The organism is Mycobacterium sp. pV006 (genome assembly GCF_041287115.1).
In the GTDB taxonomy this organism is placed as follows: domain Bacteria; phylum Actinomycetota; class Actinomycetes; order Mycobacteriales; family Mycobacteriaceae; genus Mycobacterium.
The window spans coordinates 56,455-112,393 of sequence record NZ_JBGGKT010000014.1; the positions used below are offsets into that span (position 1 = coordinate 56,455).

Consider the following 55,939-nt stretch of genomic DNA (forward strand, 5'->3'; position numbering starts at 1 on the left):
GGTGCTGCTGTCCGGACGTGACACCGGCGTGCGGGTGGCCCGCTGCGACACCGTGGCGACGTTGACCGCACTCGCCCACCGATTCCTGGACGTGCGAGGCACGGCGTGGCGGGTGGCCGAACTCGACGATCCCTCCGTCCTGCTGGTCGACCATGAGCCGAGCGCGGCCCCGGGAGCGACCTGGCCGGCCGAAAGCCGGCCCCCGGTCGGCTGGATCGAGCAGGGTGACGGTCGCATCACGCTGGGCGCGGCGGTGCCGCTGGGCGTGCTCGATGCGCAGGTGGCGCGGTTCCTGGCCGCGGTCGACGCGCCGATCACCGTGACACCCTGGCGCTCGGTGCTGCTGTTCGACCTGGACGAAGGCGTGGCCGACACGGCGTTGCGCGTGCTGGCGCCGATGGGGCTGGTGTTCGACGCGAATTCGCCGTGGCTGGGCGTCTCAGCGTGCACCGGCATCCCCGGATGCGCCCGATCGGCGGCGGACGTGCGCGCCGATGCCGCCGCCGCGGTCGACGCTGCGGTGCCCGACGGGGTCACCCACCGGCACTACGTCGGGTGTGAACGGGCCTGCGGCAGTCCCGCGTCCGCGCAGGTCCTGGTCGCCACCGGAGACGGTTACCGGACGCTTCTACCCCACCCTTAGGGTGAGCAGGTGCTCGACTACATCCGCGACGCCGCCGAGATCTACCGGCAGTCGTTCGCGACCATCCGCGACGAAGCCGACCTGGCGAGGTTCCCCGACGACGTGTCCCGCGTCGTCGTACGGCTGATCCACACCTGCGGTCAGGTGGATCTCCCCGAGCACATCGCCTACACCGACGACGTCGTCACCCGCGCCCACGACGCGCTGCGCACCGGGGCGCTGGTCCTGTGCGATTCGTCGATGGTCGCCGCCGGCATCACCCGCTCCCGGTTGCCCGCCGACAACGAGGTCGTCTCGCTGGTGGCCGACCCGCGCGCCCCGGAACTCGCGGCGAAGTCGGGCAACACCCGGTCGGCGGCCGGCGTCGACCTGTGGGCCGACCGGATGGCCGGCGCGGTGTTCGCCGTCGGCAACGCCCCGACAGCGCTGTTCCGGCTCCTCGAACTCGTCGACGAAGGCCTCCCCCCACCGGCGGCAGTGCTGGGCGGACCGGTCGGCTTCGTCGGGTCCGCGCAATCCAAGGACGAGCTCATCGCGCGTCCGCGAGGCATGTCCTATCTGGTGGTGACCGGTCGCCGCGGTGGCAGCGCGATGGCCGCCGCGGCCGTGAATGCGATTGCGGCAGAGAAAGAATGAGCAAACAACGAGGAACCCTGTGGGGCGTCGGGCTCGGTCCCGGCGACCCGGAGTTGGTGACGGTCAAGGCCGCCCGCGTGATCGCGGCCGCCGACGTGGTGGCCTACCACAGCGCCCGCCACGGACGCAGCATCGCGCGCGGGATCGCCGAGCCGTACCTACGCGAAGGGCAGATCGAGGAGCACCTGGTGTATCCGGTGACCACCGAGGTCGCCGACCATCCTGGCGGCTACGCCGGCGCCATGGAGGACTTCTACCGGGAAGCCGCCGACCGGATCGCCGCGCATCTCGACGCCGGCCGCGACGTGGCGTTGCTCGCCGAGGGCGACCCGCTGTTCTACAGCTCCTACATGCACATGCACACGCGTCTGACCCAGAACTTCGACGCCCAGATCGTGCCGGGCGTGACGTCGGTCAGCGCGGCTTCGGCGGCGGTGGCGACCCCGCTGGTCCAGGGCGAACAGGTGCTGACCATCCTGCCGGGCACGCTGCCCACCGACGAACTCGAGCGCCGCCTGGCCGATACCGACGCGGCGGTGATCCTCAAGCTCGGCCGCTCGTATCCTCGTGTGCGCGAGGCGCTTTCGGCCACCGGCCGCCTCGGCGACGCGTTCTACGTCGAACGCGCCAGCACCGACCGCCAGAAGGTGCTGCCCGCCGCCGACGTCGATGCCGACTCGGTGCCCTACTTCTCGCTGACCATGCTGGCCGGGAAACCGGCGGCTGCCGCCCCGACCGGCTCGGTGGCCGTGGTGGGGCTGGGTCCCGGCGATGCCCAGTGGACGACTCCGCAGAGCCGCCGTGAGTTGGCCGGAGCGACGGACCTGATCGGGTACGGCCCCTATCTGGACCGGGTCGCCGTCCGCGAGGGACAGCAGCGCCATCCCAGCGACAACACCGACGAGCCCGCTCGCGCGCGGCTGGCCTGCGAGCTGGCCCAGCAGGGCCGTACCGTCGCGGTCGTCTCGTCCGGCGACCCCGGAGTCTTCGCGATGGCCACCGCCGTCCTCGAGGAGGCCAAGCAGTGGCCGGGCGTCGAGGTGCGCGTCATCCCCGCGATGACGGCCGCGCAGGCGGTCGCGAGTCGCGTCGGCGCTCCGCTGGGGCACGACTATGCGGTGATCTCGCTGTCGGATCGGCTGAAGCCGTGGGAGATCATCGAGCGTCGACTGCGCGCGGCCGCCGAGTCCGACCTGGTACTGGCGATCTACAACCCCGCCTCCAAGTCGCGCACCTGGCAGGTCGGCGCCATGCGCGACCTGCTGTTGGAGCACCGGGATCCCGGCACGCCGGTGGTCATCGGCCGTGACGTCGCCGGGCCGCAGGAGACGGTGACGGTGGTGCCGCTGGGCGATCTCGATCCCGCCCGGGTCGACATGAGGTGCCTGTTGATCGTCGGATCGTCGCAGACGCAGTGGCATCACGGCGACGACGGCGGTGACCGGGTGTTCACCCCGCGCTACTACCCCCAGGGTTGACACTCGTCTTGCATCGTTGACAGTCGTCAGAAGCGCAGGTTAAGGTCCGCGCGTGCCGCAAGGACTGCCTGTGCGCTCACCCACGGATCGCCGCCAACCGCAGAAGAGCGACATGCGACGCAGCGCGATCCTGGAATCCCTGGACCACCATCTGCGTGAGTCCGGCTTCGACGGCCTCAACATCGCCGACGTGACCCGGCGCGCGGGAGTCACGCGCTCGGCGTTCTACTTCTACTTCGAGAACAAGGCCGCAGCAGTGGCCGCACTGCTCGAACCCATGTACGACGACGGTTTCCTGGCCGGCGACATGCTCGCCGACACCACCCAACCCCCGCGCCGACGCGTCCGCGCGATGCTCGAAGCACTGCTGGCGACCGTGGACACCCACCGATATCTGCTGGAGGCCATGCTCGATGCCCGGGCGTCCAGCCCGTCGATCAGGCAGGTGTGGGACGAGGCGCGGGAGTCCTTCGTCAGCAGCGTGGCGACCATGATCGCCGCCGAACGCGACGCCGCCCGTGCGCCCGGGGGTCCCCCGCCTGACGTGCTGGCCGCGATCCTGCTCGAGTTCAACGACCGCCTGCTCGAACGGCATACGCTCGGCGGCCGCCTCACCCGCGAGCAGCTCCTCGACGGAGCCGAAACACTCTGGCTGCGCACCATCTACGGCACCACCCCCGACGACGAACAGCCCGACCCCGACGAAAGAGGCACACCGTGACGATCCCGTGCAGCCCGACCGAGCTCACCCCCGACTGGCTGACCTCGGTGCTCGGCACCGACGTCGACGGTGTCGACGTGGCCGCGATCGGTACCGGACAGACCGGGGCCACCTACCGGGTGACGGTGACCTACCGCGACCGCGACTGCGGACACCCCGGCACTTTCGCGGTCAAACTCCCGGCGCAGGACGACGAGGTGCGCGAACGTGTGGCGTTGGGCTACCTGTCGGAGGTCGAGTTCTACTCCGCGGTCAGCAGCCAGGTCACGATGCCCGTGCCCCACTGCTATCACAGCGAAATCTCGCCCGACGGCAAGGATTTCGTGCTGGTTCTCGCCGACATGGCGCCTGCGGTGCAGGGCGATCAGATCGCCGGCTGCTCGGCGGTCGAAGCCGGACTGGCCGTCGAGGCGCTGGCGGGACTGCACGGGCCCAGCTGGTGCGAGCCGCAGTGGGCGCAACTGCCGTCGATCGTGATGCCCAAACCGGGCGACGAGCAGGCCGCCAAAGGCCTCGGTGACGTGGCCGTGATGGCCGCCGACATCACCGTCGACAAGCTCGGCGAATCCATCACCACCGAGGACCGCGAGACCTTGAAATCCGCGATGAGCCTGGTGACCCCGTGGCTGATGGCCGAACCGCACCGCTACTCGCTGATGCACGGCGACTACCGCCTGGACAACATGCTCTTCGACCCCGATCGCACCCGCGTCACGGTCGTGGACTGGCAGACCATGGGGATCGGGCTGCCGACCCGTGACCTGGCCTACTTCACCGCGACCAGCCTGCTGCCCGACGATCGGGCCGCGCACGAACGCGACCTGGTCGACCGTTACCACGCCGAACTGCTGCGTCAGGGTGTCACGGGCTACGACGTCGAGACCTGCTGGCAGGACTACCGACTCGGCGTGTTCCAGGCGCCGCTGATCACCGCGCTCGGCTTCGCGTTCGCCGCCTCCACCGAGCGCGGCGACGAGATGGTGCTGACCATGCTGCGTCGTGGGTGCCGTGCCATCCGCGAGCTGGACGCCATCGCGCTCGTCGAGTCCTACTGAGGCCGGATCACCGCCCACTGCGTCACCGGCATCGCCGACCGCCACGCGTGGAAGCCGCCGAGCGGTTCGGCGTGCTGATGCTGGTAGCGGCGCAGTTCCCCGCCGACCCGCGAATGCCACTGCGCCACAACCGCTTCAGATTCGACGGTGACGGCATTGACGACCAGTCGTCCGCCGGGTTGCAGCCGCTGCCAGCACGCGTCGAGCATCCCGGGTTGGCTGACCCCGCCACCCACGAAGATCACATCGGCGGGCGCATAGGCGTCGAACGACTCCGGCGCTGCGGCGCCGACCTGCACCAGGACACCGTGCGCGGTGACGTTGCCGATCAGCCGGTCCCGGCGGGCCCCGTCGCGTTCGAATGCCACGGCCCGACACCCCGGGGCGCTGCGGCACCACTCGATCGCGATGCTGCCCGATCCGGATCCCACGTCCCACAACAGTTCTCCGGGACGGGGCGCCAGCGCGGCCAGCGTCACCGCCCGCATCATCTGCTTGGTGATCTGACCGTCGTGAGCGTAGGCAGCATCCGGTAGCACCGCGCCCTGGCGCTCGTCGGGCAGGTATTGCACGGCCACCACGTTGAGGTCGTCGACGTCGGACCGACCGATCCAGTCGCGCGCCGGCGCGCTGCGGCGACGCTCGCGCGGGCCACCGAGCTGTTCGAGGACGGTGACCTCCGAGTCCCCCCGGCCGGTGTCGACCAACAACTGCGACAACGCCGCCGGAGTCGAACCGTCACGCGACAACACCACCGCGCGGCCGCCGCGGCGCACCGCGGTGTGGACCTCCGCGGTGACCAGACTGATGATCTCGGTGTCCGGCACCGCCCAACCGAGCCGCGCGCATGCCAGCGTCACCGACGACACGTGCGGCAGGACCGTCACGCGGTCGGCACCGTGCAACCGGATCAGTGACGATCCGACGCCGTGGCAGAGCGGGTCGCCGCTGGCCACCACGTGCACGTCGTGCTCGACGCCGTCGAGCAGTCCGCGCAACGCGGGCATCATCGGGGAGGGCCACACCCGCCGCTGCGCGGTCACCGACCCGTCGAGCAGGTCCAGCTGTCGGGGTGAGCCGTAAACCACTGCGGCCCTGCATAGTTCGTCCCGGGAGGCCAGGGCCAGGCCGGACATGCCGTCGGCCCCGATGCCGACCACCACGATCCGGCTCATCGCGGCAACCTGCGCCAGAGCGGCCTCGGAAGCATCCGCATCGTCGCGAACACCGGCCGCAGGATCCACGGCACCCACACGTGGGTGCGGCCGCGACGCAGCGCCCGTGCGGCGGCGTCGGCCACCTTGGCCGGGGTCGACGGGAACGGTGCCGGGGACATGCCCTCGGTCATCCGGCCGGTCACGAAGCCGGGCCGCACCACCAGCAGCCGAACCCCGGTGCCGTGCAACGCATCGGCGAGGCCGTTGCAGAAGCCGTCCAGTCCCGCCTTGGCCGAGCCGTAGACGTAGTTGGCCCGCCGCACCCGCACGCCGGCCACCGACGAGAACACCACCAGCGTTCCCCGGCCCGCGGCCCGCATCCGGTCCGACAGCACGGTGAGCAGACCGACCTGCGCGACGAAATCGGTGTGCACGATCGCCGTGGCGTGCAGCGGGTCGCGCTCGGCGCGGGCCTGGTCGCCCAGGATGCCGAACGCCAGTACCGCGGTGCCGATGGGGCCGTGTCGCGCCTCGATGGCGTCGACCAGCCCGCGGTGCGAGGACAGGTCGTCGGCGTCGAACTCGACGGTGTGCACGGCTGTCGCGCCGGCCTGCCGGACCGCGGCCACCTGCGCGTCGAGATCGTCGGCGCGGCGGGCGGCCAGGATGACGGGCACACCCGGGGCCAACCGCCGGGCGAGTTCGATGCCGATCTCGCTGCGACCGCCGAAGATCACGACCGGGGCGCCCACCGTGTCATCCACGGCTGCGATTATCGCCTGCACTAGCGTGGGACCGATGGCCACACCCGGTCGCAAGCCGACCACCAAGCTGACCGCCGACGCGTTGACCTTCCTCACCGAGCGGCATCTCGCGATGCTGACCACGCTGCGCGGCGACGGATCCCCGCACGTCGTGGCCGTCGGATTCACGTTCGACCCGGCCACCCACATCGCGCGAGTCATCACCAGCGGCGGATCGCAGAAGGCGGTCAACGCCGAGCATCGCGGCGTGGCCGTGCTCAGCCAGGTCGACGGCGCGCGGTGGTTGTCGCTGGAGGGCAAGTCGGTGGTGCGCACCGACGCGGAGTCGGTGCGCGACGCCGAGCTGCGCTACGCCCAGCGCTACCGCACGCCCCGACCGAACCCCAAGCGCGTCGTCATCGAGGTCAAGATCGAGCGGGTGCTCGGCTCGTCTAGCCTGCTCGACCGCAGCGACAGCTGACCATCAGGACACGGGCACCACGGTCAGGTCGTGACTGCGCGCATTGACCGCTTCGGCGCCGTCGGCGGTGACGATCACGATGTCCTCGATGCGGGCGCCCCACCGGCCCGGGAAGTAGATGCCCGGCTCCACCGAGAACGCCATCCCCTCCTGCAGCGGTAGCGCGTTGCCGGCCACGATGTAGGGCTCCTCGTGCACCGACAGGCCGATGCCGTGACCGGTGCGGTGCACGAACGCCTCGGCCAGACCGGCTTCGGCCAGCACGTCTCGGGCGGCCGCGTCGACCTGTTCGGCCGTCACGCCGGGGCGCACGGCGGCCACCGCGGTGCGCTGTGCCTCTTGCAGCACCGCATAGTCACCGCGGACGTCGTCGCCGGGCTCGCCGATGCTGTACGTGCGGGTGCAGTCGGAGTTGTAGCCGACGCCGTACGGTCCGCCGATGTCGACCACCACGACGTCGCCCTCGCGTAGTTGTCGATCGGAGCACTCGTGGTGTGGGTCGGCCCCGTGTGGCCCGGACCCGACGATGATGAACGCGACCTCCGAATGTCCTTCGGCGAGAATGGCTTCGGCGATGTCGGAGGCCACGTCGGCCTCGGTGCGGCCGGGCACCAGGAACTCGGGTACCCGGGCGTGCACCCGGTCGATGGCGGCACCTGCCGCGCGCAGGGCGTCGATCTCGGCGTTGTCTTTGATCATCCGTAGCCGCCGCAGCACCGGGGTCGCCAGGACCGGCACCGTCGCGAGCTTGTCGGCCAGCGGCAGCAGGTGCAGGGCGGTCATCGACTCGGTGACCGCCACCGCCGGGTTCGTCGCGCCGGCGAACGCGTCGGCGACCAGCGCGTAGGGGTCGTCACCGTCCACCCAGTCGCGCACCGCGATCCCGAGCTCGGTGACCGCGGACTCCTTGAGCGCGGCGAGCTCGAGCCGGGGCACCACGATCGTCGGGTCACCGGAGGCGGGCAGCACGAGCGCGGTGAGGCGTTCGAAGGTCTGCGCGCGCGACCCGGTCAGGTACCGCAGGTCGTACCCCGGGGTGATGACCAGACCGGTCAGTCCTGCCTCGGCCGCCGCGCGCGCGGCCGCGGCCATCCGGTGGGCGTAGACGTCTGTGGGGAAGCGACCGTCGGACATGCGATCCAGGCTAGTGGGCGCCTGGCAGGATGGCGGCGTGACAGCTCCCCTGGTGCTCCTCGACGGCGCAAGCATGTGGTTTCGCTCCTACTTCGGGGTCCCGTCGTCGATCACCGCACCCGACGGTCGTCCGGTCAACGCGCTGCGCGGCTTCCTCGACGCGATGGCCACGGTGATCACCCGCGAACAGCCCCGACGGTTGGTCGTCTGCCGCGACGACGACTGGCGTCCGCAGTGGCGGGTGGACCTGGTGCCGTCCTACAAGTCCCACCGCGTCGTCGAGGAGAGCCCCGGCGACGCACCCGACGTCGAGGAGGTCCCCGACGACCTGACCCCGCAGGTCGACATGATCTTCGAGATTCTCGACGCGTTCGGTATCGCGACCGCCGGTGCCGCCCACCACGAGGCCGACGACGTGCTGGGCACGCTCGCCGAACGCGAGGAGAGCGACCCGGTCGTGGTGGTCAGCGGCGACCGCGACCTGCTGCAGCTCGTCCGCGACGAACCGGTGCCCGTGCGCGTGCTATATCTCGGTCGCGGACTGGCCAAGGCGGTCAAGTACGGGCCTACCGAGGTCGCCGAGTCCTACGGCGTGCCGATCCACCGGGCCGGCCCGGCCTACGCCGAACTCGCGCTGCTGCGCGGCGACCCCAGCGACGGGCTGCCCGGAGTGGCGGGCATCGGCGAGAAGACCGCGGCCTCGCTGCTGGCCGCCCACGGTTCCCTGGAGGAGATCCTGGCCGCGGCCGAGGACCCGAAGTCGAAGCTGTCGAAGTCGCACCGCACCAAACTGCGCGGCGCCGCCGACTACATCGCCGCGGCCATCCCGGTGGTGCGGGTGGCCACCGACTGCGCGGTCGACTTCTCCACCGAAGACGACACGCTGCCGTTGGCTGCGCGCCATCCCCGCAAAGTCGCCGAACTCGCCGAACGCTACGGCGTGTCGTCGTCGATCGGGCGGTTGCAGAGCGCCCTGGACAAACTCCCCGGGTGAGTTACCGGGGCCGGCCGACCTCGTAGGTGCCGTTGTCGTCCTGGAACGTCACGGTGACCTGACGCTTGGTGCCGTCGATGCTGACCTCGCAGTCGAAGGTGTCACCCTTGCGCACCGTGGGGCTGACCCCGCCGTTGCACGACACGTTGCTGACGTTCTTGGCGCCGTAACCGTTGGTCTCGTCGGTCAGGATCTGCTGCACACCCTGCTGGGCGGCACCGATGTCGAGCTTGGTGGTGACGAAGAAGCCGGGCTTCCAGAAGCCGAGCACCAGGACCGCGATGACGACGACGCCCACCAGCACGCCTGCGACCGTGCCGAGCACCGCCATGGAACGTTTCTGACCGTCCTCGCCGCCGGGCGCCGGATAGCCCGGGTACTGCCCGAACTGCCCCGGCTGCTGCCCGAACTGGCCGGGCTGTTGGCCGTAACCGGGGGCGGGCTGACCGTACGGCTGCCCGTAGGCGCCGGGCTGGCCGTACTGTCCCGGCGGCGGATAGCCGGCCGGGTTGTACTCCTGCGGCGGCTGCTGACCGTACTGCTCGGTGGGCGGATACTGCTGTGGGTAGGCCGGCGGCTGCTGATACTGCGGATACTGCTGCGGCGTGTAGGCCGGCGGCTGCCACTGGGTTTGTTCGGCACCGGTTGGCTGCGCCTGCTCCGACCCGGACGGCGGCTGCCACCCCTGGTTGGCGGCGGCATCTCCCGACGGCTGGTCTGCGCCCGACTCAGGTTGTTGACCCGGCCACGGCTGCGTCGGGTCAGGTCCCTGGGGTCCGCTCATTTCTCTCCTTGGTCGTGCCGTGGGTGCTGCGCCACACCCTACCCGGCATCAACAGCTACGACGCCGCGCCGGACGTCGTTTATCGCGCGTTTCGCGGTTGCCCGCAACGCCGGCGACGGCGCCGCCGCGCGCACCTGATCAGCGAGATCGAGCACCTGCCGGCACCACCGCACGAAGTCACCCGCCGACATGAACGTGCCGGTGCCACCGATGTCGGAGGCGGTCAGCGCGGTGGCGAGGTCACCGGTGCGGGCCCACCGGTAGATCGCGGCGACGAAACCGTCGTCGGGTTCGCGGCTGTGCGTGATGCGGTGGCGCTGCTCGTCGGTGCGCACCTCGGCCCACAACCGGCGGGTCTGGGCGAGCGCCCTGCGCAACCGGCCCGTCGGCACGTCCCCGGCGTCGGTCGGCTGGCCCTCGCGGCGGGACTCGTAGACCATCGCCGACAGCGCCGCGGCCAGTTCGGCCGGGTCCAGCTCGTCCCACACCCCGGTGCGCAGGCACTCCGACACCAGCAGATCGCTCTCGCTGTAGATGCGCGACAACAACCGGCCGGCCTCGGTCACCACGGGGGCGTCGCCGTCGGTGTCGATGAACCCGCGCTCGGTGAGCAACGCCACGATGCGGTCGAAGGTCAGCGCCAACGAGTTGGTGGCGGTCTCGATCTTCTTGCGCAGCGCGGCATTGTCGCGCTCGATGCGCAGATACCGCTCGACGGCGCGGGCCCGCTCCTCGCGGTCGGGCAGTCCGTGCGCCGGATGGGCACGCATCCGGGAGCGCAGCGCCGCCAACTCGGGATCGACATCGGGTTCCGGTGGCGGACCGCTGCGGCGGGCCCGTGCCGAGGGCACGTCGAGCCCGGCGGCCGCGGAGCGCAACGCCGACGCGAGGTCGCGGCGAATGCGGGGGTTGCGGTGCTCCACCCGTTTGGGCAGCGTCATCCGGCCCAGCGGGGCGCCGGCACCGGTGTAGTCGGCCGACGAGATCCGGCCGGCCCAGCGGTGTTCGGACAGCACCAGGGGGCGGGGATCGTCGTCGTCGCGGGCAGGTTCGAGGACGACCGCCAGACCGCCGCGCTTGCCCTGGTTGATGTTGATGATGTCGCCGCGGCGCAGCGCGGTCAGCGCGTCATTGAGGGCCTGGCGGCGCTGCATCCGGGACGCGCGTGACTGGGACTTCTCCCGTGCGGTGATCTGGGTGCGCAGCCGCACATAGTCCAGGATCGGCGCGTCGGGTCCACCGAACTCCGCGGCCAGGTCGGCCATCATCCGCTCGCCACGCTCCACGCCGCGCACCAACCCGACCACCGACCGGTCGGCCTGATACTGCGCGAACGACCGCTCCAGCAGGCGGTGCGCCTGCTTCGGCCCCATCTGGTGCACCAGGTTGATCGTCATGTTGTAGGTCGGCGCGAACGAGCTGCGCAGCGGGAACGTCCGCGTCGAGGCCAGCCCCGCGACCTCGGCCGGGTCGACGTCCGGGTTCCACAGCACGACGGCGTGGCCTTCCACGTCGATGCCGCGGCGACCCGCGCGACCGGTCAGCTGGGTGTACTCCCCCGGCGTCAACGGCATGTGCTGTTCGCCGTTGAACTTCACCAGCCGCTCGAGCACCACGGTGCGCGCCGGCATGTTGATGCCCAAGGCCAATGTCTCCGTGGCGAATACGGCCTTGACCAGACCTGCGGTGAACAGTTCCTCGACGGTGTGGCGGAAGGTGGGCAGCATGCCGGCGTGGTGGGCGGCCAGCCCGCGCAGCAGCCCTTCGCGCCACTGATGGAAGTCCAGCACCACCAGGTCGGTGTCGGCCAGATCCGCGGTGCGGCGGTCGACGATCTCGGCGATCCGGCGCCGTTCGGAGTCGGTGGTCAACCGCAGCGACGACCGCAGACACTGCTTGACCGCGGCGTCGCACCCCGCGCGGGAGAAGATGAACGTGATGGCCGGCAGCAGGTTGCGCTGCTCGAGGACGGTGATGACGTCGGGTCGGCTCGGTGTGCGGTAGAGGGTGGGCCGACCGGGCCTGCCGCGACCGCGGGGCTGCCAGTCGGCCATCCGGTCGGCCTCGCGTCGATGTGCGATGTGCCGCAACAACTCCGGATCGACGACCGGGTCGCGCGTCGACGCGGCCGCTGCAGCGTTGCGGTAGTCGAACAGGTCGAGCAACCGCCGCCCGACCAGTACGTGCTGCCACAGCGGGACCGGACGGTGCTCGTCGACGACGACGGTGGTGTCGCCGCGCACCGTCTGGATCCAGCCACCGAACTCCTCGGCGTTGCTGACCGTCGCCGACAGCGACACCAGCCGCACCTCTTCGGGCAGGTGCAGGATGACCTCTTCCCACACCGCGCCGCGCATGCGATCGGCCAGGAAGTGCACCTCGTCCATCACGACATACGAGAGACCGTGCAGCGCACGCGAATCGGCGTAGAGCATGTTGCGCAGCACTTCGGTGGTCATGACCACGACGTCGGCGTCGCCGTTGATGGCCTGGTCACCGGTCAGCAGCCCGATGCGTTCGGATCCGTACCGGCGGACCAGGTCGGCGTGTTTCTGGTTGCTCAGCGCCTTGATCGGAGTGGTGTAGAAGCACTTGCCGCCGGCTTCCAGCGCGAGGTGCACGGCGAACTCGCCCACCACCGTCTTGCCCGCGCCGGTCGGCGCGCACACCAGCACGCCGTGACCGTGGGCCAGGGCCTCGCATGCGCGTCGCTGGAAGTCGTCGAGCGTGAACGACAGGTGGGTGGTGAACTGCTCGATCTGCGGGTGCACCGGGGCGGACTCAGGTCGCGTCGTCATCGACGGCCAGGCGTGACGGCGTGGGCACCGTCGAGGGCGCCTCGATCGGTTCGGCCGCCCCGATGGGTGCGGCCTCGTCGTCGGCGAGCGAGTCCTGCGCTGCGCGACGGGCCCGGCTGCGGTCGGACAGGCGGGCGATCTGGATCGCGAACTCCATCAGCGCGGTGATCGCCAGCGCCAGCGCCAGCATCGAGAACGGATCCGAGCCCGGCGTGGCGAACGCGGCGAAGACGAACACGCCCATGATCAGTCCGCGGCGCCACGCCTTCAACCGCTCGTACGGCAGCACCCCGACCAAGTTGAGCATGATGATCAACAGCGGGAACTCGAAGCTGATCCCGAACACCAGCAGCAGGTTGATCAGGAAGCCGAAGTACTGCTCGCCGGACAGCGCGGTCACCTGGACGTCGCTGCCGATGGTCAGCAGGAAGCCCAACGCCTTGGCCAGCACCACGTACGCCAGCACCGCGCCGGCCACGAAGAGCATGGCACCGACGGTGACGAACGCGACCGCGAATCGTCGCTCCTTGGCGTACAGACCCGGGGTGATGAACGCCCACAATTGGTACAGCCACACCGGGCAGGCCAGCACGATGCCCGCGGTCAGCCCCACCTTCAGGCGCAGCATGAATTGGTCGAACGGAGCGGTGGCGAGCAGGCGGCATTCCCCGTCAGGGGTGATGGAGGCGCGCGCGGAGTCCGGCAGCGCGCAGTACGGGCCGCGCAGCCAGTCGCCGAGGCTGGGCAGCCCGAAGACGCCGTTGCCGTACCACAGGAACCCGATGACGGTGGTGGCCAGGACGGCCAGCACCGCGATCAGGAGTCGGGTCCGCAGTTCGGTGAGGTGCTCGACCAACGACATGGTGCCGTCGGGGTTGACCCGGGAACGTCGGCGACGCGGATCGAGCTTTCTGAAGAATCCTGGGATCTGCACGGCAGTCTGGCTAGCAGTTACTCAGGCGCGTGCGGCGCGCCGCGGTGGGACCGCGGCGAGCGAGACGGGCCGTTCAGGCCGAGCGCTGGTCCGGAGACGCCTCGGACGGCGACGGCGCAGCAGTGCCGTCGCTGACCCGCTCGGACGTGATCTGCGTGGGCGTATCCGGCTTGGATTCCGCCTGCATCTCCTTGATCTCGGACTTGAAGATGCGCATCGACTTGCCGAGTGAACGCGCCGCGTCAGGGAGCTTCTTGGCACCGAAGAGCAGCACGAACACGGCGATGACGATGGCCCAGTGCCACGGTGAGAGACCACCCAATTTCGTTACCTCCAGACGTCTGGGGGCGAGTCTACTCGTTTGTGGCCGTCGCGCTGACTTCGTAAGCGGCCAGGGCGGCGGCCGCCGCCGATCGCACCCGCTCGGCCAGCGCGTCCGGTGCCAGGACCCTGACGGCCGAACCGAACCCGAGCACGAACTTCGCCATCCAGTCGTCGGAGGCGTAGGTCATGGCCGCGTCGCAGGATCCATCGGGATGCTCGCGCACCACCCGCAGCGGGTAGTAGTCGAACATCCAGGCGGCCTCCCGGCTCACCCGCAGCGTGGCGCTGGGCAGCGACGGGTCGGCGGTGTCGGGATCGAACAGGGAGGTGTCGGGCTCGGCCTGCACGGCCGGCGGTGGCGGTGCCGCCGCCTCGTCGAGCACGCGGGCGTCGACGATGCGGTCGAACCGGAACAGGCGCACGCCCTCGGCCGAACGGCACCATGCCTCCAGGTAGCTGTGGTCGGCGACCAGCAGCACCCGGATGGGGTCGACGACACGGCTGGACAGCACGTCGTGGGAGGCCGAGTAGTACTCGATGGCCAGCGCCCTGGATTCGCGGACCGCGGTGCGCACCGCTGCTGCGGCGTCGCTCTCCATCGGGGCCGGCTCGTCGACGGCGCCGCCCTCGATCTGGTGGCCGGCGTGACCGGCCGCGGATTCGATCTTGGCGATGGCACTGCGCGCGGCCTCCGGGTCGACCATGCCGGGAACGTCGAGCAGCGCCCGCAGCGCGACCAGGACGCCGGTGGCCTCGGGCGAGGTCAGCCGCAGCGGATGGTCGATGCCGGCGGTGAAGGTGACCTCGATGGTGTCGTCGGAGAACTCGAAGTCGATCAGGTCGCCGGGACCGTAGCCGGGCAGACCGCACATCCACAGCTGGTTGAGGTCGTCGCGCAGCTGTTTGACGGTCACGCCGAGGTCCGCGGCGGCCTCGTCATAGGTGATGCGCGGGTTGGCCTGGAAATACGGAACCATGTTCAGCAGCCGCACCAGCCGGGTGCTCACGGAGGTACTCATGCGCTCACCCCCGCCTGCGCCCGCAGTCGGGCGATCACGTCGGCGCGCAACGCCGCCGGTTCCAGCGCGATCGCGTCGGCGCCGTAGCCGGCGACCTCGCGGGCGAGCCGGTCGAACATGCCGACCTCGATCGTGAGTTCGTCGCCGGGGCGCCCACCCAGGGTCCGGGGGGTCGACGCGGTCGCGCGGCGACGCAGCGCCAGCGCCCGGTCGGCCGCGACCCACACCTTCGCCTCCCCGGCGTCGGGCCACTCCCCGACCACCCGGGCCACCGTCTCACGCAGATCCAGCCCGTCGGGCTTGGTGACCGCTCCCGGCTCGCCGATCATCGTGACCTCGGCGCCGATCCGGGACAGCCGAAAGGTGCGGACGTCGTTGCGGTCGCGGTCGTGGCCGACCAGATACCAGCGGCCGCGGTCGGTGACGACGCCCCACGGTTCGACGGTGCGGGTGACGTAGGGCTCGCTGCGTGACGAGCGGTGCGGGAACTGCACCACGTGCCCGGAGGCAATGGCGGACAACAGGGTTCCGAGCACCTCCTCGGATCCGCGCAGACCCGGCAGCGCGCCCGTCGAGGTGATCATCACGCCCAGGTCGTCGGCGGCGTCGATGTCGATCCCCGCCGCGCGCAGCTTCAGCAGCGCGCCCTGGGTCGCGGTGATCAGTTCCGGGGACTCCCACAGCTTCGTCGCCACCGCGACCGCTGCTGCTTCGTCGGGCGTCAACCGCACCGGCGGCAGCGCGTACGCCTCGCGGTTGATCCGGTACCCCTCGGTCGGGTCGCTCATCGACACCCGCCCGGTCTCCAACGGGATCCCGAGATCACGCAACTCGTTCTTGTCGCGCTCGAACATCCGGGAGAACGCGTCGTCGCTGGCGGTCTCGCTGTACCCGTAGACCGTCTCGCGGATCCGGTCGGCGGTGATGAAGGTGCGTGTGGACAACAGCGCGATGACCAGATTCATCAATCGTTCGACTTTGGAGACCGCCACGGCTACGAGCTTAAGGCGCATCGCGGTCCGGACACCGCGCCCGTTGACGGCGCGTCCGGCTCACATACTGGCGATGAGCCGCTTGACCCGCTCGTCGACCGACCGGAACGGATCCTTGCACAGCACGGTGCGCTGAGCTTGGTCGTTGAGCTTGAGGTGCACCCAGTCGACGGTGAAGTCCCGGCCGGCTTCCTGCGCAGCGCTGATGAACTCGCCCCGCAGCTTGGCCCGGGTGGTCTGCGGCGGAGTGGTGACCGCGGCCTCGATCTCCTCGTCGGTGGTGATGCGCGTGGCAAGACCCTTGCGCTGCAACAGATCGAATACCCCGCGCCCACGCTTGATGTCGTGGTAGGCCAGGTCGAGCTGGCTGATCTTCGGGTCCGACAACTCCATGTCGTAGCGGTCCTGGTAGCGCTGGAACAGCTTGCGCTTGATCACCCAGTCGATCTCGGTGTCCACCTTGGCGAAGTCCTGGCTCTCCACCGCGTCGAGCTGCCGGCCCCACAGGTCGACCACCTGGGACACGTGCGGGTCGGGTTCGCGGGTCTGCAGATACTCCACCGCGCGCGAGTAGTACTCGCGTTGGATGTCCAGCGCGCTGGCCTGCCGGCCTCCGGCCAGGCGGACCGGACGGCGCCCGGTGAGGTCGTGGCTGACCTCACGGATCGCGCGGATCGGGTTGTCCAGCGAGAAGTCTCGGAACGCCACCCCGGCCTCGATCATCTCCAGCACCAGCGACGCCGACCCGACCTTGAGCATCGTGGTGGTCTCGCTCATGTTCGAGTCGCCGACGATCACGTGCAGCCGCCGGTACTTCTCGGCGTCGGCGTGCGGCTCGTCGCGGGTGTTGATGATGGGGCGGGACCGCGTGGTCGCCGAGGACACGCCTTCCCAGATGTGTTCGGCGCGCTGGCTCAGGCAGAACGTGGCCGCCTTCGGCGTCTGCAGCACCTTGCCCGCGCCGCAGATCAGCTGGCGGGTGACCAGGAACGGCAGCAGCACATCGGAGATGCGGGAGAACTCGCCGGCGCGCACGATCAGGTAGTTCTCGTGGCAGCCGTAGGAGTTGCCGGCCGAGTCGGTGTTGTTCTTGAACAGGTAGATGTCGCCGCCGATGCCCTCGTCGGCCAACCGCTGCTCGGCGTCGATGAGCAGGTCCTCGAGCACCCGCTCCCCGGCACGGTCGTGGGTGACCAGCTGGGCGAGGTTGTCGCACTCGGCGGTCGCGTACTCGGGGTGGCTGCCGACGTCGAGGTACAGGCGCGCACCGTTGCGGAGGAAGACGTTCGAGCTGCGGCCCCACGACACCACCCGCCGGAACAGATAGCGGGCGACCTCGTCGGGACTCAGCCGGCGATGGCCGTGGAACGTGCAGGTGACACCGAATTCCGTCTCGATGCCCATGATTCGTCGCTGCACCTCATCGAGACTACTGGGTGCTGGGCGGGTGCGGTGGCCGACACCGCCAGATCCACCCCTGTGGATAACCGGGCCGGACGTCGCCGCGGGGCTGCCAGCATGAGTCATGGCGGAAATCACCCACGTCGACGTCGACCATGTGCACCGCCTGGCGGAGCGGGTCGACGAGGCCGCCGAGCGGCTGCGCGGCGTCGCGATACCGCGGCTGGCGCATACGGCGCTGCCGGGTTCGGCGGTCCACGCCGTCTGCTCACCGCAGGCCGTGGCGGGTCGGGTCGACGAGGTGGCCACCGGCCTGCGGGAGTGGTCCGCCGCCGCGCGCGACACCGCGGTGGCGTTCGCCGGAACCGACCGCGCCAACGCCGCCCGACTCGGTGTGCCGTGACCGGTCCCGGGGTCGCGCAGGTCCGGTCCTGGGATCCGGCCGCGCTCTCGCAGGTGGCCGCCGAATGGGAGGACGCCGCACGACGCCTGGTCGCCGAGGTCGACGCGGCGCTCGCCGACATCGAAGGGGGCGGTCACCGATGGACCGGAGCGGCCGCCGAGGCAGCCGTCGCTCGTGCGCGCCGGCTCGCCGGCCGGGCCGAGGCCGCGGCGCGCATCCTGGTCACCGCTGCGGTGGCCGCCGCAGACGGTGCCGAACAGATCGCCGCGGCCCGCCGGCACGTGCTGGCGCTCGTCGACGTGGCGCACCGCGACGGGCTGAGCGTCGCCGACGACGGCACGGTGGCGCCGGGTCCCGGCGCCGGACCGTTGCTGCGGATGCTCGCCGGCGGCGATCCCGACGCGGCCGCCGACCTCCTCGCCGCGCGGGCGGCGCGACTGAGCATCGAGATCGCCGACGCGCTGCGCCGCGTCGGGATGGCCGACGCCGACGCCGCCGCCGACATCGCCGCCGCGTTCGCACGGGCGTCGACAGCGGTGTCCGCAGCCGCGGCCACCGTCCCGGCCGGGGCGTGGCCGGTGCAGGCCGCCGACATCGTCGACGCATGGCCGGCCATGAGCCAGGACCGGATCGCCGCACAGATCGCGGCCATGACCCCACAGCAGCGCGAGCAGTTGGTCGCCGATTTCCCGCACCAGGTGGGTAATACCGACGGGGTGCCGTGGCCGATGCGGATACAGGCCAACCGCACCAACATCGCCGCGGCGATCCTGGCCGAGGACGGCCGCGACCAAGGCTCGCGCCGCCGGGTCGCGTTGTACCGCGAGTTGCTCGGCGAGGTCGACGACCCGGCGGGCCGCGGCCCACGGGCCGCACGCCAGATCGTCGCGTTCGACCCGGGGCGGGCGTCGTTGGTCGAACTGCACGGCGCTGTCGACTCGGCCCGCGGCGTCGCCGTCCTCGTCCCCGGGGTGAACACCACGATGGAGGGATCGGCGGCCAACGCCGCCACCGCCCGCCGCTTCGTGGCGGGCAGTCGCGGCACCGTCGCGATGCTCACCTATCTCGGTGGCCCGTTCCCTCAGGTCGACGATCCCGTCGACGTCGTGCGCGAGGCCGCCGACCCGGGCTACGCGCTTCAGATGGCACCCCGTCTGGTCGCGTTCACCGAGGACGTCGAACGTGTTGTGCCCGACGGCGTCACCGTGACCGTCATCGGCCACTCGTACGGAGGCTCGATCGTGGGCACCGCCGAGACGATGGGGATGACATCGGACCGGACGCTGTTCCTGGCCGCCGCGGGAGCCGGCGTCGGCGTCGACGATCCGTCGGACTGGCGCAACCGCAACCCGCACGTGCAACGGTTCTCCATGACCGCGCCGGGCGACTTCATCGAGTTGGCGCAGGGTGTGCCCGGCGGGCCGCACGGCCGCGATCCCGACGAGATGCCTGGTGTCACACCGCTTCTGACCGGACGCTACGACGACGGCGGCTGGGTGGCCGGCTGGGACGCCCACAGCGGCATGCTCAACCGGCCCTCCGATGCGTGGCGCACCATCCTGGCGGTCATCTCCGGCGATCCCGCCGGCCGGGGTCCAGCCTAGGAATCCTGTTCCGGCAGCAGGGCTTCCAGCGCTGCGCCGGTGATCCGGCGGAACGCGCGGCGCGGCCGGTTGGCGTCCAGAATCGCGACCTCGAGGGTGGCCGGTCCCAGCGTGCGCGGCTCGGAGCCGTTACCGCCGGCCGACAGCGCGGACACCGCGATCGGCACCGCATCCTCCAGGGAGGCATTCTCGGCGTAGGACTCGTTGAGCGCCGTGATGATCGGCTCGGTGGTGCCGCCCATCACCACGAAATGCGGCTCGTCGGCGATGGATCCGTCGTAGGTGATCCGATACAGCTCAGGCGGTTTCGACTCGCCGTAGTGCGCTACCTCGGCGACGCAGAGTTCGACCTCGTAGGGCTTGGCCTGCTCGGTGAAGATGGTGCCGAGCGTCTGGGCATAGACGTTGGCGAGCTGGCGTCCCGTCACGTCCCGACGCGAGTACGCATAACCCTGGGTGTCGGCGAACCGGATGCCGCCGCTGCGCAGGTTGTTGAACTCGTTGAACCGGCCCACGGCCGCGAATCCCACGCGGTCGTAGAGTTCGCTGACCTTCTGCAGGGAGCGGGACGGGTTCTCGGCGACGAAGAGCACGCCGTCGCGGTAGGCCAGCACGACCACGCTGCGCCCCCGGGCAATGCCCTTGCGCGCCAGCTCCGAACGCTCACGCATCGCCTGTTCGGGCGAGATGAAGTACGGAAAGCTCATGAGGCGTCACCTCGGGGCTCGGCGTCCGGGCCGAATGTGTCGGCCCGCGAACGACTCTCGATGATCTGGCGGCACACCGTGGCGATCCGGTCCTCCGCGATCTCCTCGGCGCCGTCGGCGGTGATCACCACCGCGGTGGGGTAGATACCGCGCACCAGGTCCGGTCCACCGGTGGCCGAGTCGTCGTCGGCGGCGTCGTAGAGCGCTTCGATGGCCACCCGCAGCGCGGAGTCCGCGTCGGTCACCTGCGAATAGAGCTTCTTCATCGACGATTTGGCGAAGATCGACCCGGACCCGACGGACTGGTAGCCCTCCTCCTCGAGGTTGTGCCCGCCGGCGGCGTCGAACGACACGATCCGGCCGGCCCCCTCGGGATTGGGGTCGTCGAGGTCGTAGCCGGCCAGCAACGGCAACGCCACGAAACCCTGCAGCGCCGCACCGAGATTCCCGCGGACCATGGTGGCCAGGCGGTTGACCTTGCCCGGGAAGGTCAGCGCCACGCCCTCGATCTTCTCGTAGTGCTCGAGCTCGACCGCGTAGAGCCGCGCGAACTCCACGGCGATGGCCGCCGTGCCCGCGATACCGGTGACGGTGTACTCGTCGGTGATGTAGACCTTCTGCACGTCCCGGCTGGCGATCATGTGCCCTTGGGTGGCGCGCCGATCCCCGGCCATCACGACGCCGCCGGGGAACTTCAACGCCACGATCGTGGTGCCGTGCGGCACCGATTCGCTGGGCACCGGCCCCGCGGACGGGAGCAGATGCGGCGCCTGATGTCGCAGGAAGTCGCTGAACGACGAGTTCACGCCGGTGGTCGAGAGAGGGAGAGAGGAAGGAAAGGCCGAGCGGTCGTCATGCGGCCAGGTCACTGTCCACCCTTCTGGACGTAGGCACGGACGAAGTCCTCGGCGTTCTCCTCCAGGACGTCGTCGATCTCGTCGAGCAGATCGTCGGTGTCCTCGGCCAGCTTCTCGCGACGCTCCTGCCCGGCGGCCGTGCCGCCGGAGAGGTCGTCGTCTTCGCCGCCTCCGCCGCCGCGCTTGGTCTGCTCCTGAGCCATCGCTGCCTCCTGCGTCAGTCTTCACCGCGGTGGGTGTGCCCGCACGCCCACCAGTTCCTCCACACTACCGGTCGGCAACGAGATTGCCGGGGATAGTCCGTCCTAGGTCGTCAGTTGCTCGACGAGTTCGACGGCGCTGTCGACGGAGTCGAGCAACGCGCCGACGTGGGACTTGCTGCCGCGCAGCGGTTCGAGCGTGGGAATCCGCACCAGCGAGTCACCGCCGAGGTCGAAGATCACCGAATCCCAGCTGGCCGCCGCGATGTCCGCACCGAACCGGCGCAGGCACTCCCCGCGGAAGTAGGCGCGGGTGTCGGTCGGTGGGTTGTCCACTGCGTCGAGCACCTGCTGCTCGGTGACCAGCCGCTTCATCGATCCGCGGGCCACCAGCCGGTTGTACAGTCCCTTGTCCAACCGCACGTCCGAGTACTGCAGGTCCACCAGATGCAGCCGAGGGGCGTTCCAGCCGAGGTTCTCCCGCTGCCGGAAGCCCTCCAGCAGCCGCAGCTTGGCCGGCCAGTCCAACAGGTCGGCGCACTCCATCGGATCGCGCTCGAGCAGATCGAGCACGTGGGCCCACGTCTCGACCACATGGTTGGCGCGCGGGTCCGGATCGCGGGTGTCGAGCAACTTGGCCACCCGGTCGAGGTAGATCCGCTGTAACGCCAGGCCGGTGAGCTCGCGGCCGTCGGCGAGCGCCACCGTCGCGCGCAGCGACGGGTCCCGGGAGAGCACGTGCACCGCGTGCACGGGCCGGGCCAGCGTCAGGTCGGACAGGTCGACGCCCTCTTCGATGAGGTCGAGGACCAGCGACGTGGTGCCCAGCTTCAGATACGTCGACGTCTCGGCGAGGTTCGCGTCGCCGATGATCACGTGCAGGCGGCGGTACTTGTCGGCATCGGCGTGCGGCTCGTCGCGGGTGTTGATGATCCCGCGCTTGAGCGTGGTCTCCAGGCCGACCTCGACCTCGATGTAGTCGGCGCGCTGCGAGAGCTGGAAACCCGGCTCGTCGCCCGACGGGCCGATCCCGACGCGGCCGGAGCCGGTCACCACCTGACGCGACACGAAAAACGGTGTGAGCCCGGCGATCACCGCCGAGAACGGGGTGTGCCGGCTCATCAGGTAGTTCTCGTGCGAGCCGTAGGACGCGCCCTTGCCGTCGACGTTGTTCTTGTAGAGCTGGAGCTTGACCGCACCGGGCACGCTGGCCACGTGGCGGGCGGCGGCCTCCATCACCCGTTCGCCGGCCTTGTCCCAGATGACCGCGTCCATCGGGTCGGTGCACTCGGGTGCCGAGTACTCGGGGTGGGCGTGGTCGACGTAGAGCCGGGCGCCGTTGGTCAGGATCATGTTGGCCGCACCGACCTCGTCGGCGTCGACGATCGGGGGCGGCCCGGAGGAGCGGCTCAGGTCGAAACCGCGGGCGTCGCGCAGCGGCGACTCCACTTCGTAGTCCCACCGGGTGCGCTTCGCGCGCTGGATTCCGGCGGCCGCGGCATAGGCCAGCACCGCCTGGGTGGACGTCAAGATCGGATTCGCGGTCGGATCAGACGGCGAGGAGATGCCGTACTCGACCTCCGTTCCGATGATCCTCTGCATACCGACCACCCTAGACATCGGAGTGAATCCGCTGCACAGCAGCCTGCGACTGTCACAATGTGGCGGTGTCGGACATGCGGCAGGTCCATCAGTGGTTCCTGCACCGGGGACTGCCGCTGGTGCTGACCCGGCGGGTGCGGGCCCGCAAGCTCGTCCAGCGTTCCGCGCCGATGATCAGTGTCGTGGGCGCGCTGACTGCCACGACCTTGGTGCTGGCCGACCTCTCGGGTCCGACACCTGATCTCGGGTATGCCGCACGGCTGGCGGTGATCGCCGCGGTGCTGGTTGCCGCTCCGTTCGCGCTGGAGGTGCTGCACCGGTCCGGCACCCGGGGCGGCGAGACGCTGCGCCGGTGGGCCGCGGTGTTGGTCATGACGATCTTCGTGGTGATCATGCCGCTGACGGTCAACGGCTGGACCCGCGCCTCGGCCGCCGAGATACCCGTCTTCCTGGTGATCTCGCTGGCCGCGATCTGGCTGACCTACCTGGGTTTCGGCGCGATCGCGTTGTGGGCGTTCCGCTTCGCCTGGGTCCAGCTGGGCGCGCTGGGCACGTTGATGAGCCGCGCGCTGCCGCTGTTGATGCTGACCGTGGTGGTCTACTTCTCCGGGGAGCTGTGGCAGCTGTCGGCGGGGATGAGCCGCCAGCGGTTGTGGCAGACCATCGGGTTCCTCGCCGTGGTGGCGTTGGTGTTCATGGTCGCCACGATCCGTGACGAGGTCCGCGCGTTGCGCGAAGACCGCTCCGCGCAGAACGATCCCGACGAACTGCTCCTCGGCTCCCCGTTGGAATCGCGAGGCGTCGTGGCGCAGGACGCTCCGCCGTTGGCCACCGGTGAACAACTCAACGTCATCGCCGTCATGGTGGTCGCCCAAGCCATCCAGGTGGTGCTGTTCACCGCGGGCCTGTTCGCGTTCTTCCTAGCGCTGGGCATCGTCGCCGTGCCCTACGACGTCACCGTGCTGTGGTCCGGGGAGCAGAGCTGCCCGGTGGGTCAACCACCCTGCGCCGGAACGTGGTTCGGGATCCACATCCCGATCCCCCAGACCGTCGTGCACGTCTCCCTGTTCGTCGCGGTGCTCTCCGGGCTGTACTTCACCGTCAGCACCAGCGTCGACCCGCTCTACCGGCAACGGTTCTTCGAGCCGCTCATCGCAGACGTCGCGGTCAGCCTGGCCGGCCGCGACGCCTACCTCGAACTGGAGAAGGAACGGACCCGATGAACAGGGATGTCTTCGGTCTGCGCTACGGCGAGGTGCTGTTGGTGCGCGCCGGCGAGTCCGGCCCGGAGGCGGTGGTGTACAACACCTTTCCGCTCAACGACTGCCCGGCCGACCTGTGGGACCGTCTGGACGCCGACGCGATCGCCCGCGAGCACGGTGTGACGGCCGCACTGCTCAACGGGCCGCGCTACTGGCTGATGAGCAGCATCGAGAAACGGACCGACGCGGCACCGGAACGGGCATCGTTCGGTGGCATCGACATGTTGCGGCAGGCCACCGTCGCGCTGTCGTCGATGAACCCGGGCCCGTATCTGCCCAACCGGGTCAGCCGGCAGGCCGTGTTCGTGTTCGACGCCGGCCGCGAGATCTACGAACTGGTCGACCCCGACGGCCGGCACTGGGTCATGCAGACCTACAGCCAGACCGTGGACCCGACGCTGTCTCTGGCCGACCTGCCGGGACTCGCGCGACGGCTGGCCCTGCCCGACGGCTGGCGGTACGCGGCGCGGATGCCGCGCACCGCCGTGCGGGTGGACACCAGCAGCCGCGAGGCCCAGGTGCTCCAGGACGACCTGGCCAACAGCTATTCGCTGCTGGAATAGCCCTACAGGTACTGGCCCAGGTTCGACTCGGTGTCGATGGCCCGGCTGGCCGACGAGCTCTTCCCGGTGACCAGCGTGCGGATGTAGACGATCCGCTCACCCTTCTTGCCGGAGATGCGCGCCCAGTCGTCCGGGTTGGTGGTGTTGGGCAGATCCTCGTTCTCGGCGAACTCGTCGACGATCGAGTCGAGCAGGTGCTGGATGCGCAGACCCGGCTGCCCCGTCTCCAGCACCGACTTGATCGCGTACTTCTTGGCCCGGTCGACGACGTTCTGGATCATCGCGCCGGAGTTGAAGTCCTTGAAGTACATGACCTCTTTGTCGCCGTTGGCGTAGGTGACCTCGAGGAAACGGTTGTCGTCGATCTCGGCGTACATCCGCTCGACGACCTTCTCGATCATGCCCTTGATGCAGGCCGTGCGGTCTCCGCCGAACTCGGCGAGGTCGTCGGCGTGCACCGGCAGCTCTTCGGTGAGGTACTTGCTGAAGATGTCCTGCGCCGCCTCGGCGTCCGGCCGCTCGATCTTGATTTTCACGTCCAGGCGGCCGGGCCGCAGGATCGCCGGGTCGATCATGTCCTCGCGGTTGGAGGCGCCGATGACGATGACGTTCTCCAGACCCTCGACACCGTCGATCTCCGAGAGCAGCTGCGGCACCACCGTGGTCTCCACGTCGGAGCTGACACCGGTACCGCGGGTCCGGAAGATCGAGTCCATCTCGTCGAAGAACACGATCACCGGAGTGCCTTCGGAGGCCTTCTCGCGGGCGCGCTGGAAGATCAGGCGGATGTGCCGCTCGGTCTCACCGACGAACTTGTTCAGCAGCTCGGGGCCCTTGATGTTGAGGAAGTAGGACTTGGCCTCGCGGGCGTCGTCGCCGCGGACCTCGGCCATCTTCTTGGCCAGGGAGTTGGCCACCGCCTTGGCGATCAGCGTCTTACCGCAGCCGGGCGGACCGTAGAGCAGCACACCCTTGGGCGGGCGCAGCGAATACTCGCGGTAGAGCTCCTTGTGCAGGAACGGCAACTCGACGGCGTCGCGGATCTGCTCGATCTGGCGGGTCAGGCCGCCGATGTCGCTGTAGGCGACGTCGGGCACCTCCTCGAGGACAAGGTCCTCGACCTCGGCCTTGGGAATCCGCTCGAAGGCATAGCCCGCCTTGGTGTCCACCAGCAGCGAGTCGCCGGGCCGCAACTTGCGGGGACGGTCGTCGTCGGGATCGTCGACCGCGTCGTCGGGCAGGTAGTCGGCGGCCACCAGCGGCTCGGCCAACCAGACGATGCGTTCCTCGTCGGCGTGCCCGACGACCAGGGCGCGGTGTCCGTCGGAGAGGATCTCGCGCAGCGTGCTGATCTCGCCGACCGCTTCGAACGTGCCGGCCTCGACCACCGTGAGCGCCTCGTTGAGGCGGACGGTCTGGCCCTGCTTGAGCGACTTGGTGTCGATGTTCGGCGAGCAGGTCAGCCGCATCTTGCGGCCGGAGGTGAACACGTCGACGGTGTCGTCGTCCTGCACCGCCAGCAGCACCCCGTAACCGCTGGGGGGCTGACCGAGGCGGTCCACTTCCTCGCGCAGCGCGAGCAACTGCTGACGCGCCTCTTTGAGCGTGTCCATCAGTTTCGCGTTGCGGGCCGCCAGCGAGTCGATGCGCGCCTCGAGTTGGTGGACGTCGCGGGCACTGCGACTGCCCGAAGCGCCGACGGCGTTCTCCAACTGCTCGCGCAGGACGGCTGCTTCGCGCCGCAGTTGCTCCAGCTCGGCAGCATCTTCGCTGGACAGGTACTTGTCGGGAGATGCTCCAAAGACGCCAGAGGCCTCAGAACGCTCGGACTCACTCATGTTGCGCTCCTTTCCCGCACCGGAAGTTGGTGCAGTAACAACTTCAAAGCTACCGGCGATTCAGTCATTGTGTGCGGTCTAGGAATTCGACACACCCGCACCGCTGTTAGCCTCTGAAGATCAGTTCGGCCGAACGGAAGGACAGCCGTGACCCTGAAACCCCTCGTTACCAGCCTGACCGCTGGGGTGGCCACCGCATTCGTGATGGGTGCCGCCGTGGGTGTGACCTCGATTGCAATCGGCGCGGGTACCGCTGCGGCGAGCCCGGTTGCAGTTGCGCCGCTGCCGACCGCACCGGCCCCTGAACTGCAGGGACCGCTGCTGTCGACGCTGTCGGCGCTGCAGGGACCGGGTACGTTCACCGGCAACAAGGCCAGCTTCGTGCAGGGCGGTCTGGGTGTCGTCGAGGCCCGCCTGGCCGATCGCGGCTACCGCAACGCCGCCGCCAAGGGCTACTTCCCGCTGACGTTCTCGATCAGCGACATCGACCAGAACGGTCCCGTGGCCACCGCACTCGTCACCGCAACGTCACCGGGTGGTGAGGTCGCCAGCCAGCCGTTGACGTTCATCGCCGGGCCCAGCCCCACCGGGTGGCAGCTGTCGAAGCAGTCCGCGATGGCGTTGATGACCTCCGCGGGCTGACCGCCTTTCCCTGACCGATGACGCGGACGCGTCGTACCGCGGTTCTGGGCGCCGTCACCGTCGTGGTGGCGCTCGGGATCGGCGGTTGCGCGTCCGATGACCGGACGCCCCCGGTGACCTCCCCGGTGGAGACGTCTCCCGCGCCGTCGGTGGGTCTGCCGCCGGTCCCCGAGGGACCCCCGCTGCCGCCTCCGGAGGCGCTGACCGATGTGCTGGTCCGGCTGTCCGACCCGGCGGTGCCGGGCACCGACAAGGTGGCGCTGATCTCCGAGACCGGTCCGGCGGATGCCGCGGCGCTGGATCGCTTCGCGACCGCGCTGCGCGACAACCGGGCGCTGCCGCTGCGGTTCGAGGCCCGTGACCTGGCCTGGTCGGGTGCGCAGCCCGGCCAGGTGGTCGCGACCGTGCAGGTGATCACGGCCAACCCGGGGTACGGGCAGTTCACCTATCCCCTGGAGTTCACGGCCGACGGACCGTCCTGGCAGTTGACCCGACAGTCGGCCGATCTGCTCCTGCAGCTCCAGCCCGATCCCGCCGACCCGCCGCGCTGACACATGTGGATCGGTTGGCTGGAGTTCGATCTGCTGCTCGGTGACGTGCGGTCGCGTAAACAGAAGCGCTCGGCGGTCCGGCCGCTGGTCGCCGAGTTGAGCCGCCGGTTCGGTGTGTCGGCCGCCGAGACCGGATCACAGGACCTGTACCGGCGCGCCGGGGTCGGTGTCGCCGTCGTCGCCGGCGACCGCGCGCACGTGATCTCGGTGCTCGACGCCGCCGAACGCCTCGTCGCCGCGCGGCCGGAGGTCGAGTTGTTGTCGACGCGGCGCGGTCTGCACCGCAGCACCGACGAGTGAGTGATCAGACGGTGGGTCGCTTGCGGCGCAACGGCACCGGCGCGACCGCGCCCGGCGCCAGCTTGCGCGCACTGATCAGAAACGCCGTGTGACCGCGCATCGAGTGCTCGGGACGCACCGCGAGTCCCACCACGTGCCAGCCGCGCTGCATGCTCTCCCAGGCCCGGGGCTCGGTCCAGCACTGTTGCTCGCGCAGCGCCTCCACCGTGCGCGACAACTGGGTGACGGTCGCGACATACACCATCAGCACACCACCGGCGACCAACGCGTCACCGACCGCGCCGAGGATCTCCCACGGCGCCAACATGTCCAGCACGACGCGATCGACCTCGCCGCCGGCGTAATCACCGACGTCGCCGATCACCAGTTCCCAGTTGGCCGGCCGCTCACCGAAGAACGTCTCGACGTTGCGCACCGCGTGCTCGGCATGGTCGTCGCGCACCTCGTAGGAGGTCACCGTGCCCTCGGGCCCGACCGCTCGCAGCAGCGAACAGGTCAGGGCTCCGGAACCGGCGCCGGCCTCGAGCACCCGCGCGCCCGGGAAGATGTCGCCTTCGTGGACGATCTGCGCGGCGTCCTTCGGATAGACCACCTGAGCGCCGCGCGGCATCGACATCACGTAGTCGACGAGCAGCGGTCGCAACACCAGGAACTGGTCGCCGTTGGTCGACTTGATCACGCTGCCCTCCGGCAGCCCGACGACGTCGTCGAGAGCGATGATGCCGCGGTGGGTGTGGAATTCGCCGCCCGGCTTGAGCACCATCGTGTAGCGCCTGCCCTTGGCGTCGGTGAGCTGGACTCGGTCACCGACGGCAAACGGTCCGGTTCTTCGCACAGCAGAAGAGCCTGCCACCAGACGCGCCGCCGCGGGTATCCGGGGTTGTCCGACGCCCGTCCTATGGTGGGGCACATGGACGAACCGGCGGGACGAGTGACGCGGCGTCCCGCGCTGTCGCCGTCGCGGGCCGCCGATTTCAAGCAGTGCCCGCTGCTGTACCGCTTCCGGGCCATCGACCGCCTCCCCGAGCCGTCCTCGACCGCGCAGATCCGCGGCTCGGTGGTGCACGCCGCCCTCGAACAGCTCTATTCGCTGCCGCCACCGGACCGGCAGCCCGCCACGGCGCTGTCGCTGGTGACGCCGGCGTGGGAACAGGTCGTGGCCGAGCAGCCGTCGCTGGCCGCCGAGGTCGAGCCGACGCTGCGGGACGAACTCCTCGAGCAGGCGCGCGTGCTGCTGGCCGGCTATTACCGGCTGGAGGACCCCACCCGCTTCGACCCGCAAAGCTGCGAGCAGCGCGTGGAGGTCGAGCTGTCCGACGGGACACTGCTGCGGGGTTTCGTGGACCGCATCGACGTCGCCCCGACCGGCGAGCTGCGGGTGGTGGACTACAAGACCGGCAAGGCGCCGCCGGAGGCGCGGGCGCTGGCCGAGTTCAAGGCGTTGTTCCAGATGAAGTTCTACGCGGTGGCGCTGTTGCGTTCCCGCGGGGTGCTGCCCGCGCAGCTGCGGCTCCTCTATCTCGCCGACGGTCAGGTGCTGGACTACGCCCCCGCCCATGACGAGCTGCTGCGATTCGAGAAGACGTTGATGGCCATCTGGCGTGCCATCCAATCAGCGGGTGCCACCGGCGATTTCCGCCCGAATCAGTCGCGCCTGTGCAACTGGTGCGCCCACCAGTCGCTGTGCCCGACCTTCGGCGGCACACCGCCGCCGTACCCGGGCTGGCCGGAGGTCCACGACGACGGCGACCCCGACGCCGTGCTGCAGGCGACCGAGCCGGCCGCATGACCGACTGTCTGTACCGGCGCCTGGCCGCCGACGGCGACGAGGCCGTCTTCGAATCCACCGACGGCACCCGCAGCAACTGGGACCCCCGCATCCAGCACGGGTCGCCGCCCCTGGCGTTGCTGACCAAGACCATCGAAGAGCTCGCCGCCGGCACGGGTCTGCGTATCGCGCGCCTGGCCCTCGACATCCTCGGTGCGATTCCGGTTGCGCCGGTGCGCGTTCGGGCCTGGGTGGACCGACCCGGTACGCGGATCTCGTTGATGGTCGCCGAGATGCGCGCCGACCTGCCCGACGGCACCCGGCGTACCGTGGCGCGGGTCAGCGCGTGGCTGATCGCCCCCAGCGACACCCGTGACGTCGCCCGCCCCCGCTACGCACCGCTGGTGGAGGGCCCCGACACCGGGCTGAGCCACGCGTGGGCGGGAGCTCCCGGATACCTGGAGACGGTGAGCTGGCGCAAGCAACCCACCCCGGACGGCGCGGCTGCCGAGGCGTGGATGAGTCCGCTTGTGCCGCTGGTGGATTCCGAACCCACGACGGCGGTGCAGCGGCTGGCGATGGTGGTGGATTCCGGCAACGGCATCGGCGCGGCGTTGGATCCGCAGCGCTTCGTGTTCATGAACACCGACACCGTCGTGCATCTGCAACGCCTGCCCGAGGGCGACGATTTCGGGGTCCGCGCGCTGGGCTCCATCGGCCCCGACGGCATCGGGGTGACCACCGCGGAGGTCTTCGACCGCACCGGCTTCGTCGGCACCTGTGCGCAGACGCTGCTGGTGCAGCGCCTGCCGTGATCGATGCGGTGCGCCGCCAGTTCGAGTTGAGTTGGGCGTTGGCGGAGCTGCACCTGGACAGACTCGACGAGGCCGACTTCCTGTGGCGGCCGGCCGAGAACTGTTGGACGGTGCACCCCGACGGCCGTGGGGTCTGGCACGCCGACTTCGCCGAATTGGAGCCCGATCCGGTTCCGGTGCCGACGATCGCGTGGCTGACGTGGCACGTCGACTTCTGGTGGAGCGCGGCGATCGACGCCGTGACCGGCGCGCCGGTCCGCGCCCCGTCGGAGGTCACGTGGGCGGGTGACGGTGCGGCCGCGGTCACCCGCGTGCGGACCCTGGCGGCGCGGTGGCGCTCGTTGCTCGACGACATGACCGACGAGAACATGTCGGCCGCTGCGAGTTTTCCGTGGGGCGCCGATGCCGGCCGTACCGTCGCCGACACCGTTCTGTGGGTCACCGTCGAGCTGACCAAGAACGCCGCCGAGATCGGGGCGCTGCGCCTGCTGCGTCACGCCGGGGCGTGACGGCTCAGGCCGTCGGGGTCAAGGCCTCGCGGTCCTCGTCGGCGAACGTGTCCTCCAGGTGCAGCGGCGAGTAATCGACGTCCAGATCGGCCGGCGGCCGCCCGCGGGCGCTGCTGATGGTCCCGAAACGTCGCATCCCCTTGTCGGCCGCGTAGTGCTGGAATTCGTCCATCACCAAACCGAACGGCACCTCGTCGTACAACGCGAATCCGTCCTCGGTGTTCTTCAGCGCCAACGGGATCAGCTCGTTCATCCGGTTCTCGAACACTGCCCAGTTCGCGTCGTCGGCCGCGACGTGACGCCGGCACGTGAAGGTGCCCCACGCCATGTGGCGGCGCTCGTCGTCGCCGATGCGGCGCACCAGTTCCTGCATCCCGGGCAGGATGTCGCGGTCCACGCAGATCCGTTGCCAGGCAAAGTATCCCGTCAACGCCATCATGCCTTCGATGACGTGGTTGTAGGTCACCGACGCACGCACCTGCGCCGCGGGTGACGGGTCGGTGGCCAGCGCGTCCAGACTGGACGGCAGCTCGTCGTAGAACATCTGCCGATAGGCGGGCAGGTCGCCGAGGTAGCCCTGCAGATCGTCGGTCATGCCGACGGCGTCGAGCCACATCCGGAACACCTGCGTGTGTTTGGCCTCCTCGAACGCGAACTGCGTCAGGTACATCTCGTCGGCGAGCCGCCCCTCGGCGCGCATCGCGGCCATGAAGGGCTGGATGTCCTGGGTGACGGCCTCCTCGCCGGCAATGAACTGGGCACACAGCCGGGTGGCCCAGTCGCGTTCCAGGTCGGTCAGCGCCTCCCAGTCGGCGCGGTCACGGGTGAAGTCGATGTCGGCGGGATCCCAGAACTTCGCGTTCCCGCCGGCGAACAGTCGTAGCGGCAGACTGTCCCAGTTCAGCCCGCCCGCGGCCAGCGAGTCCGATCGTGTCCTGGTCATTGCGCACCTCCGATGTGATCCACGACACAGTCTAGGTCAGAGGCTGGAGGTCCTGCAGGAGCGTCGGGAGCAGTTCGCTGACCGTGGGGTGGATGTGCATGGTGCGCGAGATCGCGGTGTAGGGCAGCCCGGCGGTCATCACGTCGAGGATCGTGTGCACCACCTCGTCGCCACCGACCCCGAGGATCGCCGCCCCGAGGATCTGCTCGGTCTCGGCGTCGACGACGACTTTCATGAAGCCCCGCGTCTTCCCTTTCTCCACCGCCCGACCGACGCGCGTCATCGGCCGCGTGGCCACCATCGCCTTGCGGCCCGACCGCCGGACCTCCTCGACACTCAGCCCGGCGCGGCCCAGCGGCGGATCGATGTAGAGCGCATACGTGGAGATGCGGTCGCTGACCCGCCGCGGATCGTCGTCGAGCAGGTTGGCCGCCACGATCTCGAAGTCGTTGTAGGACGTGTGGGTGAATGCGCCGCGCCCGTTGCAGTCCCCCATCGCCCAGATGTGTTCGGCGGTGGTGCGCAACTGGTCGTCGACGATCACGTACCCGTGGTCGTCGGTCTCCACGCCGGCGAGGTCGCACCCCAGGTCGTCGGTGTTGGGCCGACGCCCGACCGCCACCAACAGGTGCGTGCCCTCGATCGGATCGCCGGTCGCGTTCGGTGTGACCGATACACCGTTGGGCCGCTTACCGATTCGGATGTCGTCGGCGCCGACGACGATGCGGACCCCTTCGGCCTCGAGGATCTCCCGGATCGCGGCGGAGACGTCGGGGTCCTCGCGCCGCGCCAGGCGGGCCCCCTTCTCGAGCACCGTCACCTCGGCCCCGAAGCGGCGGTACATCTGCGCGAACTCCAACGCGATGTAGCTCCCACCGACGATCACAAGGTGTTCGGGAACCACGTCCAGATCGAGGATGCCGACATTGGTCAGGTAGTCGACGTCGTCGAGACCGGGCAGATCGGGGACCACGGCGCGACCACCCACGTTGAGGAAGATGCGATCGGCGCTGAGCAACTCGTCGTCCACGCGCAGCGTGTGGGGGTCGGTGAATCGTGCGTGGCCGCGGATCAGGGTGGCGCCGTCCATGCCTTCCAGCCACGACTCGACGCCGTTGCGGTCGCCGACGGCGATGCGGTCCTTCCGGGCCTTCACCGCGGCCATGTCGACGGCCACCTCGGCGGTGACGATCCCGAAGTCACCGCCCCGCCGGGCCATGTGGGCGGCATGCGCGCTGGCGATCAGCGTCTTGGTCGGGATGCACCCGTAGTTCACGCAGGTGCCGCCGACGAGTTTCCGCTCGATCACCGCGACCGTCTGACCTGCCGCGGTCAGCCGTCCGGCCAGCGGCGGACCGGCCTGTCCGGCGCCGACGATGATCGCGTCGAATCGTTGTGTCATGCGTCGCGCCTAGACGAGGCTGACCAGATAGACGACGAGAAACGCTGCGCCGACGGCGATCACGTCCTCGATGACCGCTCCCGGCCGGTCCCTGCCGTTGCGTTCGGCCAGCCGCCGCCGCAGTTCGGCACCGGCCAGCGTCCCCAGCACCGCACCGACCATCCCGGCTCCGGTACCGATGAACGTGTGGAAGAACGCGCTGCCGATCACCGCGCCGGAGAAGCCGCCGCTGATCAGCCGCGCGATGAACTGCGCCGGTACCCGTCTGCTCGGGGTGGCCGGCAGCTGGTCGGTGACCAGCTCGGCCAGCGCGAAGATCGTCAGGACGGTGGGCGTGATCGGATGCGCCATCCACTCCGACCACTTGTCACCGACGTCGATCCAACCGAACAGGGTGCCCCATGCCACGACGGCCGGGGCGGTCAGCGCGCGCGCACCCGCGACGACACCGATGAGCAGCGCCAGAATCAGAACCGAAAGCTGGGTCATCGGACCTCCGGGCGGTGGTTGTCACCCGGACGCTAACACGCGATCCGCCCGCGCGAACGGCGCTCTCGAACTAAATGCGGCAGAACCGGATGTCGGTGGCCAGGATCGCCTTGGCGCCGATGGCCGCCAACTCGTCCATGATGGAGTTCACGGCGCGACGGGGCACCAGCGCGCGCACTGCCACCCAGTCGGGGTCGGCCAGCGGGGCGATGGTCGGCGACTCCAGCCCGGGCGTCACCTCGATGGCCTTGTCGAGAACGCTGCGCGGACAGTCGTAGTCCAGCATCAGGTACATCTGACCGAACACCACGCCCTGCACGCGCCCGGCGAGCTGGTCACGCGCGGCGGCGTTCTCCTCCGCGCCCTCGCGTTCGATGAGCACGGCTTCGGAGTCACACAGCGGGTCGCCGAACGCGACGAGGTTGTGCAGGCCGAGGGTGCGGCCGGACCCGACCACGTCGGCGATCGCGTCGGCGACCCCGAGTTGCACCGAGATCTCCACGGCGCCATCGAGTCTGATCACGGTGGCTTCGATTCCGTTGGCCGCCAGGTTCTTCCGGACCAGGTTCGGGAACGCGGTGGCGATGCGCTTGCCGGCGAGGTCAGCGACGGTCCAGTCCCGCCCGGCCGGGGCCGCGTACCGGAACGTCGAGGACCCGAAACCCAGGGCCAGCCGTTCGCGTACCGGCGCGTCGGATTCGCGGGCCAGGTCACGGCCGGTGATCCCGAAGTCGAGCTGACCCGAGCCGACGTAGATCGCGATGTCCTTGGGTCGCAGGAAGAAGAACTCCACCCCGTTGGCCGGGTCGACGACCGTCAGATCCTTGGTGTCGGTCCGCCGCCGGTAGCCAGCCTCGGACAGGATGTCGGAGGCAGGTTCACTCAGCGTGCCCTTGTTGGGGACAGCGACGCGCAGCATGTCACAACTTCCTGTACACATCGTCGAGGGTCAGGCCACGAGCCAGCAGCAGGACCTGCGTCCAGTACAGCAACTGGCTGATCTCCTCGGCCAGCGCCTCGTCGCTCTCGTGCTCGGCGGCCAGCCACACCTCGCCGGCCTCCTCGAGGATCTTCTTGCCGATGCCGTGCACGCCGCCGTCGAGCGCGGCGACGGTGCCGCTTCCGGCCGGGCGCGTGCGTGCACGCTCGCTCAACTCCGCGAACAACGCATCGAAGGTCTTCACAGGGGGCGATTCTTTCACGGCTTGCCGGAAAAGCCGCCTTCGGTCATGGCGACCGGGGACGAAGATACGGTGATGGTGCCGGAACGCCGAGCTCAGGCTTCGACTTATACGCAGCGCCGCAAGGCCATCTCCGACATCCTCGATCCGTTGTTCGACGTCAGGTCGATGATCTCGACGAACATCGCTTCATCCTTCGAGCCCGACATCTTCGAGAACTCCCTGTGGTGCGCGTGGGCGGACCGGGACCCGCTGACGAGCCGGACGCTGTCCGTCTACGTGCACCGTGTCCGGGATGGGGACGCCGAGGCCGCGCGGGTGCGGGCGATGATGGCAACAGAGGCCCTCGGTGAGCAATCGGACGCCTACGAGCTACCCGGGCGGAAATCCGATGAGTACGTCTTCGTCCTGAACTACCTCGGCAGCGTCACCGTCGTGGCGGGCGACTGCGTGGTCCAGGTGATGCCCCGTCCCGTCACGATGTCGCTGGAGTCCCTTGCAGCGCCGGCGCTGGACATCGCCCACACCGTGGGTTGCTCGCCGTATGTCGACGACTTCGTTCCCGCAGCGTCGACCGACGTCGAGGTCACCCAGGCGTGGAGTACCGCCGACGGCCTGCGCTACAACCCGCATACGCCGCCGCAGCCTTAGCCGCGCACCTCATCGCGCAGGAGTTCGCCGTGCATGTCCTCCAGCGACACACCCTTGGTCTCGCGCACCCAGCGCCAGACGAACAGGCCGGACAGCACCGCGCACAGGCCGTAGAAGCCATACGCCAGACCAAGGTGGTCGCGCAGTCCGGGGAAGGTCACGGTGATCAGCCAGTTGGCCGCCCACTGCCCGGCCGCGGCCAGGCCGAGCGCCGCTGCGCGGATGCGGTTGGGGAACATCTCGCCGAGCAGGACCCAGACCACCGGGCCCCAGGACATCCCGAACGCGACGACGAACAGGTTCGCCGCGATCAGCGCGACCACCCCGGACGCACCGGGCAGGCTGGGATTGCCGTCGGGACCGATGGTGGCGTTGGCGAAGATCACCGCCATCGTGATCAGGGTGACCGCCATGCCGCTCGAACCGATCAACAGCAGCGGTTTGCGGCCGATCTTGTCGATCAGGGCGATCGCGATCAGCGTGGTCAGCACGTTGATCACCGACGTGATGACGGTGTAGATGGCCGATTCGTCGGCGCTGAACCCGACCGCCTGCCACAGCACGTTGGAGTAGTAGAAGATCACGTTGATGCCGACGAACTGCTGGAAGATCGACAGGCCCAGACCCACCCAGACGATGCCGTAGACGCCGCCGGTCGGCTTGCGCAGGTCCCGCCAGGACGGCTTGTCCTCGCGTTCGAGCGTCTCGCGGATCCGGGTGATGGTGATCTCGAGGTTCTTCTGTCCGAGCAGCTTGGTCAGCACCCGCCGCGCTTCCGGAATCTTGTGGCTGGCAACGAGATAACGCGGCGACTCGGGGATGGTGTAGGCCAGGGTGCCGTACACCACGGCGGGTACCGCCATCGCCAGGAACATCCAGCGCCACGCATCGACGCCGAACCACAGCGGCTGGTTGGCTCCGCCCGCGGCCCACTGCAGAACCCAGTTCACAGCGAAGGACAGGAAGATTCCGGACACGATCGCCAGCTGCTGCAGGGAACCCAGCCGGCCGCGGATGCCCGGCGGCGAGGTCTCGGCGATGTAGGCCGGCGCGATCACCGAGGCCACCCCGACCCCGATACCGCCGACGATCCGGAACAACACGATCGCCCAGACATCGGGGGCGAGTCCGGTGCCGAACGCGCTGATGAAGAACAACACCGCGGCGATCTTCATCACGGCGATGCGTCCGATCCGGTCGGCGATGCGTCCCGCGGTCATGGCTCCCACCGCGGCGCCCAGGAGCGCCGAGGCGACCGCGAAGCCGAGTTCGGCGTTGCCGATGCCGAAGTCCTCCTGGATGGAGTCCACCGCGCCGTTGATCACCGCGCTGTCGTAGCCGAACAACAAGCCGCCCAGTGCGGCGACCGACGCGATGCGCACCGCGGTCTTGCCCGACGAGAAGTCTTGGTCTTCGTCGAAGATCTCCGGGGTCTCCCCGACAGGACCGCCCTGACCCGCCATCTGCCGCCCTCCGCATCTTTGCGTGATATAGGTCACATTGAAGCACTCGGGCTTCGTGGTGGGGCAGGTTCCCGCAACTGCGCGGCGCTAAGCGCGCTTGGCGCCCTCCGTCGCGATGACGCGATGGATTCGTCGCAGGTCGGTGACGTCGAGCTGGTCCAACGAGTCTGCATGTCGGCGTCTCGGTCCCGTGGGCACCGGGATCTCGTTCGGCACGACCAGCACCGCGCAGCCGGCCGCCTCGGCGGCCGCGGTGCCGGTGACGGAGTCCTCGACGGCCAGGCAGTCGGCTGGCTTCTCCCCCAGTAGCTCGGCAGCCCGCAGATACGGGTCCGGAGCCGGCTTGCCGGTGGGCACTTCGTCACCGCACACCGTCACGGAGAAGTAGTCCCGCCCAATGGAATCCAACGCACGCTCGGTGAGTCCGCGCAGTGTGTTGGTCACCAACGCCATCGGGATGCCCTCTTCACCCAGTGCGTCGAGAAGTTCTCGGGCGCCGGGACACCACGGCAGGCCTTGGGCGAACAGCTCACCGGTGTAGTCGTGCACCCACGCCGCCGACTCGGCCATCGCGTCGGGGTCGGGTTCCAGGCCCAGATCGGCATAGACGATGCCGATCACGGTCTCCGAGGACCCCCCGACCGTCGCGGCGCGCACCTCCGGGGTCAGGACGCCACCGAGGCGTCGGTAGAGCGCCTGCAGTGAGATGTCCCACAGCTTTTCGGAGTCGACGAGCGTACCGTCCATGTCCCACAACACCGCTCGCATGTCCGCCATTGTGGCATGCACGGTCATGGACCTGCCGCCACGGCGATCTCGGGTAGATTCAGCCTGCCGCCGCGGCACTGGAATGTCCGACTTCTGATCTTGTGCGGCAATCCGATTGGAGAATTGTGACCCGCCCCACCTTGCCCAGTCCCGTCGTGCGCGAAGCCGGCGATCCCAGCACCTCGGTGTGGGCGGCGTTGCGATCTCCGCGCCGACTGAAGACCGAGGTGCTGGCCGGACTGGTCGTGGCGCTCGCGCTGATCCCGGAAGCGATCTCGTTCTCGATCATCGCCGGGGTCGACCCACGCATGGGGTTGTTCGCGTCGTTCACGATGGCGGTGACCATCGCCGTCGTCGGCGGGCGCCCGGCGATGATCTCGGCCGCAACCGGCGCCGTGGCGCTGGTGATCGCGCCCGTGGCACGCGACCACGGCGTCGACTACTTCATCGCGACGGTCATCCTGGCCGGGCTCTTGCAGATCGTGCTCAGCGTGTGCGGGGTGGCGCGGCTGATGCGTTTCGTCCCGCGCAGCGTGATGGTCGGATTCGTCAACGCCCTGGCGATCCTGATCTTCACCTCGCAGTTGCCGCATCTGATCGGCGTGCCTTCGCTGGTGTACCCCTTCGTCGTCGCGGGTCTGCTGATCATGGTGTTGTTGCCCAAGGTGACCCAGGCGGTGCCGGCGCCGCTGATCGCGATCGTGGTGCTCACCGTCGTCGCGGTCGGTCTCGGTGCCGAGTTGCCGTCGGTCGCCGATCAGGGTGAGTTGCCGTCGAGTCTGCCGGCGCTGCTGTTCCCGAATGTGCCGCTGACCACCGGGACGCTCGCGATCATCGCGCCGTACGCGTTGGCGATGGCCCTGGTCGGACTGATGGAGTCGTTGATGACCGCCAAACTCGTCGACGACATCACCGACACCCACTCCGACAAGACGCGCGAGGGGTGGGGTCAGGGCGTGGCCAACATCGTCACCGGATTCTTCGGCGGCATGGGTGGCTGCGCGATGATCGGGCAGACCATGATCAACGTCAAGGTGTCCGGCGCGCGGACCCGCATCTCGACGTTCCTGGCCGGGGTGTTCCTGCTCGGTCTGGTCGTGGGACTGGGCGACGTGGTCGGTCTCATCCCGATGGCCGCGCTGGTCGCGGTGATGATCATGGTGTCGGTGGCCACGCTGGACTGGCACAGCATCAGCCCGTCGACGCTGCGGCGGATGCCGATCTCGGAGACGCTGGTGATGGCGACGACCGTGGCGGTCACGGTGCTCACCCACAACCTGGCCTACGGCGTGATCGTCGGCGCGCTGACGGCGATGGTGCTGTTCGCCCGCCGCGTCGCGCACCTGGTGGTCGTGCAGCGGTCCGAGCCGACTGCCGACCGGGTGGTCTACCGCGTACGCGGCGAACTGTTCTTCGCCTCCAGCAACGACCTGGTGTACCAGTTCGACTACGCCGGGGACCCGGACACCGTCGTCATCGACATGTCCGAGTCCCACATCTGGGATGCGTCGAGCGTGGCCGCCCTGGATGCCGTCGCCACGAAGTACCGCGCCCGCGGCAAGGAGGTCGAGATCGTCGGCCTGAACCAGGATTCCGCCGACCGTCACGACCGCCTGTCAGGCCGGTTGGGCGCGGGCCACTAGTCCTCCGGGTTGTAGCCGAGGTTGGGCGCCAGCCAGCGCTCCGCTTCCTTCAGAGTCCAGCCTTTGCGCTTCGCGTAGTCGGCGACCTGGTCGTGGGCGATTCGGCCCACCACGAAGTACTGCGACTGCGGGTGGGAGTAGTACCAGCCGCTGACCGCAGCACCCGGCCACATCGCCATCGACTCGGTCAGCTCGATACCGGTGCGCTTGGTGACGTCGAGCAGGTCGAACAGCGTGGTCTTCTCGGTGTGCTCAGGGCAGGCCGGATAGCCGGGCGCGGGACGGATGCCGCGGTACTTCTCGCCGATGAGCTCGTCGTTGTCCAGCTGTTCGTCGGGCTGGTAGCCCCAGAACTCCTTGCGCACGCGCTGATGCATCCGCTCGGCGAACGCCTCGGCGAGCCGGTCGGCGACCGACTCCAGCAGGATCGCGCTGTAGTCGTCCAGCGCCGCCTTGAACTCCATGATCTTCTCGGTGCTGCCCAGACCGGCGGTCACGGCGAACGCGCCGACGTAGTCGGCCAGACCCGTCTCCTTGGGCGCGACGAAGTCGCCGAGGGACCGGTTCGGGATGCCCTCGCGGTGCTCGCCCTGCTGGCGCAGGTTGTACAGCGTGGTCAACACCTCGGTGCGGGAGTCGTCGGTGTAGATCTCGACGTCGTCGTCGACGGCGTTGGCCGGGAAGAATCCGATCACGCCGTTGGCGGTCAGCCACTTCTCCTTGATCGCCGTGTCGAGCATCTCCTGCGCGTCGTCGTAGAGCTTGCGCGCCGCGTCCCCGGTGACCGGGTTGTTGAGGATGTCGGGGAATCGCCCCTTCATCTCCCACGCGTTGAAGAACGGCTGCCAGTCGATGTATTCGCGCAGCTCGGCGAGGTCGTAGTCCAGGAACTCACGGACGCCGAGTCCCTGTGCGGGCACTGGCGGGGTGTAGCCGTCCCACTCGATCGGCGTGCGGTTCGCGCGGGCCTTCTCGAGGGTCAGCATCGGCCGGTCGTTCTTCTGGGCGTGCCGTTCCCGCAGCGAGGCGTAATCCTTCTCGGTGGCCTCCAGCAGCGCCGGGCGCTGCTTGTCGTCGAGTAGCGCCGCTGCCACCGGCACCGATCGGGACGCGTCCTTGACCCACACCACAGGACCGCTGCGGCGCGGCGAGATCTTCACCGCCGTGTGGGCACGCGAGGTAGTGGCGCCACCGATGAGCAGCGGGATCTCCAGTCCGGCGCGTTCCATCTCGACGGCGAAGTTGCTCATCTCGTCCAGCGACGGCGTGATCAGGCCGCTCAGGCCGATGATGTCGGCGTCGTGCTCCTTGGCCGCGTCGAGAATCTTCTGCGCCGGCACCATCACCCCGAGATCGATCACCTCGAAGTTGTTGCACTGCAGCACAACCCCGACGATGTTCTTGCCGATGTCGTGCACGTCGCCCTTGACCGTGGCCATCACGATGGTGCCGTTGGTGTCCTTGGACCCGGTGGTGCCGGCGTCGGCCTTCTCCTGCTCGATAAACGGCAGCAGGTACGCGACGGCCTTCTTCATCACGCGCGCCGACTTGACCACCTGCGGCAGGAACATCTTCCCGGAGCCGAACAGGTCGCCGACGACGTTCATGCCGTCCATCAGCGGTCCCTCGATCACCTCGATGGGCCGGCCGCCGGCAGCGGCGATCTCGGCGCGCAGTTCTTCGGTGTCGGGTTCGACGTGGGCGTCGATGCCCTTGACCAGCGCGTGGGTGATGCGCTCACGGACCGGCAGGGATCGCCACTCCGCGGCCGCGGGGTCGTCGGCCTTGTCGCTGCTGTTGAACCGCTCGGCGATCTCCAACAGGCGTTCGGCGGCGTCCGGCCGGCGGTTGAGCACGACGTCCTCGATGCGCTCCCGCAGCTCGGGGTCGATCGAGTCGTAGGGCACCAGCGCGCCGGCGTTGACGATGCCCATGCTCAGTCCGGCCTTGATGGCGTGGAACAGGAAGACCGCGTGGATGGCTTCGCGCACCGGGTTATTGCCGCGGAACGAGAACGAGACGTTGGAGATGCCGCCGGAGATGTGGACCCCGGGCAGGTTCTCCTTGATCCAGGCGCAGGCCTCGATGAAGTCGATGCCGTAGGTGGCGTGTTCTTCGATACCGGTGGCCAGCGCGAAGCAGTTCGGGTCGAAGATGATGTCCTCGGCCGGGAAGCCGACCTTCTCGGTGAGGATCCGGTAGGCCCGCCCGCAGATCTCCTTGCGGCGCTCGAGGTTGTCGGCCTGCCCCTCCTCGTCGAAGGCCATCACGACCACGGCGGCGCCGAACTTGCGGCACAGCTGGGCTTCGCGGATGAACTTGTCCTCGCCCTCCTTCATGGAGATCGAGTTCACGATCGGCTTGCCCTGCACGTTCTTCAGGCCGGCCTCGATGACCTCCCACTTGGAGGAGTCGATCATCACCGGGACGCGGCTGATGTCGGGTTCGGACGCGATCAACTTGGTGAAGCGGTCCATCGCGGCGACGCCGTCGATCATGCCCTCGTCCATGTTGATGTCGATGACCTGCGCGCCGACCTCGACCTGCTGCAGGGCCACCGACAGCGCGGTGTCGTAGTCCTCGGCCTTGATCAGGTTGCGGAAGCGGGCCGAACCGGTGATGTTGGTGCGCTCACCGATGTTGACGAACAGCGAGTCGTCGTCGATGTTCAGCGGCTCCAGACCCGACAGCCGGGTGGCCACCGGGATCTCCGGCACCTGCCGCGGCGGCTTGCCCTCGACGACCTTCGCGATCTCGGCGATGTGCGCCGGCGTCGTCCCGCAGCAGCCGCCGACCAGGTTGACGAAGCCCGCGTCGGCGAAGTCGGCGACGTAGGAGGCCTGGCGTTGCGGGGTCTCGTCGTACTCGGCGAAAGCGTTGGGCAGGCCCGCGTTCGGGTAGCAGGACACGAAAGTGTCCGCGATACGCGACATCTCGGCGATGTAGGGCCGCATCTCGGGTGCGCCCAACGCGCAGTTGAGGCCCACCGCGAGCGGCTTGGCATGCCGGATCGAATTCCAGAAGGCCTCGGTGACCTGGCCGGACAGGGTGCGCCCGGATGCGTCGGTGATCGTGCCCGAGATGATCACCGGCCAGCGGCGTCCCCGTTCCTCGAAGAGGGTCTCGACGGCGAAGATCGCGGCCTTGGCGTTGAGGGTGTCGAAGATGGTCTCGATGATGATGATGTCGGATCCGCCGTCGACCAGGCCGTTGGCGGCTTCGAGGTACGCCGCGACCAGTTGGTCGTAGGTGACGTTGCGCGCGCCCGGGTCGTTGACGTCCGGTGAGATCGAGGCGGTCCGCGTGGTGGGGCCCAGCGCGCCGGCGACATACCGCGGTTTGTCGGGGGTGCTAAATTGGTCGCAGGCCGCGCGCGCCAGTGCCGCACCGGCGTGGTTCAGCTCGTAGCTGAACTCCTCCATGCCGTAGTCGCCGAGCGACACCGCGTTGGCATTGAACGTGTTGGTCTCGAGGATGTCGGCGCCGGCTTCGAGGTACTCGCGGTGGATCGCCTCGATGATCTGCGGTTGGGTCAGGTTCAGCAGGTCGTTGTTGCCCTGCAGATCGCTGGGCCAGTCCTTGAAGCGCTCACCGCGGTAACCGGCTTCGTCCGGCCGGTCGCGCTGGATCGCCGTGCCCATCGCGCCGTCGATCACCAGGATGCGCTGCTGCAGCGCCGAGGTCAGCTCGTCGGTGCAGTCCGGACGGACGTTCGGCGCAAGGGTGTTCGTATCAGCGGCGTTCATGTGCGCTCCTTCCATTGCGGAAGGCGTCCTTGACTCTGCCGAGCGTGGCGGACACCGGTGTACACCAGAGATCCGTTGCAACGCCTCTCGACCCCCGAGAGTCTACGACGCCACGCAATCGACGTCTGGGACGCCCAACACTGTCGCGGCGTCAGGTCCCTGGCAGGGCGGTGCCGTCATCAGGAGTTTTTGCGACAACCACAGGGCCAGCGTAATCCGTGCGGCAAATTCGGCAGCGGGTCGATGCCCATCGCAGGACGCGCGCAGGGCTTACGCTGGGCTTGTGACCCCCTCGGATTTCCGTGGTCCGAAGCGATCCGATCTGCCCGACCTGCACGACACCATCGTCGTGGCGGCGTTCGAGGGCTGGAACGACGCCGGTGACGCCGCCAGCGACGCGCTCGAGCATCTCGATTCCATCTGGCACGCCGAGACGATCGTCGAGATCGACGACGAGTCCTACTACGACTACCAGGTCAATCGGCCCGTCATCCGCCAGGTCGACGGGGTCACCCGCGAGCTGGTGTGGCCGTCGATGCGCGTCGCCCACTGCCGCCCGCCGGGGTCCGACCGCGACATCGTGTTGATGCACGGGGTGGAACCGAACATGCGGTGGCGAACGTTCTGCGCGGAGTTGCTGGCCATCGCCGACAAGCTCAACGTGCACACGGTGGTGATCCTGGGCGCGCTGCTGGCCGACACCCCCCACACCCGGCCGGTTCCGGTGTCCGGGTCGGCGTACTCCGCGGACTCGGCCAAGACGTTCGGCCTGGAGGAGACCCGCTACGAGGGGCCGACCGGTATCGCCGGGGTGTTCCAGGACGCCTGCGTGCAGGCCGGGATCCCCGCGGTGACGTTCTGGGCCGCGGTGCCGCACTACGTGTCGCAACCGCCCAACCCGAAGGCCACGGTCGCGTTGTTGCGGCGCGTCGAGGACGTGCTCGACGTCGAGGTTCCGCTGGCGGATCTGCCCGCCCAGGCCGAGGAGTGGGAGCAGGCGATCAGCGAGATGACCGCCGAGGACGACGAGATCGCCGAGTACGTGCAGTCGCTCGAGGAGCGCGGCGATGCCGAGATCGACGTCAACGAGGCGCTGGGCAAGATCGACGGGGATGCGTTGGCGGCGGAGTTCGAGCGCTACCTGCGTCGCCGCGGGCGGTAGCCCGCAATTGGGCCGGAGCGGGCGGTATCGACGACTCTGTGCGCGACTTGCGTAACCGGGTGGCGAATTTCGGGCTCTGTTTCGCCGTGCGGTTACGCAAGTTCCGCGAGTGCTAGCGGAACCGGCGCAGGTACTCGTCCCAGTCCCAGCCGGCCAGGAAATCCTCGGCGGCGCCCTGTCCCCTCTCGAAGAGGGTGCGTTTGTCGGCGTCGGACAGGTCGAAGTCCAGGACGCCGACGGAGCTCGTGTCGATGCGGATCGCGCGGGCACTTACCCACGGCTGGTTCAGGTACGCCTGGTCGCGGCCGACCAGGATCGTGGTCACCACCTGTTCGAGCAGCGTCGGCGACGAGATCAGGTGCAGGGGGCGCAGCGCCGGGATCACAGCCGCGTTCCCGGCGGGCATGTCCGGGAGCAGGGTGACACCGAACGTCGGCCACCGCGGGGGTTCCCCGTCGCAGCGGTCCAGGGAGTCGATCGGGAAGTTCGACAGCAGTCCCCCGTCGACCAGACGCGATGTCCGGCCGTCGGCGCTGGTCAACTCCTCCGGGCGGTAGAAGAACGGGATCGCGGTGGACGCGCGGACCGCGTCGGCGACCGACTGCATGTCGGGGTCGAGCCCGTAGAGCCGCTCGTAGTCCCACGGCAGCCGCACCAACTGGCCCAGCGTGACGTCGGCGACGGTGACCACGAGGCGGTAGCGCTGTTCCGGCGGCAGGTCGGGGTCGTCGAGGGCCAGGTCGGCGAACGTGGTGACCCCGAACGCGGCCAGTTGGCGGGCCACCCACCGCCGCAGAGATTCTCCGCGGTAGATGCCACCGCCGCTGACGACGCCCCAGGCCGGCCCGAGCAGCGGCAGCCGCTCCACCGGCCCCGGGTCGAGCAGTTCCCGGTAGTTCAGCTCCAGGGCCAGCGCGGTCAGTTGCGGGGTGGACAGCTGCCCGCTCTGGGCCGCGGCCGCCAGCACGGCCCCGACCAGCGCCCCGGCCGAGGTGCCCGAGATCCGGTGCGGTACGTATCCGGCGTCGACCAGCGCCGCCGCGGCACCCACCAGGGCGAGGCCCTTGACGCCCCCGCCGGAGAGGACGAGATCGGCGCGCAGATCCGCCTGGGTCACACCGCCATTGTGGCAGTCGGACCGTTCAGGAGGTGCGGATCAGCTCCGGGGCCGTCGGGCGTCACCTCAGGCCTTCTCGAGACGCGGCGGCTGCCAGGTGCCGTTGAGCGCATCGGGTTTGGGCCAGTACAGGCGCAGCACGACGCTGAAGGGTCCTGCCGGGGTGGGCAACCAGTTGGCGGAACTCACGCTTGCCGGCCCGCCCTCGGGTTCGCGGTGCGACAGCGCGAACGTGTAGCCGCCGTCGGGGTCGGGCACCAGGCTGGGCAGCATGGCCGAATTGATCAGGTAGCGGTTGATCGGATTCGCAACCAGGCGTGCGGCGGGCAGCTCGTAGACAGTCAGCGACCAGAACGCGTTGACCGGGGGCAGCTGACCGGACGGGAAGCGAAACGTGTAGTTGTTCGCCCCGGTCAGTGGCTCGCCGTCGGCGTCGGTGGCGAACGCGGGATACAGCGCCTCGGCCGCGGTGTTGCCGTAGATGCCCAGCGCGGCGCCGGCCATCCGGTGCAGGTAGTTGTCGCCGAGGTCGGCGCGGGTGCCGAACAGCTGCGCCGAGGTCACCTCGTTGGTGTCGATCTTCTTCTTCAGCGCGTCGAACTCCGTCCAGGCGTCGGCCATGCCCGCCTCCACCGCGGTGCGTATCTCGGGGGTCAATGAGTCGGCGTCGAAGTCACCGTCCGGGCCGATCCCCAGTGTCGCGAAGCGCTCGCGCAGCGCGTTCTCCTCGGGCAGCGTCGGCATGAACCGCAGCACGAAGTTGAGGATCTCGAAGAACTGCGGCGAGGTGCGCTGCTGGTCCGGCGGCAGCGGCGGCACGAAGTCGATCGCCGGTGCCGGGGGTGGCGACGGCTGGTTGAGGAACACCGACAGCGGCGCGACCTGGTAGCCGGCCTGGATCTTCTTGACCTCCTCGATGTCGGAGGGGCCGAAGAGCTGGGTGCGGTAGAGCACGAAGGCGAGGTCGGTGTCCGAGCGGATCACCTCGTCGACACCGTCGGGTTTGGCGCCATCCCAATTGGGTCCGGCGAGCAAGTACCGGCCGCCACCGTTGCCGGTGGTCCGGCTGCCCACGTAGGCGAAGTTGTAGGTGTAGCCGTCGACGAACTGCAGCGAGTAGTACCGGTCCTGCTGGATCGGTGGAACGGTCAGCACCAGCGGCTCGGCGCGCAGGTCGGCGCCGACCGCCGAGTACGGGGTGTCGGAGTTCGGCGTCTGGATGGTGGTGTCGTCGGGCGTGTACACCCGGGCGGTGTTGTGGATCTCGTTCCAGCCGCCCTTGTACTCCGGATCCTGCTTGTCGACGAAGTAGGAGTACTGCACCCGGTAGTTGTCCACGAGCGGGAAGCCGTAGATGTAGGCGTCTTTGGCGATCTCGCGGGCCTGGTCGGGGGTGATTTCGGCGCGGGGTGGGGGCGACGGCGTGGTGGTCGTCACCGCGTCGTCGCCGCCGGAGGAACAACCGACCAGCAGCACAAGCGCCGACACCACAGCCACCCAGCGGTGGACTTTCGAGACCATGGCCGAAACCTATCGCTGAGCGGAAGGTTTACAGCGCAACCCCCATCAGCGCGTCGACGGCAGTGGCCACCGTCGTCCCGGCCTGGCGGTCGTGGCCACCGTAGGACAGCGCATCGGTAGCCCACCCATCGAGGGCCGCAAGGGCTTTCGGGGTATCGAGGTCGTCGGCGAGGTAGCGGCGGACCCGCGCGACGACGTCGGCGGCGTCGGGAGCACCGTCCAGCGCGGTGGCGCTGCGCCACCGGTGCAGGCGCTGGTTCGCCTCCTCGAGCACCTCGGGACTCCAATACCGGTCCTGCCGGTAGTGGCCGGCCAACAGCCCGAGCCGGATGGCCGACGGGTCCACCCCGTCGCGGCGCAGCGCCGAGACCAACACCAGGTTTCCGCGGCTCTTGCTCATCTTGTGGCCGTCCCACCCGATCATCCCGGCGTGGACGTAGTGGCGGGCGAAACGGCGCTCACCGGTGACGCATTCGGCGTGCGCGGCCGAGAACTCGTGGTGCGGGAAGATCAGGTCGCTGCCGCCGCCCTGGATGTCGAGTCCGGTGCCGATGCGACTGAGCGCGATCGCGGCGCACTCGACGTGCCAACCCGGCCGGCCGGGGCCGAACGGGGACGGCCAACTGGGTTCGCCCGGGCGGACAGCGCTCCACAACAACGCGTCGAGCGGGTCGGTCTTACCCGCTCGGTCGGGGTCGCCGCCGCGTTCGGCGAACAGTTCCAGCATGGTGTCGCGGTCGTAGCCGGACTCGTAGCCGAACTGCAGCGTGGCGTCGGCACGGAAGTACACGTCGGGGTACTGCGCGTCGTCGACGACGTAGGCGGCGCCGGAGGCGAGCAGTTTCTCGACCAGCTCGATCACCTCAGCGATGGCGTCGGTGGCCGCGACGTAGTCGCGGGGCGGCACGATGCGCATGGCGGCCATGTCCGCGCGGAACAGGTCGGTTTCCCGGTCGGCGAGGTCGCGCCAGTCGATGCCGTCGCGCTGCGCGCGTTCGAACAGCGGATCGTCGACGTCGGTGACGTTCTGCACGTAGTGCACGTCATGGCCGGCGTCCAGCCACAGCCGGTGCACCAGGTCGAAGGTCAGATACGTGGCGGCGTGGCCCAGGTGGGTCGCGTCATACGGGGTGATTCCGCACACGTACATGGTGGCGGTGGCACCCGGGGTGACGGGCCGCACCTGCCGGTCGGCGCTGTCGTAGAGCCGTAACTGCGGGCCTCGCCCCGGCAATTCCGGAACACTGGGCGCCGACCACGACTGCATGACTCCGACTCTAGACATCGTCGTCTGGGACAACGCGGACGGCTGTTTCATTCCCGTTCGTTCCGGCTCTAGCGGTTGCGGTAGGCCGACCAGATGGCCTCGAGCAGCACCGGCGCCAGCTCGGTGCGACACATCAACAGGTCCGGCAGGTAGGGGTCGCGGCGGTTGTAGACCAGTGGTGAACCGTCGATGCGCGACGCGTGCAGGCCGGCGGCCCACACCACCCCCGCGGGGGCGGCCGAGTCCCACTCCCACTGGCCGCCGGCGTGGATGTAGGCGTCGACGTCGCCGCGTACCACCGCCATCGCCTTGGCTCCGGCAGAGCCGATGCGCACCAGCTGGATGTCGAGTTGGTCGCGCAGATACCACAGCACCGCCGGTGGCCGGTTGGAACTGGCGGTGATGCGGATCGGCCCGTCGGCTCGTGGTGGTGGCGCGACCACCGTGTCGGTGCGGTACACCTCGCCGCGGGCGGGCAGCGCCACCGCCGCGTCGGTGATGGCGCCGCCGTTGGGGCCGCGCTGCCACAACGCGATGTGCACCGCCCAGTCGGCGCGGCCGGGCATCGAGTATTCGTGGGTGCCGTCGACCGGGTCGACGATCCAGACCCGGTCGGCGTCGACGCGCGCAAGGTCGTCGGTGGCTTCTTCGGAGAGCACCGCGTCGTCGGGCCGCTCGCGGCGCAGCCGGTCCAGGATCAGGGTGTTGGCGCGCCGGTCACCGGCGTCGCCGAGGTCGTAGGGATCCCAGTAGCCGACCTGTTCGCGCATCTGAAGTAGCAGCTCACCCGCTTCGGCGGCCACCTCGGCGGCCAGCGCGGCATCGGTGAGGGTCACCGCCAAAGTAGATCACGTCAGAATGCGGGCCACGGTATGGGCCGTCCGCGGTCCGGTGTGGGCATCACCGGGTTGCGCAGCAGGTCAACGATTCTGGCGCGCAGCGCGGCGATCTCGGCGGCGGTGATGTGGTCGCGCAGCTCGGCGCCGAGCCCGCCGGCCAGGTCCCGTTCGAGGGCGGCGAGGTCGTCGAGGGTGCCGTCGTCGATCGGCTTGCCCGCCCATCCCCACAGCACGGTGCGCAGCTTGTCCTCGACGTGCAACGTGACGCCGTGGTCGACGCCGTAGACGTTGCCGTCGACGCCGCACAGCACATGTCCGCCCTTGCGGTCGGCGTTGTTGATCACCACGTCGAAAACCGCCAGCCGCCGTAGCCGGTCGTCGTCGGCGTGCACCAGGGTGACCTCGTCGCCGGAGTAGTCGTAGGCCTGCAGCACCGGCAGGAAGCCGGCGGGGACCGCGCCGGCCGGCACCAGGTCGACCAGGTCGGGCCCTTTCGGCGTGTCGTCGTCGGCGGGTTCGTCGACAGGTGGCTCGTCGCTGGGCTGGTCCACCCAGCGTTGCAGCATGCCCGGGCCGGCGGGGCCGTCACGGATGATGGTGTAGGGCACCACATTCCAGCCCAGCGCCGCGGACACCAGGTACGCGCCGCGTTCCCTGCCGGCGAGGGTGCCGTCCGGGAAGTCCCACAGCGGCGCCTCACCGGCGACGGGCTTGTAGACGCAGTGCACGCTGCGCTCGTCGAGCACCGATTCACACAGGAACGTCGCGTTGCTCGCCGAACGGATGCGGCCGATGACAGTCAGCTTCCCGCGGCGCAACACCTCACCGTCGTCGCTTGTCGACTCAGACAACGTCGTCATCGCCGGCGGCACCCAGTTCGCCCCTTCGGTAACCGTTGGTGCGGACACAGATGTGGCCGTCGGAGTCGAGCGGTTCGTCGCACAGCGGGCACGGCGGGCGGCCGGCCGAGATCACCCGGTTGGATCGGGTCGCGAACTCACGTGCCGACTCGGGGGTCAGGAAGACCCGCACCGCGTCGGGGCCGTCCTCGGCGTCGTCGAGGACCACCGACGCGTCGAACTCGGTGTCGGAGACGGCGAGCAGCTCGACCACGACGGTCTGCGCCTCGGAGTCCCAGCCCAGGCCCATGGTGCCGACCCGGAATTCCGCGTCGACGGGGGTGATCAGCGGGCTGAGGTCCTCGACCTCGCCGGTGTCGGGCGGGATCGGGGTGCCGAAGCGGCGGTTGATCTCCAGCAGCAGTGCCGCGATCCGCTCGGCGAGCACCGCCACCTGCTGTTTTTCCAGCACGACCGACACCACGCGGCGGTCGTGGACAGCCTGGAGGTAGAAGGTCCGGTTTCCCGGCTCACCGACGGTGCCGGCCACGAAACGGTCGGGTGTGCGGAAGACGTGGATTGCGCGGGCCATGGCAATTCCAAAATACCGGGTCAGTCCGTCGAACCCCCGACGACAGCGTCGCCGGCGGGCACATCGGAGGCGGGCGATGGGGGTGCCACCAGCGCGGAGTTCAGCGTCCCGCCCGTGTGGTTGACGTGAATGACGAACGGCCGCATCGCGGTGTAGCGGATGGCACTGACCGAGGCCGGGTCGGCGTTGATGCGCTGGAAACTGTCGAGATGGGCGCCGAGCGCGTCGGCCAGGACCGCCTTGATGACGTCACCGTGGGTGCATGCGATCCACAACGCGTCGCCGCCGTGCTCGTCGGCCAGCCTGCGGTCGTGTTCACGTACCGCGGCCACGGCGCGGGCCTGCACGGCGGCCAGCCCTTCACCGTCGGGGAACACCGCGGCGCTGGGCTGCTGCTGCACCACCGTCCACAACGGTTCCTTGACCAACTCGCCGATCTTGCGTCCGGTCCACGCGCCGTAGTCGACCTCGCTGATCCGCTCGTCGACGACCGGTTCGAGCCCCAGCGCGGCGGCCAGCGGGTCCATGGTGCGTTCACAGCGCAGCAGCGGCGAACGCACGATCGCCCGGATCGGCAACCCGCCGATGCGCTCCACGAGTGCCTGCGCCTGTTCGCGGCCGCGGTCGTCGAGGTCCACCCCTTCTGACCGGCCGGCCAGGGTGTGCGCGGTGTTCGACGTCGAGCGGCCGTGCCGCACCAACAGAACGGTCATGCCGGCTCCTCGCGCAAGCGCTCGTCGGTCATGTCGCTGCCACCACTCCCGTCGACAACAAGATCAACACGACCACGCCCAGCACGATCCGGTAGCCGACGAACCAGTACATGCTGTGGCGGACCAGGAACCGCAGGAACCACGCCACCGCCGCGAATCCGACGACGAACGCGATCAGTGTCGACACCAACAGTTGCGGGCCGGTGGCGCTCATGCCCTCCCCGGTCGGGGCGAACGCGTCGGGCAGGGAGAACAGCCCGGAGGCGAACACCGCCGGGATGGCCAGCAGGAATCCGAAGCGGGCGGCGACCTCCCGGTTCATGCCCAGGAACAGGCCGGCGCTGATCGTGGCCCCGGAGCGCGACACCCCGGGCAGCAGCGCCAGGCACTGCGCCGATCCGACGAGCACCGCGTCTTTCCACGTCAGGTGTTCGATCCGGCGGCCCTGCCGGCCGAAGTGCTCGGCAGCGGCGATCACCACCGAGAAGACGATCAACGCGATCGCGATGAACCACAGGTTGCGGGCTCCGGTGCGGATCTCGTCTTTGAGCAGCAGACCGATCACGCTGATCGGGATGGTGCCGATGATCACCCACCAGCCCAGCCAGTAGTCCGGGTTGCGGCGGGCCCTGTCCGAGAGCCCTGCGAACCAGGCGATCACGATGCGTTTGATGTCGCGCGCGAAGTAGACCAGCACCGCGGCTTCGGTCCCGAGCTGGCTGACGGCGGTGAAGGAGGCGCCGGCGTCGTCGTCGAAGAAGACCCGCGACGCGATCGCCAGGTGCCCGGACGACGACACGGGCAGGAATTCGGTGAGGCCCTGCAGGACGGAGAGAACGACCACCTGCAGCCACGACATCGCAGGTACGTCGGTCACGTCGACGACCGTACCGTGGTCGCGTCAGTGCGGCGTTCTGGGCACCGGCTGCGCCTCGGTGACGGCGTCGCGCACGGTGGCGACGAGGCTGCGTTCGTCGGTGAAATCGATGTCGGTGAGTTTGCGGGTGGCGACGGCGACGACGTCGTCGCTGTCCGGGACGAGGCTGCGCAACCGGGGCCGGTACACCTCGACGACGAGTTCCTGGCGTTCGATGCGGAACGAGAACGTGCGGCCGTCACCGACCTGGCCGAAGCCACTGGCGTGCATGCCCGTGGTGATGTCCTCGACAGTGAACTCATGACCAGGGGTTTCGTGGTCCCTGACAAGGGTCATGGGCAGAACCCTACCTTCGCCGTTGCTGTACGGCCGCGCAGCACGGTCAGAGCGTCGCGGCAGAATCTGCATAGACTGGCTCTCCGATCAGCTTGCCCCCCGTTGTCGACCGAGAGCTACCCATTGCCCCGCCGTCCAAACCCGCAGCGTGCGCCCGTGCGCCTCGGCGTGGCCGTCGCCGCCGCGGCATTGTTGGCCGGGTGCTCGTCGAACCCGGCCGACGCGCCGCCCCCGACGATCACCCCCGCCCACGCCGCGCAGTCCCCGCCGGCCGCCGACGCGCTCCCGGGAAAGGTGGTGCCGCTGACCGACCCGGCCGGCGACGCGCTGTTCGACGAGTCGACCAATTCGCTGGTGGTGCTGACCTCCGCCGCTGACGGCACCTCCGCGGTCACGTTGGTCGCGGCCGACGGCGGCACCACGGAGATCGCGCTGGAGGGCGCGGCGACGGCGCTGGCCGGCGGCGACGGGACCGTGTTCGTCGCGACCACCGGTGGCTACTACCGCATCGGCACCGCCGACCGCGCGGTGACCCGCTTCGACGTGCGCGACCACGAAGGCACGGAGTTCACCGCGATCGCGCGGCGCGACGACGGGCGGCTGGTGCTGGGTAGTGCCGACGGTTCGGTGCTGACGCTGGCCGATGACACCTCGGTGGGCGCCGAGGCGAAGATCTTCGCGCGGGTGGACGAGATCGTGACCCGGGGCGACACCGCGGTGGTGCTCGACCGCGCCCAGACGTCGGTCACGTCGCTCGACGCCGAGGGCACCGGTAAGCAACAGGCGCTGCGCGCCGGTGACGGCGCTACGAGGATGGTCGCCGATGACGCCGGCTGGGTGCTGGTCGCCGACACGCGCGGTGGTGAACTGCTCGTCTACGGTGTGGACCCGCTGATCCTGCGTCAGCGCTACCCGGTCCCGGACGCCCCGTACGGCCTGGCGACGTCGGACAACGGGTGGGCCTGGGTGTCACAGAGCGCCACCAACACCGTTGTTGGCTACGATCTGTCCACCGGGATCCCCGTCGAGAAGGTTCGGTATCCGACCGTCCGGCAACCCGACTCGCTGGCCTTCGACGACACGTCGGACACCCTGTACGTGGTGTCGGGGTCGGGCGCGGGTGTACAGGTGATCGGTTCGGCGGGAGGGGCGCAATGAGTTCGGCACGCGGATCGATGCCGGCGGCCTGGAAGCAGGCGGTGGCCGAGGACTCCACCGACTACGAGTGGATTCCGCTGCGGTTGCCGCCCGAGGTGACCCGGGTCAGCGCCTCGGTGCGGCTGTCGATCGAGGCCGAGTACCGCGGGTGGGAGCTGACCCGTGTGCGGTTGTACACCGACGGCAGCCGCCGGGTCCTGTTGCGGCGCAGGAAGCGTGCCGACGCGTTACCGGTTCCCGACCAGCCGGGTCTGTGATGTACCAGACGTTGCGGCGGGGGTTGTTCCTCGTCGAACCCGAGCGCATCCACACCGCGGTGTTCGCCGGCCTGCGCGCCGCGACCTCTACTCCGGCGTCCCGGAACCTGTTGCGCCGCAAGCTTTCTCCGCAAGACCCTGCGCTGGCGAGCACCGTGTTCGGGGTTCGCTTCCCCGGTCCGCTCGGGTTGGCCGCCGGGTTCGACAAGGACGGTCTGGGGGTGCGCACCTGGGGTGCGTTGGGGTTCGGCTACGCCGAACTCGGCACGGTCACCGCGCGTCCGCAACCGGGCAACCCGCCGCCGCGGCTGTTCCGGCTGCCCGAGGACCGCGCCCTGCTCAACCGGATGGGCTTCAACAACCACGGCGCCGCCGCGCTGGCCGCGCAGCTGTCCCGTCGGGCCGCCGAGGTGCCGATCGGCGTCAACATCGGTAAGAGCAAGGTCACTCCGGCCGAGCAGGCGGCCGACGACTACGCCGAGAGCGCCCGGCTGCTCGGGCCGTTGGCCGCCTACCTGGTGGTCAACGTCAGCTCACCGAACACCCCCGGACTTCGGGACCTGCAGTCCGTGGAGGCCCTGCGACCGATCCTGCAGGCCGTGCTGGCGCAGACGTCGACCCCGGTGCTGGTCAAGATCGCACCGGATCTGGCCGACGCCGACATCGACGCCGTCGCGGACCTGGCCGTCGAACTCGGGTTGGCCGGCATCGTCGCGACCAACACGACGATCTCTCGGGCCGGTCTGGCCACCCCCGGCGTGGACGTGCTCGGCGCCGGCGGGGTGTCGGGACCCCCGGTCGCGGCGCGCTCGCTGGAGGTTCTGCGCGCGCTGTACCGCCGCGTCGGCGACCGCCTGGTGCTGATCAGTGTCGGCGGGATCGAGACCGCCGACGACGCGTGGGAACGCCTCACCGCCGGTGCGACGCTGCTGCAGGGCTACACCGGTTTCGTGTACGGCGGCGGGCTGTGGGCCGGCAAGATCCACGACGGAATCGCCCGCCGCCTGCACAAGAACGGCTACGGCAGCCTCACCGACGCGATCGGCTCGGCTGCACGCTAGCGGTCAGTTCTGTTCGTAGGTGGCGTGGATCAGCGCCCGCGCGATCGCCTGGTTGAACAGGTTGAAGCCCAGGTAGGCCGGGGTGGCGTCGGCGGGCACGTCGAGCTTCTCGACGCCGACCGCGTGCACGGCGACGATGTAGCGGTGCGGACCGTGTCCGGGCGGCGGCGCGGCGCCGAGGTAGCGCTTCAGGCCGGCATCGTTGGCCAGGGTGACGGCGTCGCCGGGGAATCCGCTGGCGCTGCCGTCGCCGACACCGGCGGGCAGCTCGGTGACCGTGGCCGGCAGGTTGAACACCGCCCAGTGCCAGAAGCCGGACGCGGTGGGCGCGTCGGGGTCGTAGACGGTCACCGCGAAGCTGCGCGTCGTCTCGGGGAAGCCCGACCAGCTCAGCTGCGGGGAGATGTCCTTACCACCGGCGCCCATGATGCCGCTGACCTGGTCGTTGGCCAGGGGGCCGCCGTCGGTGAAGGACTGCGAGGTCACCGTGAACGTCGGCAGGTCGGGCAGGAAGTCATACGGGTTGTACGGAAATGCCACAGCGGGTCATACCTTTCTGTCGGTTTCGATCAGCAGTGCAACAGGAAGTGTTCGAGCACCTGAGCCCCGAACGTCAACGCGTCGACGGGCACCCGCTCGTCGACACCGTGGAACAGCGCAGCGAAGTCGAGGTCGGGCGGCAGCCGCAGCGGCGCGAAGCCGAAGCAGCGAATTCCCAAGCGGGCGAAGTGTTTCGCATCGGTGCCACCGGAAAGCATGTAAGGCACGGTGCGGGCCTCGGGGTCGGCGGCCAGGATCGCGTTGTTCATCGCGTCCAGCAGCTCCCCGTCGAACGGCGTCTCATAGGACGGCAGGTCGGTGACCCATTCGCGCACCACGTCGGGCCCGATGATCTCGTCGACCTCGCGTTCGAAGGCCGCCAACCGCCCCGGCAGCACCCGGCAGTCGACGATGGCCTCCGCGGTGCCCGGGATCACGTTGGCCTTGTAGCCGGCCTTG

At 69.4% G+C, this 55,939-nt stretch carries 58 protein-coding genes (2 of these 58 running past the window's edge); 23 read left to right on the forward strand and 35 right to left on the reverse strand.

Annotation, left to right across the window (positions count from 1 at the left end; all coding sequences use genetic code 11):
* The 5 genes from cobG to ACAG25_RS19765 all read left to right on the forward strand — a co-directional run.
* Positions 1-643 carry the 3' portion of a precorrin-3B synthase gene (gene cobG, locus ACAG25_RS19745; protein ID WP_370490169.1) on the forward strand. The gene continues 485 nt to the left of window position 1, outside the view, so 643 of the gene's 1,128 nt are visible here — the last part of the coding sequence; the start codon falls outside the window, past its left edge; its stop codon occupies positions 641-643.
* A 9-nt stretch (positions 644-652) separates the two neighbouring features.
* Positions 653-1,279: a precorrin-8X methylmutase gene (locus tag ACAG25_RS19750; RefSeq protein ID WP_370490170.1), complete on the forward strand. Its 627-nt coding sequence runs from the start codon at positions 653-655 to the stop codon at positions 1,277-1,279.
* Complete coding sequence (locus ACAG25_RS19755; protein ID WP_370490171.1) at positions 1,276-2,757, forward strand: precorrin-2 C(20)-methyltransferase; 1,482 nt, start codon at positions 1,276-1,278, stop codon at positions 2,755-2,757. Before ACAG25_RS19750 ends, ACAG25_RS19755 begins: the two co-directional genes overlap by 4 nt.
* Before the next feature lie 70 nt (positions 2,758-2,827).
* Positions 2,828-3,478 carry a TetR/AcrR family transcriptional regulator gene (locus ACAG25_RS19760; protein ID WP_370490172.1) on the forward strand — a complete coding sequence of 217 codons (651 nt, stop codon included), beginning with the start codon at positions 2,828-2,830 and terminating at the stop codon, positions 3,476-3,478.
* Positions 3,475-4,533 (forward strand): phosphotransferase family protein, encoded by a 1,059-nt coding sequence (locus ACAG25_RS19765; RefSeq protein ID WP_370490173.1) that lies wholly within the window; start codon positions 3,475-3,477, stop codon positions 4,531-4,533. The genes ACAG25_RS19760 and ACAG25_RS19765 overlap by 4 nt, the downstream gene beginning before the upstream one ends.
* Here ACAG25_RS19765 and cbiE read toward each other — a convergent pair.
* Both cbiE and ACAG25_RS19775 read right to left on the reverse strand, forming a co-directional pair.
* Positions 4,527-5,708, reverse strand: coding sequence for a precorrin-6y C5,15-methyltransferase (decarboxylating) subunit CbiE (gene cbiE / locus ACAG25_RS19770; protein WP_370490174.1), 1,182 nt, complete (start codon positions 5,706-5,708; stop codon positions 4,527-4,529). The two genes, ACAG25_RS19765 and cbiE, sit on opposite strands and share 7 nt — an antisense overlap.
* Positions 5,705-6,454 (reverse strand): SDR family NAD(P)-dependent oxidoreductase, encoded by a 750-nt coding sequence (locus ACAG25_RS19775; RefSeq protein WP_370490175.1) that lies wholly within the window; start codon positions 6,452-6,454, stop codon positions 5,705-5,707. Before ACAG25_RS19775 ends, cbiE begins: the two co-directional genes overlap by 4 nt.
* 34 nt (positions 6,455-6,488) lie before the next feature.
* Between ACAG25_RS19775 and ACAG25_RS19780 the strand changes: the two genes are divergently transcribed.
* On the forward strand, positions 6,489-6,914 hold the full coding sequence (locus ACAG25_RS19780; RefSeq protein WP_370490176.1) for a F420-dependent biliverdin reductase: 426 nt from the start codon (positions 6,489-6,491) through the stop codon (positions 6,912-6,914).
* Between the two features lie 3 nt (positions 6,915-6,917).
* On the opposite strand, the gene ACAG25_RS19785 is transcribed toward ACAG25_RS19780, so the two are convergent.
* On the reverse strand, positions 6,918-8,048 hold the full coding sequence (locus ACAG25_RS19785) for a M24 family metallopeptidase (RefSeq protein WP_370490177.1): 1,131 nt from the start codon (positions 8,046-8,048) through the stop codon (positions 6,918-6,920).
* A 37-nt stretch (positions 8,049-8,085) separates the two neighbouring features.
* Between ACAG25_RS19785 and ACAG25_RS19790 the strand changes: the two genes are divergently transcribed.
* Entirely contained in the window at positions 8,086-9,042 is a 957-nt protein-coding gene (locus tag ACAG25_RS19790; RefSeq protein ID WP_370490178.1) for a 5'-3' exonuclease H3TH domain-containing protein, read from the forward strand.
* A gap of 1 nt (position 9,043) precedes the next feature.
* Here the strand turns inward: ACAG25_RS19790 and ACAG25_RS19795 are convergent, their stop codons facing one another.
* The 7 genes from ACAG25_RS19795 to pafA all read right to left on the reverse strand — a co-directional run bounded on the left by ACAG25_RS19795 (position 9,044) and on the right by pafA (position 17,312).
* Positions 9,044-9,826: a DUF4333 domain-containing protein gene (locus tag ACAG25_RS19795; protein ID WP_370490179.1), complete on the reverse strand. Its 783-nt coding sequence runs from the start codon at positions 9,824-9,826 to the stop codon at positions 9,044-9,046.
* 38 nt (positions 9,827-9,864) lie between these two features.
* Positions 9,865-12,624: a DEAD/DEAH box helicase gene (locus ACAG25_RS19800; protein WP_370490180.1), complete on the reverse strand. Its 2,760-nt coding sequence runs from the start codon at positions 12,622-12,624 to the stop codon at positions 9,865-9,867.
* The gene (gene tatC, locus ACAG25_RS19805; protein WP_370490181.1) at positions 12,608-13,558 is read right to left on the reverse strand and encodes a twin-arginine translocase subunit TatC; all 951 of its coding nucleotides are present in this window, start codon (positions 13,556-13,558) and stop codon (positions 12,608-12,610) included. Before tatC ends, ACAG25_RS19800 begins: the two co-directional genes overlap by 17 nt.
* Before the next feature lie 73 nt (positions 13,559-13,631).
* Positions 13,632-13,880 (reverse strand): Sec-independent protein translocase subunit TatA, encoded by a 249-nt coding sequence (gene tatA, locus ACAG25_RS19810; protein ID WP_370490182.1) that lies wholly within the window; start codon positions 13,878-13,880, stop codon positions 13,632-13,634.
* A gap of 31 nt (positions 13,881-13,911) precedes the next feature.
* Entirely contained in the window at positions 13,912-14,901 is a 990-nt protein-coding gene (locus tag ACAG25_RS19815) for a helix-turn-helix transcriptional regulator (protein ID WP_370490183.1), read from the reverse strand.
* Positions 14,898-15,893 (reverse strand): helix-turn-helix transcriptional regulator, encoded by a 996-nt coding sequence (locus ACAG25_RS19820; protein WP_370490184.1) that lies wholly within the window; start codon positions 15,891-15,893, stop codon positions 14,898-14,900. The genes ACAG25_RS19815 and ACAG25_RS19820 overlap by 4 nt, the downstream gene beginning before the upstream one ends.
* Before the next feature lie 60 nt (positions 15,894-15,953).
* Positions 15,954-17,312, reverse strand: a complete 1,359-nt coding sequence (pafA, locus tag ACAG25_RS19825) for a Pup--protein ligase (protein ID WP_370490185.1) — start codon at positions 17,310-17,312, stop codon at positions 15,954-15,956.
* A 106-nt stretch (positions 17,313-17,418) separates the two neighbouring features.
* Between pafA and ACAG25_RS19830 the strand changes: the two genes are divergently transcribed.
* Complete coding sequence (locus ACAG25_RS19830) at positions 17,419-17,697, forward strand: hypothetical protein (protein WP_370490186.1); 279 nt, start codon at positions 17,419-17,421, stop codon at positions 17,695-17,697.
* Positions 17,694-19,301, forward strand: coding sequence for an alpha/beta hydrolase (locus tag ACAG25_RS19835; RefSeq protein ID WP_370490187.1), 1,608 nt, complete (start codon positions 17,694-17,696; stop codon positions 19,299-19,301). Before ACAG25_RS19830 ends, ACAG25_RS19835 begins: the two co-directional genes overlap by 4 nt.
* On the opposite strand, the gene prcA is transcribed toward ACAG25_RS19835, so the two are convergent.
* From prcA to dop, 4 genes are all read right to left on the reverse strand, one after another.
* Entirely contained in the window at positions 19,298-20,008 is a 711-nt protein-coding gene (gene prcA / locus ACAG25_RS19840) for a proteasome subunit alpha (protein ID WP_370490188.1), read from the reverse strand. The genes ACAG25_RS19835 and prcA overlap by 4 nt on opposite strands.
* A complete protein-coding gene (gene prcB, locus ACAG25_RS19845; RefSeq protein ID WP_370490189.1) occupies positions 20,005-20,877 on the reverse strand; it encodes a proteasome subunit beta in 873 nt (290 codons plus the stop codon). Before prcB ends, prcA begins: the two co-directional genes overlap by 4 nt.
* A complete protein-coding gene (locus ACAG25_RS19850; RefSeq protein ID WP_370490190.1) occupies positions 20,874-21,068 on the reverse strand; it encodes a ubiquitin-like protein Pup in 195 nt (64 codons plus the stop codon). The genes prcB and ACAG25_RS19850 overlap by 4 nt, the downstream gene beginning before the upstream one ends.
* Before the next feature lie 102 nt (positions 21,069-21,170).
* On the reverse strand, positions 21,171-22,667 hold the full coding sequence (gene dop, locus ACAG25_RS19855) for a depupylase/deamidase Dop (RefSeq protein WP_370490191.1): 1,497 nt from the start codon (positions 22,665-22,667) through the stop codon (positions 21,171-21,173).
* A gap of 74 nt (positions 22,668-22,741) precedes the next feature.
* On the opposite strand from dop, the gene ACAG25_RS19860 reads away from it, so the two are divergent.
* Complete coding sequence (locus tag ACAG25_RS19860) at positions 22,742-23,890, forward strand: hypothetical protein (RefSeq protein ID WP_370490231.1); 1,149 nt, start codon at positions 22,742-22,744, stop codon at positions 23,888-23,890.
* Positions 23,887-24,492 carry a hypothetical protein gene (locus ACAG25_RS19865; protein WP_370490192.1) on the forward strand — a complete coding sequence of 202 codons (606 nt, stop codon included), beginning with the start codon at positions 23,887-23,889 and terminating at the stop codon, positions 24,490-24,492. Before ACAG25_RS19860 ends, ACAG25_RS19865 begins: the two co-directional genes overlap by 4 nt.
* Positions 24,493-24,494: 2 nt before the next feature.
* Here ACAG25_RS19865 and arc read toward each other — a convergent pair whose 3' ends face one another.
* Positions 24,495-26,330, reverse strand: coding sequence for a proteasome ATPase (gene arc / locus ACAG25_RS19870; RefSeq protein WP_370490193.1), 1,836 nt, complete (start codon positions 26,328-26,330; stop codon positions 24,495-24,497).
* 147 nt (positions 26,331-26,477) lie between these two features.
* Here arc and ACAG25_RS19875 point away from each other — a divergent pair, with 147 nt between their 5' ends.
* The 3 genes from ACAG25_RS19875 to ACAG25_RS19885 are packed head-to-tail and all read left to right on the forward strand — an operon-like array spanning position 26,478 to position 27,823.
* Positions 26,478-26,972 (forward strand): hypothetical protein, encoded by a 495-nt coding sequence (locus tag ACAG25_RS19875; RefSeq protein ID WP_370490194.1) that lies wholly within the window; start codon positions 26,478-26,480, stop codon positions 26,970-26,972.
* A 17-nt stretch (positions 26,973-26,989) separates the two neighbouring features.
* On the forward strand, positions 26,990-27,523 hold the full coding sequence (locus ACAG25_RS19880; RefSeq protein WP_370490195.1) for a hypothetical protein: 534 nt from the start codon (positions 26,990-26,992) through the stop codon (positions 27,521-27,523).
* Between the two features lie 3 nt (positions 27,524-27,526).
* Entirely contained in the window at positions 27,527-27,823 is a 297-nt protein-coding gene (locus ACAG25_RS19885; RefSeq protein WP_370490196.1) for a DUF503 domain-containing protein, read from the forward strand.
* Between the two features lie 4 nt (positions 27,824-27,827).
* Here the strand turns inward: ACAG25_RS19885 and ACAG25_RS19890 are convergent, their stop codons facing one another.
* Positions 27,828-28,658, reverse strand: coding sequence for a tRNA (adenine-N1)-methyltransferase (locus tag ACAG25_RS19890; protein WP_370490197.1), 831 nt, complete (start codon positions 28,656-28,658; stop codon positions 27,828-27,830).
* A 75-nt stretch (positions 28,659-28,733) separates the two neighbouring features.
* Between ACAG25_RS19890 and ACAG25_RS19895 the strand changes: the two genes are divergently transcribed.
* The 3 genes from ACAG25_RS19895 to ACAG25_RS19905 are packed head-to-tail and all read left to right on the forward strand — an operon-like array spanning position 28,734 to position 30,915.
* Positions 28,734-29,612 (forward strand): RecB family exonuclease, encoded by an 879-nt coding sequence (locus ACAG25_RS19895; protein ID WP_370490198.1) that lies wholly within the window; start codon positions 28,734-28,736, stop codon positions 29,610-29,612.
* Complete coding sequence (locus tag ACAG25_RS19900; RefSeq protein ID WP_370490199.1) at positions 29,609-30,406, forward strand: thioesterase family protein; 798 nt, start codon at positions 29,609-29,611, stop codon at positions 30,404-30,406. The genes ACAG25_RS19895 and ACAG25_RS19900 overlap by 4 nt, the downstream gene beginning before the upstream one ends.
* On the forward strand, positions 30,403-30,915 hold the full coding sequence (locus tag ACAG25_RS19905; protein ID WP_370490200.1) for a DinB family protein: 513 nt from the start codon (positions 30,403-30,405) through the stop codon (positions 30,913-30,915). The genes ACAG25_RS19900 and ACAG25_RS19905 overlap by 4 nt, the downstream gene beginning before the upstream one ends.
* Positions 30,916-30,919: 4 nt before the next feature.
* On the opposite strand, the gene ACAG25_RS19910 is transcribed toward ACAG25_RS19905, so the two are convergent.
* From ACAG25_RS19910 to ACAG25_RS19930, 5 genes are all read right to left on the reverse strand, one after another.
* The gene (locus tag ACAG25_RS19910) at positions 30,920-31,858 is read right to left on the reverse strand and encodes a R2-like ligand-binding oxidase (protein WP_370490201.1); all 939 of its coding nucleotides are present in this window, start codon (positions 31,856-31,858) and stop codon (positions 30,920-30,922) included.
* Positions 31,859-31,889: 31 nt separating this feature from the next.
* Positions 31,890-33,260 carry an FAD-containing oxidoreductase gene (locus tag ACAG25_RS19915; protein ID WP_370490202.1) on the reverse strand — a complete coding sequence of 457 codons (1,371 nt, stop codon included), beginning with the start codon at positions 33,258-33,260 and terminating at the stop codon, positions 31,890-31,892.
* 9 nt (positions 33,261-33,269) lie between these two features.
* A complete protein-coding gene (locus tag ACAG25_RS19920) occupies positions 33,270-33,749 on the reverse strand; it encodes a DUF4126 domain-containing protein (RefSeq protein ID WP_370490203.1) in 480 nt (159 codons plus the stop codon).
* A gap of 70 nt (positions 33,750-33,819) precedes the next feature.
* Positions 33,820-34,668, reverse strand: coding sequence for an ATP phosphoribosyltransferase (gene hisG, locus ACAG25_RS19925; protein WP_370490204.1), 849 nt, complete (start codon positions 34,666-34,668; stop codon positions 33,820-33,822).
* Between the two features lies 1 nt (position 34,669).
* Positions 34,670-34,951, reverse strand: coding sequence for a phosphoribosyl-ATP diphosphatase (locus ACAG25_RS19930; RefSeq protein ID WP_370490205.1), 282 nt, complete (start codon positions 34,949-34,951; stop codon positions 34,670-34,672).
* 27 nt (positions 34,952-34,978) lie between these two features.
* Between ACAG25_RS19930 and ACAG25_RS19935 the strand changes: the two genes are divergently transcribed.
* Positions 34,979-35,581, forward strand: a complete 603-nt coding sequence (locus tag ACAG25_RS19935; RefSeq protein ID WP_370490206.1) for a hypothetical protein — start codon at positions 34,979-34,981, stop codon at positions 35,579-35,581.
* Here ACAG25_RS19935 and ACAG25_RS19940 read toward each other — a convergent pair.
* Together ACAG25_RS19940 and ACAG25_RS19945 are read right to left on the reverse strand one after the other, a co-directional pair.
* Positions 35,578-37,044, reverse strand: a complete 1,467-nt coding sequence (locus ACAG25_RS19940; RefSeq protein ID WP_370490207.1) for a sugar porter family MFS transporter — start codon at positions 37,042-37,044, stop codon at positions 35,578-35,580. The genes ACAG25_RS19935 and ACAG25_RS19940 overlap by 4 nt on opposite strands.
* Before the next feature lie 87 nt (positions 37,045-37,131).
* Positions 37,132-37,812 carry an HAD family hydrolase gene (locus tag ACAG25_RS19945; protein WP_370490208.1) on the reverse strand — a complete coding sequence of 227 codons (681 nt, stop codon included), beginning with the start codon at positions 37,810-37,812 and terminating at the stop codon, positions 37,132-37,134.
* Positions 37,813-37,937: 125 nt separating this feature from the next.
* Between ACAG25_RS19945 and ACAG25_RS19950 the strand changes: the two genes are divergently transcribed.
* Complete coding sequence (locus ACAG25_RS19950) at positions 37,938-39,455, forward strand: SulP family inorganic anion transporter (RefSeq protein ID WP_370490209.1); 1,518 nt, start codon at positions 37,938-37,940, stop codon at positions 39,453-39,455.
* On the opposite strand, the gene metH is transcribed toward ACAG25_RS19950, so the two are convergent.
* Complete coding sequence (gene metH / locus ACAG25_RS19955) at positions 39,452-43,201, reverse strand: methionine synthase (RefSeq protein WP_370490210.1); 3,750 nt, start codon at positions 43,199-43,201, stop codon at positions 39,452-39,454. The genes ACAG25_RS19950 and metH overlap by 4 nt on opposite strands.
* Positions 43,202-43,484: 283 nt before the next feature.
* On the opposite strand from metH, the gene ACAG25_RS19960 reads away from it, so the two are divergent.
* Positions 43,485-44,363, forward strand: coding sequence for a PAC2 family protein (locus tag ACAG25_RS19960; RefSeq protein WP_370490211.1), 879 nt, complete (start codon positions 43,485-43,487; stop codon positions 44,361-44,363).
* 112 nt (positions 44,364-44,475) lie between these two features.
* Here ACAG25_RS19960 and ACAG25_RS19965 read toward each other — a convergent pair whose 3' ends face one another.
* The 9 genes from ACAG25_RS19965 to ACAG25_RS20005 form a co-directional block, all read right to left on the reverse strand.
* Positions 44,476-45,480, reverse strand: a complete 1,005-nt coding sequence (locus tag ACAG25_RS19965) for a patatin-like phospholipase family protein (protein WP_370490212.1) — start codon at positions 45,478-45,480, stop codon at positions 44,476-44,478.
* Positions 45,481-45,546: 66 nt separating this feature from the next.
* Positions 45,547-47,001, reverse strand: a complete 1,455-nt coding sequence (locus ACAG25_RS19970) for a DUF1254 domain-containing protein (protein ID WP_370490213.1) — start codon at positions 46,999-47,001, stop codon at positions 45,547-45,549.
* Positions 47,002-47,029: 28 nt separating this feature from the next.
* Positions 47,030-48,268 carry a cysteine--1-D-myo-inosityl 2-amino-2-deoxy-alpha-D-glucopyranoside ligase gene (gene mshC / locus ACAG25_RS19975; RefSeq protein ID WP_370490214.1) on the reverse strand — a complete coding sequence of 413 codons (1,239 nt, stop codon included), beginning with the start codon at positions 48,266-48,268 and terminating at the stop codon, positions 47,030-47,032.
* A gap of 68 nt (positions 48,269-48,336) precedes the next feature.
* Complete coding sequence (locus tag ACAG25_RS19980; RefSeq protein WP_370490215.1) at positions 48,337-49,104, reverse strand: 3'(2'),5'-bisphosphate nucleotidase CysQ; 768 nt, start codon at positions 49,102-49,104, stop codon at positions 48,337-48,339.
* Positions 49,105-49,121: 17 nt separating this feature from the next.
* Positions 49,122-49,967 (reverse strand): SCO1664 family protein, encoded by an 846-nt coding sequence (locus ACAG25_RS19985; protein WP_370490216.1) that lies wholly within the window; start codon positions 49,965-49,967, stop codon positions 49,122-49,124.
* Positions 49,951-50,538 carry a DUF3090 domain-containing protein gene (locus ACAG25_RS19990; RefSeq protein ID WP_370490217.1) on the reverse strand — a complete coding sequence of 196 codons (588 nt, stop codon included), beginning with the start codon at positions 50,536-50,538 and terminating at the stop codon, positions 49,951-49,953. Before ACAG25_RS19990 ends, ACAG25_RS19985 begins: the two co-directional genes overlap by 17 nt.
* Positions 50,539-50,558: 20 nt before the next feature.
* On the reverse strand, positions 50,559-51,251 hold the full coding sequence (locus tag ACAG25_RS19995) for a histidine phosphatase family protein (protein ID WP_370490218.1): 693 nt from the start codon (positions 51,249-51,251) through the stop codon (positions 50,559-50,561).
* A 28-nt stretch (positions 51,252-51,279) separates the two neighbouring features.
* Positions 51,280-52,110: an undecaprenyl-diphosphate phosphatase gene (locus tag ACAG25_RS20000; protein WP_370490232.1), complete on the reverse strand. Its 831-nt coding sequence runs from the start codon at positions 52,108-52,110 to the stop codon at positions 51,280-51,282.
* A 42-nt stretch (positions 52,111-52,152) separates the two neighbouring features.
* Complete coding sequence (locus ACAG25_RS20005) at positions 52,153-52,464, reverse strand: hypothetical protein (RefSeq protein WP_370490219.1); 312 nt, start codon at positions 52,462-52,464, stop codon at positions 52,153-52,155.
* A gap of 123 nt (positions 52,465-52,587) precedes the next feature.
* On the opposite strand from ACAG25_RS20005, the gene ACAG25_RS20010 reads away from it, so the two are divergent.
* From ACAG25_RS20010 to ACAG25_RS20020, 3 genes are read left to right on the forward strand one after another with little or no spacing between them, the layout of a single operon-like run.
* Positions 52,588-53,622 (forward strand): hypothetical protein, encoded by a 1,035-nt coding sequence (locus tag ACAG25_RS20010; RefSeq protein WP_370490220.1) that lies wholly within the window; start codon positions 52,588-52,590, stop codon positions 53,620-53,622.
* Complete coding sequence (locus tag ACAG25_RS20015; protein WP_370490221.1) at positions 53,619-53,879, forward strand: DUF5703 family protein; 261 nt, start codon at positions 53,619-53,621, stop codon at positions 53,877-53,879. Before ACAG25_RS20010 ends, ACAG25_RS20015 begins: the two co-directional genes overlap by 4 nt.
* Positions 53,879-54,940 carry a quinone-dependent dihydroorotate dehydrogenase gene (locus ACAG25_RS20020; protein ID WP_370490222.1) on the forward strand — a complete coding sequence of 354 codons (1,062 nt, stop codon included), beginning with the start codon at positions 53,879-53,881 and terminating at the stop codon, positions 54,938-54,940. Before ACAG25_RS20015 ends, ACAG25_RS20020 begins: the two co-directional genes overlap by 1 nt.
* 3 nt (positions 54,941-54,943) lie before the next feature.
* On the opposite strand, the gene ACAG25_RS20025 is transcribed toward ACAG25_RS20020, so the two are convergent.
* The gene (locus ACAG25_RS20025; protein ID WP_370490223.1) at positions 54,944-55,480 is read right to left on the reverse strand and encodes a YbhB/YbcL family Raf kinase inhibitor-like protein; all 537 of its coding nucleotides are present in this window, start codon (positions 55,478-55,480) and stop codon (positions 54,944-54,946) included.
* Between the two features lie 29 nt (positions 55,481-55,509).
* Positions 55,510-55,939, reverse strand: partial view of a M20/M25/M40 family metallo-hydrolase gene (locus ACAG25_RS20030; protein WP_370490224.1) — the 3' end only. Its footprint extends 905 nt past the window's final position; 430 of the gene's 1,335 nt are visible here — the last part of the coding sequence; its start codon lies beyond the right edge, outside the window; it ends in the stop codon at positions 55,510-55,512.

Bases quoted from the DNA above. Each gene is read 5' to 3' on its own strand.
- ACAG25_RS19795 (WP_370490179.1), bottom strand. From the start codon at position 9,826: ATGAGCGGACCCCAGGGACCTGACCCGACGCAGCCGTGGCCGGGTCAA.
- prcA (WP_370490188.1), bottom strand. From the start codon at position 20,008: ATGAGCTTTCCGTACTTCATCTCGCCCGAACAGGCGATGCGTGAGCGT.
- ACAG25_RS20005 (WP_370490219.1), bottom strand. From the start codon at position 52,464: ATGACCCTTGTCAGGGACCACGAAACCCCTGGTCATGAGTTCACTGTC.
- ACAG25_RS19985 (WP_370490216.1), bottom strand. From the start codon at position 49,967: ATGACGACGTTGTCTGAGTCGACAAGCGACGACGGTGAGGTGTTGCGC.
- ACAG25_RS19920 (WP_370490203.1), bottom strand. From the start codon at position 33,749: ATGACCCAGCTTTCGGTTCTGATTCTGGCGCTGCTCATCGGTGTCGTC.
- hisG (WP_370490204.1), bottom strand. From the start codon at position 34,668: ATGCTGCGCGTCGCTGTCCCCAACAAGGGCACGCTGAGTGAACCTGCC.
- ACAG25_RS20000 (WP_370490232.1), bottom strand. From the start codon at position 52,110: ATGTCGTGGCTGCAGGTGGTCGTTCTCTCCGTCCTGCAGGGCCTCACC.
- ACAG25_RS19830 (WP_370490186.1), top strand. From the start codon at position 17,419: ATGGCGGAAATCACCCACGTCGACGTCGACCATGTGCACCGCCTGGCG.
- ACAG25_RS19940 (WP_370490207.1), bottom strand. From the start codon at position 37,044: ATGGCGGGTCAGGGCGGTCCTGTCGGGGAGACCCCGGAGATCTTCGAC.
- arc (WP_370490193.1), bottom strand. From the start codon at position 26,330: ATGAGTGAGTCCGAGCGTTCTGAGGCCTCTGGCGTCTTTGGAGCATCT.
- metH (WP_370490210.1), bottom strand. From the start codon at position 43,201: ATGAACGCCGCTGATACGAACACCCTTGCGCCGAACGTCCGTCCGGAC.
- mshC (WP_370490214.1), bottom strand. From the start codon at position 48,268: ATGCAGTCGTGGTCGGCGCCCAGTGTTCCGGAATTGCCGGGGCGAGGC.
- ACAG25_RS19990 (WP_370490217.1), bottom strand. From the start codon at position 50,538: ATGGCCCGCGCAATCCACGTCTTCCGCACACCCGACCGTTTCGTGGCC.
- ACAG25_RS19880 (WP_370490195.1), top strand. From the start codon at position 26,990: ATGACGCGGACGCGTCGTACCGCGGTTCTGGGCGCCGTCACCGTCGTG.
- ACAG25_RS19850 (WP_370490190.1), bottom strand. From the start codon at position 21,068: ATGGCTCAGGAGCAGACCAAGCGCGGCGGCGGAGGCGGCGAAGACGAC.
- ACAG25_RS19865 (WP_370490192.1), top strand. From the start codon at position 23,887: ATGAACAGGGATGTCTTCGGTCTGCGCTACGGCGAGGTGCTGTTGGTG.
- ACAG25_RS19995 (WP_370490218.1), bottom strand. From the start codon at position 51,251: ATGACCGTTCTGTTGGTGCGGCACGGCCGCTCGACGTCGAACACCGCG.
- ACAG25_RS19780 (WP_370490176.1), top strand. From the start codon at position 6,489: ATGGCCACACCCGGTCGCAAGCCGACCACCAAGCTGACCGCCGACGCG.
- ACAG25_RS19915 (WP_370490202.1), bottom strand. From the start codon at position 33,260: ATGACACAACGATTCGACGCGATCATCGTCGGCGCCGGACAGGCCGGT.
- dop (WP_370490191.1), bottom strand. From the start codon at position 22,667: ATGCAGAGGATCATCGGAACGGAGGTCGAGTACGGCATCTCCTCGCCG.
- ACAG25_RS19885 (WP_370490196.1), top strand. From the start codon at position 27,527: ATGTGGATCGGTTGGCTGGAGTTCGATCTGCTGCTCGGTGACGTGCGG.
- ACAG25_RS20015 (WP_370490221.1), top strand. From the start codon at position 53,619: ATGAGTTCGGCACGCGGATCGATGCCGGCGGCCTGGAAGCAGGCGGTG.
- ACAG25_RS19900 (WP_370490199.1), top strand. From the start codon at position 29,609: ATGACCGACTGTCTGTACCGGCGCCTGGCCGCCGACGGCGACGAGGCC.
- ACAG25_RS19895 (WP_370490198.1), top strand. From the start codon at position 28,734: ATGGACGAACCGGCGGGACGAGTGACGCGGCGTCCCGCGCTGTCGCCG.
- ACAG25_RS19945 (WP_370490208.1), bottom strand. From the start codon at position 37,812: ATGCGAGCGGTGTTGTGGGACATGGACGGTACGCTCGTCGACTCCGAA.
- ACAG25_RS19910 (WP_370490201.1), bottom strand. From the start codon at position 31,858: ATGACCAGGACACGATCGGACTCGCTGGCCGCGGGCGGGCTGAACTGG.
- ACAG25_RS20020 (WP_370490222.1), top strand. From the start codon at position 53,879: ATGTACCAGACGTTGCGGCGGGGGTTGTTCCTCGTCGAACCCGAGCGC.
- ACAG25_RS19815 (WP_370490183.1), bottom strand. From the start codon at position 14,901: ATGAGTACCTCCGTGAGCACCCGGCTGGTGCGGCTGCTGAACATGGTT.
- ACAG25_RS19800 (WP_370490180.1), bottom strand. From the start codon at position 12,624: ATGACGACGCGACCTGAGTCCGCCCCGGTGCACCCGCAGATCGAGCAG.
- ACAG25_RS19860 (WP_370490231.1), top strand. From the start codon at position 22,742: ATGCGGCAGGTCCATCAGTGGTTCCTGCACCGGGGACTGCCGCTGGTG.
- ACAG25_RS19970 (WP_370490213.1), bottom strand. From the start codon at position 47,001: ATGGTCTCGAAAGTCCACCGCTGGGTGGCTGTGGTGTCGGCGCTTGTG.
- ACAG25_RS19785 (WP_370490177.1), bottom strand. From the start codon at position 8,048: ATGTCCGACGGTCGCTTCCCCACAGACGTCTACGCCCACCGGATGGCC.
- cbiE (WP_370490174.1), bottom strand. From the start codon at position 5,708: ATGAGCCGGATCGTGGTGGTCGGCATCGGGGCCGACGGCATGTCCGGC.
- ACAG25_RS19935 (WP_370490206.1), top strand. From the start codon at position 34,979: ATGGCGACCGGGGACGAAGATACGGTGATGGTGCCGGAACGCCGAGCT.
- ACAG25_RS19755 (WP_370490171.1), top strand. From the start codon at position 1,276: ATGAGCAAACAACGAGGAACCCTGTGGGGCGTCGGGCTCGGTCCCGGC.